This window comes from Nocardia sp. NPDC058640, from assembly GCF_042716995.1.
Lineage (GTDB): Bacteria > Actinomycetota > Actinomycetes > Mycobacteriales > Mycobacteriaceae > Nocardia.
Genome location: NZ_JBHXRG010000005.1, coordinates 226,819 through 284,489, shown reverse-complemented (window position 1 = coordinate 284,489; position 57,671 = coordinate 226,819). Strand labels below are relative to the sequence as shown.

Below are 57,671 nucleotides of genomic sequence, written 5' to 3'. Positions count from 1 at the left end.
AAGGAAACGAGCGCGCTCTACAACGTACTGGGAGTGGTCGAGACCGCACGGCTGGTGCTGCGCCCACCGGTACCGCAGGACGCGGTTGCGCTCGCCGCCACGATCGATCCGCAGATGCTCACCGGGAACGGGTGGACCGAACGCGAGGCTCGGGCAATGGTGAAGTCCGTCAGGTCGGGGTACCCGACGCCCGGGCTGCTGGCGTTCCAGGCGTGCTCGGACGGCGCCCTGGTAGGTGGCGCAACCGTGCACCCGAGTGAAAGTGACCCTTCGGCGCGAACTCTCGGCTGGTGGATCGGACCACGGCACCGGCGCGCCGGCTATGCCACCGAAGCGGTGGCCGCGCTGGTCGAGGCGATCCACGACGCCGGTTTCGCCACCGTCGAGATCGGTACGACCGAGTCGAATCTCGCGGTGCAACGCATTTGCGACAAGATCGGTGCGATCGAAAAGGACCGGCGCGCACAGCCATTGCCGAACGGATCGGTCGTCCCAAGCATCTGGTACGCACACCGGCAGGCGTTGACCACTACTTCCGTCGAAGAAGTGCTCCCCTGACCCGCGCGTGCTTTAACGCTGTCGGCGCCAAGGAGATTTCGTTCATGTGGGACAGCGATCAGCCGTCGTTGGCGGTGGAGCCCTTCGCAATCCCGCGGCCAGCCGCGATGAAAACCACCCCACCGAGCATGAACCACGGATTCCACAGCACCAGACTCCACCATGTCTGATGCGACCCGACCTCGCCACGAACCCCGCCCACATCCACCGCCAGCGCGACCTCGACCAACACACCACGAACCAGCAACACCACCCCGGCCAGCCCGATCAGCCATCCCATCACCCGACGCCGACGACGCGACATAGGTGCCGCTGCCGCCACCCCAACGAACACAGCACCCACCAGCAGCGCACCGCCCACGCCCCACAGGCCGACCGCGACGAACATCGGCGGACGACGAGTCGCTAGATCAGCACCCGCCGACGACGCCAGCCCCGCGGACCCGCCCAAGGCCCAGAACACATGCACTGCCCCGAACACACAACTCCACGCGACCGCAGCGAGTACGGCCCATCCACCAGCGGACTGCCTCACCAGACCCCCCTCCGTCGATTCTCGATCCCATTCCTGCGCAACAGCATCCGCCCCACCGGCTCGACCTGTCCAGGTTGCCACTCAGTCGTGCATGACGGGCATCCTGAACCGATCAATGGCCAGCTCGTTGTGAACGCCGCCCCGAAACCACGCCACCAACTGCTGATCCAGCGCGTGGTTCGCGTTCTGGTCGATGCGGTACCCGCGGACTCGCTAGTACTCGACGGAGTCGGCGTAATCATCGGAGACGACTAACCGATCCCGGATGCCCTGGTCACCAGCACCCACTGAACGGGTCCTCCCCCACCGACACATCGCAGCAGCGTTGGGTGAATGAGTGGTGGAACCGCACACGGCGGATTCTCGTTGCGGGCTCAGCTGGCCCGCATAGGCGTTCAACGACCAGGGGTACGAGCACAACGAACGTCACCAACCGCATCCAGGGTCTCTGGGCGTGGCGGCTCCCGCCGTGGGCGGTCGTGCATCACACGGGCCGGTAAGCGGTACCGGCTCGTCGACCCGCGGGTCGTCCCGGCGTCGGAGATCACCGCGAAGGGCATCGCCGACGTCTAGACCCGGGCTGGGAAGTCGACGCTAGTCGCCACGCTCGGCGAGCGCGTGTAGTCCTCGACGGACGATACCGGGCAGGTTCCGCGCCGGGCTGCAAAGATGAAGCCCTGTCCGGTGATTCACCGAGCAGCCGCACATTTCGCGCCTTCAGTTGGAGCTCGGCCATGCAAGAAGACAGCCCTGTCCGGAACTGGCTCTACGCCCTCGGCACCGGAGTGGTATCGCTGATTTTCCTCGCTGGCAGCGCACCGGGTTATGACGAAGTCCTCGTCTTCGACGACCAGGTCGTGCAGTCCTACGACACCTGTATCACCATCGGCAGTGGGGGTTCCTCGGAGAGCGATTGCGACGAAGTCGCCACGCGCGAAACACGATACGAAGAGGCATCGCCGTTCGGATACCTGATAGCGGCGGCGTTCGCACTGTCCTCCGCCTTCTCAGTGAGAGAAGCGCTCAAGGGCAGGAATCCGGCATCGCCGGGACGCGGAGAGACGCTGGCGCCTCCCCCGCTGCCGTTGAACGCAGGCGTATCGCAGTCACCGCAGCCCGCTCCTCAGCTTCGGAGTGCGCCCATCGCGACACCGAAACCCCCAGCGGAACAAACCGTTTCGTCGTACACGATGCCCCTCAACGGCACCGTGCGGGTCTGGCTGCGAATGCGCTCCTCCACCCCACCCGCCAACGCCCGCGACCTGGGCCTGATGCTGACCGTCGTGAACGGCCAGATCCTGCACAACGGCCAGCGCACGACCACCACCACGCTATGGAGTAACGACCTCACCAACGGCACCACCGTCGAATTCCACGCAACAGGCCCCGCCCCGATCGCCAGTTTCACCCCGGTCCGCCTGGATTCGAGCACCGGCCAGACCACCGCGAACACCAACGGCGTCCGCGTCGAAACAGGCACACCAACCCTGTTGCACTGCAACACGAATGGACATCACTCGACTGCGGAGTTCGTGGTCGAGATAGCCCAATCCTGACCGCGGGACGAGCCGGCATTCGAGGTGATCTCCGGAGACGGCATCCGCTGGTCGATCACTGACGCATAGTTGCCGATGAGACCGACCTGTGCGAACGACGGCCATAGGATGGAAGCGATGACCACCCTCACCACACCGACTGCTGCTCGGCTCGCCGGGATCACCAGAACGCTGAGTGAGTGGCAGACCGCCGACTGGAAGGGATTCCTGCATCCCGGAGACCTGGGTTGGAACTCGATGGCCGGGGCCGAGAAATCCGCCGCGGACCTGCGGTGCTGGACTGCGGATGGGACGGTCGTCGCGATCGGCATGTTCGACGGCGAGGATCTGTTCCGCATGGCGATGGACCCCGCAGCCCTCGACGACGACGAACTGGCGCGCCAGATCGAAGCCGATCTCACGAGCGGACGCGTGCTCCCCGCCGGGACGGTGACCGTCGAAGCCCGCGGCGCGCTCGCACTGCGGAAGCGGCTGCGCGCCCGAGGGTGGAACGAGGGTGAACCCTGGACTCCGTTGCGGCTCGACCTGCGCACCCCCGTCCCCGCGCATCCGCGCGACGCGGCGCTGCGAGTCGAGGAGATCGGCCTCGACCAGGCAGACGACTGGATCTCGGTGCACTGGTCCGCATTCAAGGGAACACCGCCGAGCAGCGACGACAGGCGCAGGCTCGTCCACCGGTGGACAACCATGGCAACAGGCCCGTTCGCACACCTGGCCCACCACCTCATCGGCTACGACAACACCGACCAGCCCGTCGCCGTCACCACCGTCTGGACAGCCGGAGACGGACGCCCCGGCCTCATCGAACCGATGGGAGTGCACGGTGCGCACCACGGCAACGGTTACGGCACGGCCATCACCCTCGCCGGGGCGCGGGTTCTGCAGCAGCACAGCGCTTCTGCCGCAGTCGTCGTCGCCGAGAACTCCACCGCAGGCGCCCTCGCCACCTACCTCGCAGCCGGATTCACCGCGAGCGAACCCGTCACCGACCTCATCGGGTCCGTCACCCAACGGCATCCCTGATCCGGCGCAGCTACTTTTCTCGGAAGCAGTAAGCGACGCCGGTGCGCTTGTCGATGAAGTTCTTGCTCTTGACGCGTATGTACTCGATTTTGCCGGCGTAGTCGTCGTCGGCGATCGGTGGATCACACACGGCTACGTCGCTGATTCCAGAAAGGGTCCGGTCCAGTCGGAACGAGTCGGGATCGGTGCAGGAGGCGTCGTAGATGTTGATGGCCAACCTTGGCACGTAGCAGCGTCCGGCGGTCAGGTTCGGGCCGGCGCAGCCGTGCGCCACGCCGAGGGAACCGTCTTTGAGACCGGTGATGATCAGCAGCGTTTCGTTGTCCATGCATGTGACGGTCTTGCCCTCGTCGCCCGAGACGATCTCGATCACCTTGACCTGGCTCGTCGCTGCAGGGTCGGCACAGTCCATCACGGTGATCAGTCCGTGCTGCACGAATTCGTGGATCTTGGCGCAGTCGCCTACGGCCGGCAGTTGCGGCGTGGTCGTGTCGAGCTTGGGGTCAGCGATGCCGACCGTCGGTTGAGCTTGCCCGGTCACGGTCGTGCCGCACGCGGACACCTCCAGTGCCAAGACCAGCGCAGCCACTACAGTGCCCCCGATCCGCGCGAGCTGAGACGGACGTGATGGCCACCGCGGCTGTGTGATTCGCATGGTGTACATCATGCCGACTGGTGCGCTTCGCCGATGCCGAGGTCATCGAGTGCGACCATCAGCGCTCTCGCTTCCAGGTTGCTGTCCCACGGAGTTTCGGTGCGCAGCAACGACTTCGCCGCGTTGAGCGATGTGTGACCGTTTATGTGACCGTTTTGAGCGTGACCTGCCGGTATTCGGGGTGATTTCCGGTGACGACGAAAGGGCCCGTCTCGGATGTCTCCGAAACGGGCCCTCGCACGAAAAGCGCTGCTACAAGCTACTTTTCAATCACAGCACGTCACTACTTCTGCGCAGCCTTGAACTCGCGACGGCGCCGGTGCAGGATCGGCTCGGTGTAACCATTCGGCTGCGAAGTACCTTCCAGCACAAGCTCTTTCGCAGCCTGGAACGCGATGTTGTCATCGAAGTTCGGGGCCATCGGCGTGTAGGTCTTGTCGTCGGCGTTCTGGCGATCGACAACCGGTGCCATCCGCTCGAGGCTGGCGATCACGTCGGCCTCGGTGACCACACCGTGGCGCAGCCAGTTGGCGACCAGCTGGCTCGAGATGCGCAGGGTGGCACGGTCTTCCATCAGGCCGATGTCGTTGATGTCGGGCACCTTGGAGCAGCCGACGCCGTGGTCGATCCAGCGGACGACGTAGCCCAGGATGCCCTGGGAGTTGTTGTCCAGTTCCTGGCGCTTTTCCTCGTCGGTCCAGTCGGTGGACTGGGCGAGGGGGATTTCCAGGATCTGGTCGACGGTGGCGCGGGGGCCGCCCTTGGCGATCTGGGACTGCTGCTTGAACACGTCCACCAGGTGGTAGTGGGTGGCGTGCAGGGTGGCGGCGGTCGGCGAGGGGACCCAGGCGGTGTTGGCGCCGGACTTGGGGTGGCCGACCTTCTGCACGAGCATGTTGGCCATCAGGTCGGGCATGGCCCACATACCCTTGCCGATCTGCGCCTTGCCGGGCAGGCCCTTGGCCAGGCCGGTGTCCACGTTCCAGTCCTCGTACGAGGTGATCCAGGTCTGGGCCTTCATCTCGGCCTTGCGGACCATCGGCCCGGCCTCCATGGAGGTGTGGATCTCGTCGCCGGTGCGGTCGAGGAAGCCGGTGTTGATGAAGACCACGCGAGCGGCCGCAGCGTTGATGGAGGCGGCGAGGTTGACCGTGGTGCGGCGTTCCTCGTCCATGATGCCGACCTTGAGGGTGTGTCGGGGCAGGCCGAGCACGTCTTCGACGCGACCGAACAGCTCGTTGGTGAACGCGGCTTCGGCGGGGCCGTGCATCTTGGGCTTCACGATGTAGACCGAGCCGGTGCGCGAGTTCAGGCGGGTGTTGTCGCCGTTGAGCGAGTGCACCGCGATCAGCGAGGTGATCAGGCCGTCCATGATGCCTTCGCCGATTTCGTTGCCGTCGGCGTCGAGGATGGCGTCGGAGGTCATCAGGTGGCCCACGTTGCGCACGAACAGCAGCGAACGGCCGTGCAGGACCAGCTCGGAACCGTCGAGCGCGGTGAACACGCGGTCGGGGTTCATGGTGCGGGTGAAGGTCTTGCCGCCCTTGGAGACTTCTTCGGCGAGGTCGCCCTTCATCAGGCCCAGCCAGTTGCGGTAGCACACGACCTTGTCGTCGGCGTCGACCGCGGCGACCGAGTCCTCGAAGTCCATGATCGTGGTGAGCGCGGATTCCAGGACGATGTCCTTCACGCCCGCGGTGTCGGTGGAACCGATCGGCGAGGTGGGGTCGATCTGGATCTCGATGTGCAGCCCGTTGTGCTTCAGCAGGATCGAGGTCGGGTTCTCGGGGTCGCCGAGGTAGCCCACCAGCTGCGACGGGTCGGCCAGGCCGATGTCGGTGCCGTCTTCGAGGCCGATCTCGAGCTCGCCGTCGACGATCTTGTAGTAGGCCGAACCCAGGTGGGACCCGGTGATCAGGGTGACGGCGTCGTCGAGGAAGTTGCGACCCCACTCGATGACCTTGTCGCCGCGCACGCGGTTGTAGCCGGTGCCCTTGTCGGCGCCGTTGGCCTCGGGGATGGCGTCGGTGCCGTAGAGCGCGTCGTACAGCGAACCCCAGCGCGCGTTGGCGGCGTTGATCGCGAAGCGCGCGTTCATCACCGGCACCACCAGCTGCGGGCCCGCGGTGGCGGCGATTTCGGCGTCGACGTTCTCGGTGCTGATCTGGAACGGCGCGGGCTCGGGCTGCAGGTAACCGATCTCGGTCAGGAACTGCTTGTAGGCGCCCTTGTCGTAGTCGGTGCCGGTGTTGTCCTGGTGCCAGGCGTCGAGCTTGCCCTGGAACTCGTCACGCTGCGCCAGCAGCTCCCGGTTGCGCGGGGCGAGGTCGTTGATGACCTGCTCGGCACCGGCCCAGAAGGCGGCGGAATCTACGCCGGAACCGGGGAGCGCCTCGTTCTCGATGAAATCGTGGAGAACGCTCGCCACCTGGAGCCCGCCGACCTGAATCCGCTCTGTCATCTACTGCCTCACTTTGGTGAAAACCGGGTGGGATAAGTCGATGTCATGTTACCCGTGGGTAGAGGTGACACCTCGTGTGGGTGGGAACGCCTCGCGGCGCCGCACCATTCCGACACACCGTGTCAGGGTGTGCCGGGTCACCGGTCGATTGTAGTGGCGTCGCGCGGACACGAACACGAGGTCCGACGTCCCTGATCCGGCGGTCGGCACGAACTAGCCTTCCACGCATGGGTGGCGCCGGGAACGACGACAGTACTGACCGAACACCTACCGAGACCCCGGTACATCCGGTTGCTGACCGGCGCTCGGTCAACAAGCCCGTGTTCCTCACCGCGGCCGGCATCGTGCTCGCCTTCGCGATCTGGGCGCTGATCTCGCCGTCGAGCGCGGAGACCGTGGTCAGTGAGGTGAAAACCTTCATCTCGACCTGGTTCGGCTGGTGGTATTTCGTGCTCGCCACGGCCATTCTCGGACTCGTCGTCTTCCTCGGCGCGAGCAAGTACGGCCGCTACCGCCTGGGCCCGGAGGAATCGCGTCCCGAATACAGCCTGTTCTCGTGGACGTCGATGCTGTTCGCGGCGGGTATCGGCATCGACCTGATGTTCTTCTCCGTCGCGGAGCCCGTCTACAACTACCTGCACCCGCCGTCGGGCCCGCCCGAGACCGATCAGACCGCCCGCGACGCCGTGACCTGGACGATCTTCCACTACGGCATCACCGGCTGGGCAATGTACGCGCTCATGGGCGGCGCGCTGGCCTACTTCGCGTTCCGACACAATCTGCCGCTCACCATCCGGGCTGCGCTGTACCCGATTTTCGGGAAGCGGGTGCACGGACGGTGGGGCGACGCGATCGACGTGGCCGCGGTGCTGGGCACCATCTTCGGCATCGCCACATCCCTTGGCATCGGCATCGTCCAGCTCAACTACGGGTTGCACGAACTGTTCGGGGTCTCACAGGGCAAGGCGGCGCAGATCGGGCTGATCGTGCTGTCGGTGATCATCACGACGATCTCGGCGACCACCGGCGTGGACAAGGGCATCCGCCGGCTGTCCGAACTCAACGTCATCATGGCGATCGCGCTGCTGATCTACATCCTGGTCGCGGGCCGCACGGACTTCCTGCTCAACGGCTTCACCCAGAACGCGGGCGACTACATCTCCACCTTCCTGGACCGCACGCTGAATACCTTTGCCTGGGAACGCAATCCGGAAACCGCGAATCAACCCTCGGCCTGGCTGGACAGCTGGACGCTGTTCTTCTGGGCGTGGTGGGTGGCGTGGGCGCCGTTCGTCGGACTGTTCCTGGCGCGTATTTCGCGCGGAAGAACGTTGCGCCAGTTCATCTTCGGCGTGCTGGTCGTGCCGTTCAGTTTCACCGTGCTGTGGATTTCGATCTTCGGCAACAGTGCGTTGGAAGTCGCGAGAAAAGACAAAGCGTTCGCCGAACAGACCGCTGCCAGAGCCGAATTGGGCTTCTACTCGCTGCTCGAGCAGTACCCCGGCGCGACCTTCCTGCTCGCCATCGCCACCATCACCGGGCTGCTGTTCTACGTCACCAGCGCCGACTCGGGATCTCTGGTGATGGGCAATTTCACCTCGAAACTGCCCGATCCGATGGCCGACTGCGCGCGCGGCACCCGCATCTTCTGGGCGGTCGCGATCGGCGTGCTCACCCTGTCGATGCTGTTCGCGGGGTCCGGCGGTTCCATCACCACCCTGCAGAACGCGACCATCATCATGGGGTTGCCGTTCTCGTTCGTGCTGGCGCTGATCGGCGTGGCACTGCTGCGGTCGCTGCACAACGAGTCGTACAAAACCGACAGTTATCGGGCGGCGCTGCCCCATGCGATCGCGGCGGGGCGCGGGCCCAGCGAACAGACCAGTTGGCGACGCAGACTGTTGGGCACGATCCACTATCCCGGCGCGGCGGCCACCCGCAAGTTCATCCTCAACACCGTGATCCCGGCGATGCGCGAGGTCTCGATCGAGTTCGCGAAAATGGGCGTCACCGCCACGGTCGACGAATCCGACGTCAACGAAGGGCTGCCCGCACCCCGGCTGATCGTCGATCAGGCCAACGAGCCCCGGTTCGAATACGGCGTGTACCCGGTCTCGGCACCCGCACCCAACTACGCGGTGCTCGCGCAACGTTCCGACGACCGCTACTTCCGGTGCGAGGTCTACCTCGCGGAAGGTTCGCAGGGGTATTCGCTCAACGGCTACACCAAGGAACAGACGATCGGCGACATTCTCGACCAGTACGAACGGCACCTGGGCTACCTGCACCTGCGGCGCGCGGCCACCGACAACCACGATCCCGAAGCGGCCACCGACAGCGAACTGTAAAGGACATCCATGAGCGAGACCCTCTACATCGATGGAACCTGGCGGGCGGCCGCTTCCGGCGCCACCCGTGAAATACGTTGCCCGGCAGACGATTCCCTGGTCGGGGTCGTGGCGGAGGGCGGCGCCGAGGACACCGTGGCGGCCATCGCTGCGGCCCGGCGAGCTTTCGACCACGGGCCGTGGCGCGAAACCTCGGCCGCCGAGCGAGGCGACCTGCTGCTGCAGGTGGCCGACGCGATCGATGAGCGGCGGGAGGAGTTCGCCAACGCCGAGACTCTCGACACCGGCAAGCGACCCTACGAATCCGAGATCGACATGTCCGATATCGCGAACTGCTTCCGGTACTTCGGCAAGCTCGCCGCCGACGACGCGGGCCGGGTGGTCGACGCGGGTTCGCCCGATATCGATTCCAAGATCGTGTACGAACCGGTCGGGGTGTGTGGGCTGATCACGCCGTGGAATTACCCGCTGCTGCAGGCGGCGTGGAAGATCGCGCCCGCGTTGGCGGCGGGCAATACGTTCGTGCTCAAACCGGCCGAACTGACCCCGCACACCGCGATCCTGCTGATGACGGTGCTCGACGAGCTGGAAGTGCCTGCCGGGGTGGCGAACCTGGTGCTCGGCGCGGGGGCGACCGCGGGCGCGCCGCTGTCGGAGCATCCCGACGTGGACCTGGTGTCGTTCACCGGCGGGCTGGCCACCGGCAAGATCATCGCGCGCGAAGCGGCCGCCACGGTGAAGAAGGTGGCCCTGGAACTGGGCGGCAAGAACCCGAACGTGGTGTTCGCCGATGCCTGCGACACCGATGAGCGGCTGGCGGCCAGCGTCGACAACGCGTTGAACGCGGCGTTCCTGCATTCGGGTCAGGTGTGTTCGGCGGGCGCGCGGCTGGTGATCGAGGAGTCCGCGCACGACCGATTCGTCGACGAACTGGTCCGCCGCGCCGAGCAGATCCGGCTCGGACTCCCCTACGCCGAGGGCACCGAAGCCGGGCCGCTGATCTCGTCGGCCCATCGCGACAAGGTCAACGCCTACGTCGAGCAGGCGCGCGCCGACGGGGCGGTGATCCGCACCGGCGGCGCGTTCGCCACCGGCGACGAAGGGTCGGGAAACCTCGACAACGGCTGGTTCTACCTGCCCACGGTCATCGACGGCGCCACCCGCGACATGGCGTGCGTGCACGACGAAGCGTTCGGGCCGACCGTGACGGTGGAGACGTTCACCACCGAGGACGAGGCCGTGACCATCGGCAACGACACCGAATACGGTCTGGCGGCCGGGGTGTGGTCCAGCGATGCCGCGCGGGCGCGTCGCGTGGCGGCCCGGTTGCGGCACGGCACGGTGTGGGTCAACGACTTCGGGCCCTACCTGCCGCAGGCGGAGTGGGGCGGGTTCGGCCGGTCGGGTGTCGGGCGTGAGCTCGGGCCGTCCGGATTGCACGAGTATCGCGAGGCCAAGCACGTGTACGAGAACCTCCGGCCGGGTGTCACCGGCTGGTTCGCCGTTCGGGAAGGACAGGCATGACCGCATACGATTACGTGATCGTCGGCGGCGGTTCCGCGGGTGCGGCCGTGGCGTCCCGGTTGTCCGAAGACCCTTCTGTCACAGTCTGTTTGCTCGAAGCGGGACCGTCCGACGTCGACGACCCGGCCATCTTGCAATTGGACCGGTGGATGGAACTGCTGGAATCGGGTTACGACTGGGATTACCCGATCGAGCCGCAGGAGAACGGCAATTCGTTCATGCGGCACGCCCGCGCCAAGGTGCTGGGCGGCTGTTCCTCGCACAACAGTTGCATCGCGTTCTGGGCGCCGCGTGAGGATCTGGACTCGTGGGAGAACGATCACGGCGCGACCGGGTGGGGTGCCGATTCGGTGTATCGGCTGTACCCGCAGATCGAAACCAATGACGCGCCCGGCGAGCACCACGGACGTAGCGGACCGGTCAACATCATGACGGTTCCGGCGAACGATCCGTGCGGTGTCGCCCTGCTCGACGCCTGTGAACAGGTCGGCATTCCGCGCGCGGAGTTCAATGCCGGACGCACAGTTGTCAACGGGGCCAACTTCTTTCAGATCAACAGCCGCACCGACGGCACGCGTTCGTCGTCCTCGGTCAGCTACCTGCACCCCAATCTCGACCGCCCGAACCTGACCATTCAGACGGGTGCGTGGGTGAAGAAGATCGTGATCGAGAACGGTCGTGCCGTCGGCGTCGACATCACCGACAACGCGTTCGGCCGCACCACCCGGATCGACGCCAACCGCGAAGTGATCCTGTCCGCCGGTGCCATCGACTCGCCGAAACTGCTCATGCTGTCGGGCATCGGACCCGCGGATCACTTGCGCGAGAACGGAATCGACGTGCTCGTGGACTCCCCCGGCGTCGGCGCGCACCTGCAGGACCACCCGGAAAGCGTGATCGGTTTCGAAACCACTCGACCGATGGTGGACAGTTCCACACAGTGGTGGGAGGCCGGCATTTTCACCCCGACCGAAGACGGCCTGGATCGACCGGACCTGATGATGCACTACGGCAGCGTCCCGTTCGACATGCACACCCTGCGCCAGGGTTATCCCACCGCCGAGAACACCTTCTGTCTGACTCCGAACGTGACCCACGCCCGCTCGCGCGGCACCGTGCGGTTGCGCTCGCGCGACTTCCGCGACAAGCCGAAAGTCGACCCGCGCTACTTCACCGACCCCGAGGGCCACGACATGAAGGTGATGATCGCCGGCCTGCGCAAGGCCCGCGAGATCGCCGCGACGGAGCCGCTGGCGGACTGGGTGGAACGCGAGCTGTATCCGGGGCCCGACGTGCAGACCGACGCCGAGCTGGCCGACTACATCCGCCGCACCCACAACACCGTCTACCACCCCGCGGGCACGGTCCGCATGGGCGCGGTCGACGACCCGATGAGCCCCCTGGACCCAGAACTGCGGGTCAAGGGCGTGCAAGGGCTGCGTGTAGCCGACGCGTCGGTGTTCCCCGAGCACACCACGGTCAACCCGAACATCACGGTCATGCTCGTGGGCGAACGCTGTGCGGAACTGGTCGCGGCCGACCGAAAATAAATCAGCCGACATTTCGGGCGGCATGTGTCACCATCATTTCACGCAGGTGATTCGCAGCGGGCGAGGAACCGAGAGCAGCATCGAGAGGAGGAGACGGCCGTGAAACAGCAAGCGCCACAGCGACAGTGGGAACAGACCTATCGCCGCGCGAATTCGGTCCATCGCGCGATGCGCCTGGATATCGATGGCTCCGGCCGTCTCCTGTTCGTGGCCTGACCGGCCCACCTCCCGACGTTCGCTTCTTCCGAAACATGGTGATTCCCATGCTGATTCGTCATGCCGTCGACCCGACGGCGCCCGCTTCCGACACCTGGATACGCCAACGCGTGCTCGTGCTCAATGCCAGCTACGAGGCACTCGACGAGATCACCGCCGATCGCGCCGTGACACTGCTGATCAGCGGTGCCGCCGAGACCGTCATCGAGCGCGTGCCGCACTTCCCGATCCGGTCGCAGCACCTGGTCATCGGGTTGCCGGAAACGATCCGGTTGGTGCGCTACGTGTACTTGGCGCATGTCGAGCCGATCGGCGACGACAGCCGGGCCACGTTGGCCGGAGTGTTGCGCCGCGACAAGCACCGGTGCGGGTACTGCGCCGACTGGGCGCACACCGTCGACCACATCCGCCCACGTTCCAGGGGCGGCCCCAATACCTGGAGCAATCTCGTGGCCTGCTGCGCACCGTGCAATGGCAGAAAGTCGGACCGCACGCCCGAAGAAGCGGGGATGCGGTTGCTGTGGGAGCCCAAGGCTCCCGACCCGCTCGCCCGCAAGCAGCGCCGGATCTGGAAGGAGTACGCGCCATGACCACCACCGACCTCGCCCTGACCGAACTGCTGACCCTGTCCGATTCCGGTGAATGGCATCGCGCCGCCTGCCGGGGCGATCCGAACCACGAGGCGTGGTTTCCGTACCCGTCGCAGGACTTCGACTACGCCCGCAAGATCTGCGCCGACTGCCCGTTGCTCGCGGGGTGCACCGAGTACGCGGCGCGGACGGGTCAGTCGGGGGTGTGGGGCGGTCGTGAGTACGACCGTGGTCGCGTGATCCGTGCCTGACCGGCCGAGCCGGGTGTCCACTGGGCACCCGGCTCGGCGTGTTTCGGCACACGGTGCAAGGTTGCGTGTGCTGCCTCGCCGGGCTGATCGCGCAGACGCACGCTGTGACCTGCGGTGATCCGCATTTGTAGGCGCTGTGCTGCGGTTGCGTGGGATGTCCTTAAACTTGCCGCGTGGGTACGCATCGCAATGGGACCAGTTCTCGAGGTATCAGCAAGGGTCCGGTGATCGCGGTAGCGGTACTCGTGCTGGTGATCGTCGCCGTTTTCGCGTGGTTCCAGCTCAGTGATCGCGCCGATTCGACCGACGTCGCGGCCGCCGCGGAGTGCGTCGAGGGGGCCGCGGCGCTGGATGTCACGGTCGATCCGGCCGTGTCCGGTCCGGTCGAGGCCGCGGCGCAGCGGTTCAACGCGAGCAAGCCGCGGGTGCGTGATCATTGCGCGCAGGTGCGGGTGGCGGTTCGTCCGTCCGGTGCGGTCGCCGCTGGTCTGGCCGATCTCGCGAAGTGGGATCCGAGTCTCGGTTCCAAGCCGGGACTGTGGATCGCGGACTCGAGTCGCACGATCGAGCTGGTGCGGGTGCCCGGTCTGATCGAGGGCACGCCCGCCTCGATCGCGACCAGTCCGATCGTGTTGGCCGTGCCCGATGCTGTGCGCGCGGCGCTGGAACAGCATCAGATCACCTGGGCCGACCTGCCGCGTCTGCAGCAGGGCTCGCTCGACGAGATCGGGTTGTCGGGCTGGGGTGGGCTGCGGATGGCCTTGCCCACCGGTGACGCGACCACCGCCGCGGCGGCCTCGATCGGTGCCGCGATCTCGGGGACTGAGCCGTTGACCGAGCAGGCGGCGGGTTCCGGTCAGGTCGTCGCCGCGATCTCCGGCCTGGCCGCGGACGCGCAGACACCGGCGGACCTGACGACCGCGATGTCGGCGATCAGCGCCGATCCCACCGGCGACGTGCACGCGGTCGCGGCCACGCAGCAGCAACTGGGCACCGGTGGTCTCACCGCGTACCGGCCCGTGGGCAGCGCGCCGCTGGCCGACTATCCCGCGGCGCTGCTGTCGGGTGACTGGGTGGACAAGACCCAGAACCTGATCGCGTCGCGGTTCATCGATTTCCTGCGCGCACCCGAGCAGGCGGGCGCGCTGGCCACCCAGGGTTACGGTCCCGCGATCGGTTCCGCGCCGGCGAATCCGCCGCGCGCCGCACTCGAGAAGGTGCAGGCCACGCTCGCCAACCCGGTGCTGGGCGTCAACGCGACGGTGCTGTTGGACGTGTCGTCGTCGATGAGCACCACCGACGGGTCGACCACCCGGCTGAAGAACTCGATCGCCGCGGTCGCCTCGACCCTGCAGGTGATGCCGCCCGATTTCGGTCTGGGTCTGTGGACGTTCGGAAAGAACCTCGTCGGCACCGATCCGTACAAGGTCCAGGTGGCCACCGGGCTGCTCACCGATGCGCAGCGCAACGCCGTCGGGTCGGCGGTCACCGCCGTGCAGCCCAGTCAGGTCACCGCGGACCAGGCGTACCCGACACTGCTGGCCGCTTACCGCGCCGCGGTCGCGGGCTACTCCCCCGGTCGCACGAACTCGATCCTGCTGATCACCGATGGTCCCGACGACGATTCGACCCTGACCGGCACCGCCCTGGTCAACGAGATCACCGCGGCGACCAACTCGGCGAAACCGATCCGGATCGACATCATCGTGGTCGGCGGCCAGGGCACCCAGACCCTGCAGGCCCTGGCCGAGCAGACCGGCGGCACCTACACCAAGATGCCCACCAGCAACGACCTCGGTTTCGGCACCGCGGTGGTCAAGGCCCTGACCACACCCTGATTCACGCCCGCGCTGCAAACACCTCGTGCAGTTCGGTGCCCGCCAGGGACTTGTCCTGGCGGGTTTGGGCGGTGAGACCGTGCAGGGTGAGGACTTCGCAGAACTGTGCGAGCCGGTCGTCGCGGTCGTGGACCTCGGCGACCACGCAGCGGATGCGCGACCAGTCGGATTCGGCAATGCCCAGCAGCACATCGAATTCGGCGCGTTCGACGTCGATCTTCAGCACGCCGATCTCGGCGGCAGGGTCGTACTGGGACAAGATCGCCGACACCGTGGTGACTTCGACGTCGATCTGTTCGCCGTCGTGCAGGCCGGTGGTGATGAGCGTGATCGCCTCGTCGGGTAGGCCGCTGTTGCGCAGGAAGGTTTTGGTGGCGTCGTCGTCGGCTTCGCGGTCGGCGTACAGGCTCGAGTTCGCGGTGGCGCGCGGGTACCAGGTGAACGGCAGCACGCCGGGTGCGGCGCCGACCGCGACTTCCAGGGCGATTCCGCCGGGCACGTAGGCGGCCATGTTGCGGTGCAGGCAGTCGTAGGTGGCGGGGGCGGGTTCGGCCGCGATCACCCGCACGGCGGGGTCGACTTCGGCGAACATCATGGCGCTGAGGCCGATATTGGCGCCGATGTCGATGGCGAGGTCGCCGGGGCGCAGGGTGGCCGCGGCCCGGCGGTAGTACCCGTCGACGATCATCTCGTGCCAGAGCATGCGCGCTTCGGCGGGGCTGGTGCAGGTGACGGTGCGGCCGTCGTCGAGGCGCAGTTGCTGCTGTGTGGTGGTCATGTGGTCATGAATCCTTCGAGGATCGGGCCGATCACGGCCAGCGCGGACGGGTGGGTCAGTTCGAGATGGCGGGAATCCAGGACAGTGTTGTGGATGCGGCCGGTGATGTGCGGTTGCCACGTGGCGGCGATGGCCTCGGTGTCGTCGCGGTCTTTACCTGCGGTGAAGAAGATCAGGTCGCCGTCGAAGGTGCGCGGCTGGTAGTTGTGCGCGAGTTCGCCTGCGGTGGCGAAACTTTCCATCACCCGGTCGATCTGTTCGCCGCTGAACAGGCCGGTGCCGGTGATCTGATCGCGCACGACCTGCCAGGCCTGTTCGGGGGTGCTGGCGGTGACGGTGTCGCCGAGATCGAACAGCTCACGCCACCCGCCCAGCAGGTCGGCCATCAACTCCCCCGGCGCGGATTCGGGGGCGGCCGCGGTCGGGGGCGCACCGGCGGCACTGTCCATCATGGCCAGCATGGCGACCTGTTCGCCGCGGTCCTGCAGCTGTGTCGCGACGGCATGGGCGATTTCGCCGCCCAGCGACCAGCCGAGCAGGTGGTACGGGCCGGTGGCTTGGGTCCGGCGGATCTCCTCGACGTAGCGGTGCGCCAACTCGTCGATCGACGTGGCACTGGCCTCGCCGGCGACGACGTGGGGGTCCTGCAGGCCGTAGACCGGCCGGTCGTCGCGCAGGTGCCCGACCAGTCCGCCGTAGAACCAGGCCAGGCCGCCCGCGGGGTGGATGGCGAACAGGGCGGGGGCGTCGCCGGTGGGGCGAAGGGGTAGCAGCACCTGCATGCCCGAGCCGCCTTCGGCCTCGTCGACTCGGCGGGCCAGTGCGCGTGGGGTCGCGTCGTCGAACATCCAGGGCAGTTCCAGTTGTACGCCACGGCCTTGGAGTTCGGCTACTGCCATAGTGGCCAGCAGGGAGTTGCCGCCCAAATCGAAGAATCCGTCGCCTGCTCCGACTCTGTCCACGTTCAGCGTGTTCGCGAAGACCTCGGCAATGGCGATCTCGGAAGGTGTTCGCGGCGTGTCGAATTCGTCTCTGGCGGCCTCGAAATCGGGTGCGGGCAATGCCTTTCGGTCGAGTTTGCCGTTGACGGTGACCGGGAGCGAATCCAGCACCACGATGGCCGAGGGCACCATGTAGCCGGTGAGCAGCTCGGTGACGGCTGCGCGGACCTGGACCGGGTCGATGGTCTTGCCGTCGACGGGCACGACGTAGCCGATCAGCTGGTCGACGTCCTTCGCGTGCCGGTGCACTGTCGCGGCGGCCTGGGCGACGTCGGGGTGGCGCAGCAGCGCCGATTCCACTTCGCCCAATTCGATACGGAATCCACGCAATTGGATCTGGGTGTCGGCGCGGCCTAGGTAGTCCAGTTCCAGCGCGTCTCCGTTGCGCTGCCACCTACCGATGTCGCCGGTGCGGTACAGCCGACTGCCGGGCGCACCGAACGGATCGGCGATGAACCGACCGGCGGTGAGCGCGCCTGCGCCGTGGTAGCCGCGCGAGAGTTGTCCGCCGCCGACGTAGAGGTCGCCGGTGACGCCGACCGGGACCGGCCGCAGGCGTTGGTCGAGCACGTAGACCGCCATACCCGGTAGGGCGCAGCCGATTCCGCCGTTGGCTGCCTGGTCGATGTCAGCGTAGGTCACGTGCACGGTTGTTTCGGTGATGCCGTACATGTTCACCAGGTGCGGTGTTCCGGCCGGGTGGGTCTGGAACCAGCCGGTGAGCCGGGCGGTGTCGAGGGCTTCGCCGCCGAACACGATGTAGCGCAGGGTCAGTTCGTCGCCGCTGTGTCGGCGTTGCGCATCGATGAATCCGTAGAAGGCAGAGGGTGTTTGGCTCAGGACGGTGACCTTTTCGCGGGCTACGAGGTCGACGAAGGCGTCGGGGGTGCGGGTCGTGTCGTAGTCGACGACTACCAGGCGTCCGCCGGACAGCAGGGCGCCCCACATTTCCCAGACCGCGAAATCGAAGGCGTAGGAGTGGAACAGCGTCCACACGTCGTCGGGTCCGACGTCGAACTTCTGTGCGGTGTTCGTGAGCAGGGTGACGACGTCACGGTGGGTGACGGTCACGCCCTTCGGCCGTCCGGTGGAGCCCGAGGTGTAGATCATGTAGGCGACATTGTCCGGGCGAGCAGTCGTGGTCTGAACGCTCTCGACGGTCACGTTGTCATCCAAATGGATTATCGGGCCGTGGAATTCGGGAACCTCCGCTGCCATCGTGGAGGTGGTCAACATGGCTACGGGTTGGGCGTCGTCGAGCACGAAGCGCAGCCGTTCAGCCGGGTATGCCACGTCCAGCGGCAGGTACCCGGCACCTGACATGACCACCGCCAGCAGTCCGACGACCAGGTCTGCCGAGCGCGGCAAGGCTACCGCCACCAGAGTTTCCGGTCCCGCGCCACACGAGATGAGTTGGGCAGCAACAGCCTTGGCGCGCTGGTCCAGTTCTCCGTAGGTCAGGACCGTGGTTCCGTCGGTTATCGCGACAGCGTTGGGGGCGGCGGTCACCCGTCGCGCGAACAGGTCGGCGAGCGTTTCCTCTGGGACCTGGGCGCCCGGCTGCCCTGCCGCCTCGAGTACCTCGTGGCGTTGGTGCGGTGTGATGAAGTCGATGTCGCCGACGAGGGTCTGCGGGTCGGCGGTGACGGTTTCCAGGATGCGGAGGTACCAGCGGGCGAACCGCTGCATCGACTCTTCGACGAAAAGGTCTGTGGCGTAGGTCAATCGGCCGATCATGCCCAGGGGGTTGCCGTCGGCGTCGAAGCGTTCGACCAACTTCACATTGAGGTCGGACTGCGCCTGGTCGATGTAGTCCTCGACCGGTTGCACCGTGACGCCCGGCAGGTCCAGTGCGGCGCGATCTAGGTTCTGGTAGTCGATGGTGACCTGGTACAGCGGCAGGTGGGCGGTGGAGCGCGGTGGGTTCAGTGCCTCCACGACCTGTTCGAAGGAGATCTCGGCGTGCGCGAGGGCGGCCAGATCCGCGGCCTTGATGTCCTTCAGTAGTGCGTGGAACGGTTGATCGGCGGGGACGGCCGTGCGCAGGACGACGGTGTTGACGAACATGCCGATCAGGTCGTCGAGTTCGCGTTCACCACGCCCGGAAACCGGGGTGCCGACCGCTACGTCGTGGGTGTTGGCCAGCCGGGCGAGCAGGATGCTCAAGGCGGCGTGCGCGACCATGAACGGGGTCGCGCCCGCGGCTCGCGCGACCGCGCCGATGCGTTCCTGCAGTGCGGGTTCGATGGCGAAGTCGGTAACTCGCCCCCGCATCGACGCGACCGGGGGGCGCGGCATGTCGGTCGGCAGTTCCAGCAGTTCCGGGAGGCCGGCCAGAGTTTCGCGCCAGAAGGCCAGTTGGCGTGACAGCATCGATGCGGGATCGTGCTCGTCGCCGAGCAGATCATGTTGCCACAGTGCGTAATCCGGGTATTGGACTGCCAGCGACGGCCAGGCGGGGTCGGTGTCGGTGCGGACCGCGTGGTAGGCGGCGGCGACGTCGCGGGCCAGGGGGATCATCGACAGGCCGTCGGCGCAGATGTGGTGCACGGCGATCACCAGCACGTGATCGTCGGGGCCCAGTTCGAACAGTTCCGCGCGCACAGGCGGCGCCTCGGTGACCTGGAAGCTCGCCGACAGCAAAGTCGCGGCCGCCTTCGGCAGTACCGATTCCTCGATCGACACGGGGGTCAGGTCGGGCATGACCTGCTCGGCATCGACGACCACCTGATGCGGAATACCGTCGATCACAGGGAATTTCGTGCGCAGTGACTCATGACGGTCGATCACCAGCACGCAGGCTTTGCTCAATGCGGCGATATCGAGTTCGCCGGTCAACCGGATCGCCAGGGGCACGTTGTAGGCGCCGACGGAGGCGTCGAGTTGGTTGAGGAACCACATGCGTTGCTGCGCGGGCGACAGTGGCACCGGGCCGCTGCCGGTGCGTCGGGTCAGTGCCGGGCGGTCGACGTGATCGCGGCCGGTCAGCCGGGTCGCGAGGTCGGTCAGGGTCGGGTACTCGAACAGGTCGCGCACGGCCACCCGCACGCCAAGGGCCGTGCTCAGTCGTGCGGTCAGGCGGGTGGCGGTCAGAGAATTGCCGCCGAGGTCGAAGAAGTTGTCGCCCATGCCGACTCGGGGCAATTCCAGGACTTCGGCGCAGGTGTCGGCGATGAGCTGTTCGGTCGGGGTGTTGGGGGCCACGTATTCGACGGCGGCGAAGGTCGGCATCGGCAGTGCGGCACGGTCCAGTTTTCCGGTGGTGGTCAGTGGAAGTTGTTGCAGCACAACGCAGATGTCGGGAACCATGTGGGCGGGCAGTCGACGTCGTGCCGTTGCGCGCACCTGTTCGGGGTCTACGTCGTCGCCGGTGAGGTAGCCGATGAGTCGGTCTGTGCCGTTGTCGTCGGTGCGCAGCAGCGCTACCGCGTGTGTGACGGTGGGGTCTTCGGCCAGTACGGCTTCGATCTCGCCGAGTTCGATGCGTTGGCCGCGGATCTTGACCTGGTGGTCGGCGCGGCCGAGGTATTCCAGGGTGTGGTCGGCGGTCCAGCGGACCCGGTCGCCGGTGCGGTACATGCGCGCGCCGGGATCGTAGGGATTGGCGAGGAAGGTCGTGGCCGTGGCGGTGGGGCGGCCGAGGTAGCCGCGGGCCAGTTGGATGCCGCTGACGTACAGTTCGCCGGTCACGCCGATCGGCACGGGTCGCAGGTGTGCGTCCAGGACCACCGCGGAGGTGCCGCGGATGGGGCCGCCGAGGGTGATGGGTTCGCGGGGAGTCAGGGGGTCGCTGATGGCGACCATGATCGTGGTCTCGGTCGGTCCGTAGCCGTTGAACAGGTGGCGGCCGGGTGCCCAGAGTGCGGTCAGTTCGGCCGGGACCGCTTCGCCACCGGCGACCAAGACCTCGAGGCTGTCGAGCCCTTCGGGTGACATGGTGGCGAGGACGGTCGGGGTCAGGAAGGCATGGGTGACGGCGTTGTCAGCGATGAGCTGCGCGAGTTCGGTGCCCGCGTAGGTGTCGGGCGGCGAGATGACCAGGGTCGCGCCGTGCGGGTGGGCCATCAGGATCTCGAGCATGACCGCGTCGAATCCTGGTGCGGCACACTGCAGCACCCGCGACTCGGGGGTGACTTGATACCGATCCCGTTGTTCGGCAGCGAAATTCGCCAGACCGGCGTGGGTGACCGCGACGCCCTTCGGGGTGCCGGTGGTTCCCGAGGTGTAGATGACGTAGGCCAGGTCGGTCTCGCGGACCGTCCGTAGCACCGGGGTGGTCGGTTGCTGTGCGATCTGTTCAGCCGACGACGGGTCATCGATAACCAGCCGCGTCCATTCACCTTGCGGGGCACCAACATCGGTCAGGGTCAGCACGACACGGGCATCGCAGTCGGCGAGCATGACCGCGAGTCGTTCGTGCGGGTTGCGTGGGTCCAGCAGGGCGCCGGCGGCGCCGACTTCGGCCAGGGCCCAGATGGTGGTGATCAACGGGATCGAGCGCGGCATGACCACGCCGACGGTGTCGCCGGTTTCGACGCCGTGTTCGATCAGCCAGTGGGCCAAACGGTGTGCGCGAGTGTCCAATTCGGTGAAGGTTGCGCTGTCCGATCCGAACATCACTGCCACGCCGTCGGGCCGTTCGACCACGCCGCGTCGCAGCAAGTTCGTCAGTGATTCAGGTGCCGCCTGCGCCGCGCCCCTGGCTGGGACCAGTGCCGCGTGCTCTGCGGCAGATAGCAGGTCGATGTCGGCGATTCGGCCGGTGGGATCGGTGGCGATGCCGCGTAGGACCCGTTCGATGCGGTCTGCCAGACCCGTTGCGGTTGCGGTCACGTTGTCGACGCGGGCCGGCTGATAACGCACGCGGATATGCAGGGTGTCGGTGTGGTGGGCCTGCACGGTGATCGGGTAGTGCGCGGCGTCGGTGCCGACCACATCGGTGACTCGCACGCCGTCGATGTCGGCATCGCCGAGTCCGCTGCTGTCGACCGGGTAGGACTCGTAGGCGACCAGCGTGTCGAACAGTGGCCCGCTACCCAGCGCCGCCATGATCGCCGACAGTTCGATGTGGTGGTGGTCCAGCAGCGCGGTCTTGTTCGCCTGCAACTGTTCCAGGGCCTGCACGACGGTGCGGTCACCGCGCACGTGGACGGGGACCGGCAGTGTGTTGATGAACAGTCCGATCATCTGCTCGACGCCGGGCACCTGCGCGGGCCTGCCGGACACGGTTTCACCGAACACGATGCGTTCGCGACCCAGTTGCTTGGAAAGCACTGTGGCCCAGGCGAACTGCACGATGGTCGACATCGTGACGCCGATGGTGCGGGCGAGCTCGGTCAGGGCGGTGGTTGTCGCGTCGTCGAGGTCGATGGTCAGGTCGACCGGTACCTCGACGGTGGCGTCGGAACCCGTTTCGGCGATCAGGGTGGGTTCTGCGAATCCAGCCATAGCGTCGCGCCAGGTCTGGATGCCTGCGGTGGTGTCTCGCTGCGACAGCCAGGTCAGGTAGTTGCCGTAGGACGGTGCGGGCGTCAGGAGGGCCGCGTCGTCGCCTGCGGCGTACAGGCCGACCAGGTCGCGCAGCAGCAGCGGCAGTGACCAGCCGTCGAGCAGGATGTGGTGGGCGGTCATGATCAACCGGAACTCGGTGGGGGTCACGGTCGCCAGAACAAAACGCACCAGGGGCGGGTCGGCGGGGTCGAAGGCCAGTGCGCGTTCGGCTGCGAGGATTTCCGGCAGGTCCGCTTCGGCTGTTTCGAGGGTGCGCCAGTGCAGGGGGGTGTGTGCCGGAACGACCTGTGCGACAACACCATCGGTGGTGCGGGTGAAGGCCGATCGCAGGTTCGGGTGCCGTTGCAGCAGGTCCGCGGCGGCCTTGCGGAGCCTGGCCTCGTCGAGCGGGCCCGTCAGGGTCATCTCCGATTGCGCGGTGTACACATCCAATTCGCCCGCGGCGAGTTCGGCGTGGAACAGCAGGCCGGCTTGCAGCGGCGCTATCGACCAGACGGCTTCGAGGGGGCCGTAGCGCTCGGTGAAGGTGTCCAGGTCTTGCTGGGTGAGGGCCACGAGCGGGGTGTCCGACGGGGACAGGCCCCAATCTGCTTCCTGTACTGCGGTTTCCGCGAGTTCGGTCAGAACTGCTGTCCACTCGTCGAGGAGCTCGCTGACGTCCTCGCCATCCAGTAGCCGTGTGGCGTAACCGATCTGGGCAGACAGCGTGGGGCCTGCGGGGGTGTCGATGATGCTGGTGTCGACGGTCAGGGTGGCGGCGGCGGGCATGTCCGGGTCGAAGGCGGCTTGACGGTCGAAATCGTCGGCGGCGGGGACCCAGGCGACGCCCGACAGTGCGGCGATGTCCACGCCCGCACGGCCGAGGTTGTTGAAACTGATCTGTGGGGCGGGCAACTTCGACAGTTGGTGCGCGGTTTCCGGGTTCAGGTAGCGCAACATGCCGTAGCCGACGCCCTTGTCGGGCACCGCGCGCAACTGTTCCTTGACCGACTTCACCGCGGCACGGGGATCGGTGCTGTCGATGTCGAGGTCGACCGGGTAGGCGCTGGTGAACCAGCCGACCGTGCGGGACAGGTCGGCGCCGGGGGCGAGTTGTTCTTCGCGGCCGTGACTTTCGAGCAGAATGCGGGCACCGCTGTGCTCGACGCCACGGTTAGCGCGCCAACGTTCCAGTGCCAGAACGAGTCCCGCGAGCAGGGCGTCGTCGGTAGTGGCATGTGCCGCGCTGGGCACAGCGCCCATCAGGGCTGTGGTGAGTTCGACGGGCAGTGTCAGCGTCAACCGCTCGACCGTGTCCTGCACGTCGACGGTCGGGTCGAGGACGTCGCGACCCAGCAGCGGTTCAGGACGTGCACCCATCCCCTGCCACAGCGGCAGTTCGTCGGCACGGTCTTCCGCTGCCGCCGATACGGCTTGCGCCCAGCGACGCATCGAGGTGCCCACCTCGGGCAGCTCAGCCGTGCGACCCTGCTCGATCTGCTGCCACGCGGCGACGAAGTCGGGGATCAGGATCCGCCAGGAGACGCCGTCGACGACCAGGTGGTGGATCACGATCAACGCACGCCCCGACGCCGCCACGCCGGGCTCGGGCAGCAGGCACACGACCTGCACCATCGCGCCATCCGCAGGGCTCAGTCGTGCCGACGCTTCATCGAGCGCACTCTCGAGCAGCGCCGCGAAACCGTCACTGCCGGGACCACTCTCGGCTCCGAACGTGCGCACCGAGACCAGCTGTTCAGCATCGACGGTGCCTGGTGACAACACCTCGAGGTACGACTGGGGCGCTGCGTCCGACAACGCATCCTGTTGCCCGGAACTCAGACGCGCACGCAGCATGTCGTGCCGGTCCAGCACGGCCTGAACGGTGACGACCACATCTGCCGGGCGGGCATCGCCGGGGAGCTCGACCAGCAGTGACTGCGCGAACCGGTCGGCAGCAGGGCGGTCCAGATACCAGGACACGATCGGGGTCCGGGCTATCTCGCCGACGCCACCGCCGGGCAGTTCCTCGAGGGTGACTCGACCCGCATCCTCGGCAACCGCGGCTAGTCCGCGAACTGTCCTGTGCTCGAAGATGTCTCGTGCCGTGACGACGACTCCGGCGGCCTTCAAACGGGATGCCAACTGGATGGACATGATCGAGTCGCCGCCGAGTGCGAAGAACGACTCATCGGTTCCTACCGTGGCCACCCCCAGCACCTCGGCGAAAACTGTCGAGATGGTCTTTTCCAGTTCGGTCACGGCGACAGCCGAACCTTGTGCCTGGGCAACAGGTTCTGGGAGCGCGCGCCGGTTCACCTTGCCTGTCGCCGACACAGGCATCTCGTCGAGGACCATGATTACCGCGGGCACCATGTGTTCGGGCAGTGCACCCGAGATCCGGTCGCGGATCGCGGCGGTGTCGATCGTGGCACCATCGTCGGCGACCAGGTAGGCGGCCAGCATCGGCTGACCCGCCTGACCGCGCTTGCTCACCGTGACTGCCGAGGCGACGTTCGGGCAGGCGACCAGTGCGGCGTCGATCTCGCCGAGTTCCACCCGCTGGCCTCGGATCTTGACCTGGAAGTCGGCGCGGCCCACGTATTCGATGGTGTGTTCGGCGCTCCAGCGGACCAGGTCGCCGGTGCGGTACATCCGGGTGCCGGGGGCGCCGTATGGGCCGGCGACGAACGCGCCTGCGGTGGCGCCCCGCCGGTTCAGGTATCCGCGGGCCAGTGCGTTGCCCGACAGGTACAGCTCGCCGACCACGCCGATCGGAACTGGGCGCAGCCGTGCGTCCAGCACGACCGCGTGCACGCCGCGAATCGGCGCACCGATGGTGATCGGGTCCCCCGGCTGCAGCTGCGCGCTGACGCTGACCGCTACCGTGGTCTCGGTCGGCCCGTACACATTGTGGAACCGCCGTCCCGGCGCCCATGCGGCGACGAGTTCGGCGGACAGCGCCTCACCGCCGACGGTCAGCATTTCCAGGCTGTCCAGGCCTTCGGGTCGCAGTGTCGCCAGCACGCTGGGCGTCACGAAGGCGTGTGAAACCCGTTGGGTCCGAATCAGTTCGGTCAATTCCGCGCCAGCGAATACATCGGCAGGCGAGACCACCAGCGTGGCACCGGCGGCGTAGGACATCAGCGATTCCATCATCACCGCGTCGAAGGCGGGCGCGGCTACCTGCAGGACTCGGGAGTCGCGGTCGATCTGGTAGTGCTGGTGCTTCTCTGCGGCGAAGGCCGCCAGTCCGGCGTGTGTGACAACAACACCCTTGGGCAGACCTGTCGAGCCGGAGGTGTAGACCAGGTAGGCGGCGTCGTCGAGTCGGGCGGGGGTGAAGGCGTGATCTGTTGGTGCGGTGGATAGTTCAGCGATGACGTCGTCTTGGTCCAGGCACATCCAGTCGACGGTGTCCGGCAGCGACGAACGTGCCGAGCTCAGCGTCACTCCGAGCGTGGCCCCGGAATCCTGCACCATGTGCGCGAGCCGATCTGCGGGGTAGCGCAGATCCATCGGCATGAACGCCGCACCGGTCTTCGTGATCGCCCACAGGCCCACATGGAAGTCCACCGATCGCGGGATCGCCAGGGCCACAAAGATTCCCGGTGCGGCACCCGCACGGGCCAGCAGGACAGCCAGCTGATCGGACCGCCGGTCGAGCTCACCGTAGGTCAGGGTTTCGCCGTCACCGATCAGCGCGGTCGCCGCCGGGTCCGCCGCGGCGACGGTGAGCAGTTGGGGCAGTGTCTTCGGCCGCACCGCGGCTTCGCGCCCGGCGGGGAGCAGCTGCTCGGACTCCTCGGTGGTGAGCAGGTCGATAGCCGCGATGGCCACGTCCGGTTCCGCGGTGATCGTGTCGAGAACGCGTAGCAGGCGGTCGGCGAATCGGGTCGCGGTGGCCGCGGTGAACAGGTCGGTGGCGTAGACGATCTCGCCGTCGATTCCCGCGCCGTCCACGCGTTCGTTCAGCAGCACGGTGAGGTCTGTTTTGGCCTGTGCCACACCGGGATCGAGAATGTCGACGTCGATGTCGTCGAGTTCGAAGCGGGCGGGGTCAGCGTTGCGGAAGCCCAGCATTACTTGGTACAGCGGCGAATACGCGGTCGAGCCCGCCCGATCCAGCACCTCGACCAGCCGTTCGAACGGCACGTCCGCGTGCGCGAGCCCTTCCAGGTCGGTGCCGCGCAGGTCGGCCAGGAATTCACGGAACGGCAGGTCCCCGTCGACCCGGGTGCGCAGGGCGACCGTGTTGACGAACATGCCGACCAGATTGTCGAGTTCGGGTCGTCCACGGCCACTGACCGGGGTGCCGATGGTGATGTCGTCGGTGTGCGCGGTGCGCGAGAGCAGGATCGCCAGCGCGGCGTGCAGGACCATGAACACCGTGACGCCTTCGCGGCGCGCGAGCGCGACCACGGCGTCGTGCAGGCTCGGTTCGACGGTGAACCCGACACTGCCACCGTCCATGGACACCACCGCGGGACGCGGGTAGTCGGTGGGCAGGGCCAATAATTCGGGCGCATCGGCGAGAACCCGCTGCCAGTAGGCGATTTGGCGCCCCGCCATCGACGTGGGGTCGTCTTCGGCGCCGAGCAGTTCACGCTGCCACACCGCGTAGTCCGCGTAGTCGACAGGCAGCGGCGGCCACAGCGGGGTCGTGTCGGTGCGACGAGACCGGTACGCGGCGAACACATCCCGAGCCAACGGGGCCATCGACGCACCGTCGGCGGCGATGTGGTGCACCACCAGCACGAGCACGTGTTCGTCGGCGCCCGTGCGATACAACCGGGCGCGAACCGGTGTATTCGAAGCGATGTCGAAACCCGCCTCCACTTCCGCGCGCAGTACCGACGTCAGCTGCGCCGGATCGGCGACCTCGGCGACAGAGATGTCCGCGGCACCCACCGCACTGTCCAACACCAGCTGACGCGGTTGCCCACCCACAGCCGGGTAGATGGTGCGCAGCGTTTCGTGCCGGGCCACCACATCGCCCATCGCCGCCCGCAGCGCCGCCACCTCGAGCGGGCCGGTCAGCTTCGCCGCGAAGCCGATGTTGTACGCACCCGAGGCGGGGTCGAGCTGGTTGAGGATCCAGATCCGCCGTTGCGCCGCTGCGAGGGGGATCTCGGCGCGATGGTGCCGGCGCACCAGCGGCACGCCCGCGTAGCCGTCGCGCAGGGCGATCTTCTCGGCCAGTTCGGCCACGGACGGCGCCTCGAAGATGTCGCGCACACTCACACGCACGCGCAGCGCGGCCTCCGCCCTGGCCGCCAACTGTGCGGCGGACAGGGAGTTCATGCCGATGTCGAACAGGTCGGCCACGACACTGACCCGGTCGGCGCCCACGATCTCGGCGACGATCTTGGCCAGCACCGCCTCCCGATCGGTGCGGGCGACGAACTCGTCCGTGGGCCCGTTCTCGTCGGCATCGGAGCCGAGGAACCCGTCGACGTCGTCGAACGCCGCGTGCGACAGCGCCGACCTGTCGACCTTGCCGTTGGTGTTGAGCGGCAAACTGTCCAGGACCTTGACCGCGGCGGGGACCAGGTAGGACGGCAGCAGTCGGGCGAGCCGCTTGCGCACGGTCGCCCCGTCCAGGGCCGCGCCGGGTGCGGGCACCACGTACGCGGTGATCCGGTCGGCGGTGACGATCGCGACCGCGCCGGCCACGGTTTCGATCGAGTGCAGCGCGGCTTCGATGTCTTCGGGCTCGACTCGTTGGCCGTGGAACTTCACCTGGAAATCGCTGCGGCCCACGTACTCGAGCGCACCGGTAGTCGACCAGCGGACCAGGTCGCCGGTGCGGTACAGCCGCTCCCCCGGCTCCCCGAACGGATCAGCGATGAACACCGCGCAGGTGAGGTCGGGGCGGTCGTGATAGCCACGGGCCAGCTGGATTCCGGCGACGTACAGGTCGCCGATCACGCCGACCGGCACCGGCCGCAGTCGCGCGTTGAGCACGAAGGCCGACATCCCGGTAACCGGGTAGCCGATCGGAACATTGTGCGGGGCAACGGAATCCGTGGTGCACCGGTAGGCGGTGACGACTTCGGCCTCGGCGGGCCCGTACCAGTTGACCACCTCGGCGTGCTCGAAGATCTGCCGAGCGCGCTCGGCGGTGCGCTGGGCCAACGCCTCACCGGCGGGGAAGACGTGGCGGACCGTGGACAGCCGGGTCACGGCCGGGTGTTCCAGCAGCACGTCCAGCATCGCGGGCACGAAATGGACGGTGGTCACGTGTTCGTTCGCGATGGTCTCGGCGAGGTAGGCGGGGTCGCGGTGGCCGCCGGGTTCGGCGACGACGATCGAGGCGCCGGTCTGCAAGGGCCAGAACAACTCCCACACCGCGATGTCGAAGGTGATCTGGGTCTTGTGCAGCACCACGTCTGATTCGTCGTGCGGGAATTCGCTTTGGGCCCACGCCAATTGGTGGGCGGTGGCGGCGTGGGTGAGGGCAACACCCTTCGGGGCGCCGGTCGACCCGGAGGTGAACAGTACGTACGCGGTGTTGTTCGCTCGCAAGGGTGCGCGGCGGTCCTGGTTGCCGACGGGTTCGGCGGACTGTGCGCTCACGTCCAGGTCTTCGAGGCGAATACGTCGGACGGTGCCGGGCAGTGCCGTGTCGTCGGCGGCGGTGGTGACGACCAGCAGCGGCCCGGCGACCTCGAGCACGTGGGACAGTCGTGCGGTCGGGTGGTCGGGGTCCAGCGGCACGAAGGCGGCACCGGATTTCACGACGGCGTAGACGGCGGTGATGAGTTCGATCGACCGGTGAATCGCCACCGCCACAGTGGTTTCGGGGCCCGCGCCCAGGTCGATGAGGTGGCGGGCGAGGCGGTTCACCTCACCGTCGAACTCACGATAGGTCAGGGTTCGACCACCGGGGACGCGGACCGCGACCGCGTCCGGGGTGCGCGCCACCTGCTCGTCGAAGGCGTCGACCAGGGTGCGGTCCGGGTGCACCAGTGGGGCGTCCAGCGGGCGCAGCAGGCGGGTGCGGGTCGCTTCGTCGGCGAGGTCGATCTCCCCCGCGACGATCTGCGCGTCGGTGGTGACGGCATCGAGCACGCGCACGAACTGTTCGGTCAACCGGCGCGCGGTGTCCTCGTCGAAAAGGTCGGTGGCGTAGGTCAGTCGCAGGTTCATGCCCGCGATCTCGTTGTCGCGGCCGCGGTCCTCGGTGACCATCAGCAGCAGGTCGCAGATGGCGGCGTCGGCGCCGACGTCGATCGCGTCCACGGCCAGACCGGACAGTTCGAGCTGGGCAGGGGGCATGTTCTGGTAGGCCAGCATTACCTGGAACAGCGGTGAATGTGCTGTCGAGCGAACCGGATTCAGCACTTCCACCAACTGTTCGAACGGTGCGGCGGCGTGGTCGAAGGCTTCGATGTCAGTGCGTCGGGTCAGCTCGAGCAGGTCATCGAAGCGCTGGCCGGGGTGTACGCGGGTGCGCAATACCAGGGTGTTGACGAGCATGCCGACCAGGCGGTCCAGGGATCGATCGCCGCGTCCCGCGTAGGGGATGCCGATGGCGATGTCGTCGCTGCCCGACAGTTGGGCCAGCAGCACCGCTAAGGCGGTGTGCGCCACCATGAATGGGGTGACGCCGCTGTGTCGTGCCAGTGCCGCAACGGCTTCCGCCACCTCGGCGGGCACCGTCGCGTGGACGGTCGCGCCGCGGTGGGTCTGTTCGACCGGGCGGGGCCGGTCCGTGGGCAGGGCGAGGACATCGGGCAGTCCCGCGAGTTGGGTGCGCCAGTAGCGCAGGTCGTTTCCCGGCGCGGAGTCGGGTGCGGCGAGCTGTTCGCGCTGCCACAGGGCGTAATCGGCGAATTGCACTGGCAGCGGCGACCATTCGGGAGCGGCACCGAACCGGCGGGCGCTGTAGGCCTCGATGATGTCGGCGGCCAGTGGCGCCACCGAGTACCCGTCGCAGTTGATGTGGTGCACCGACAGAGCCAGTGCGTGCGAGGTTTCGGTGCGGCGGAACAGGGCCACCCGCAGCGGTGCACCCGCGGAAACGTCGAATCCGGTGCCGAAGAACTGGGTCAGCCGTGGGATCAGGTCCGCTTCGGATACCGGGTGCACGGTGAGATCGCAGCCCGCCATGACCTCCTCGGCGGACAGCACCATCTGACTGGGGGTGCCGTCGTGGGCCGGATAGGTGGTGCGCAGGATTTCGTGCCGCTCGATGACATCGTGCAGGGCGGCGATCAGCGCCTCGATGTCGAGTTCGCCGTCGAGGCTGATCGACAGGGGCACAACATAACTCGCCGCGTCGGGATCGAGCTGGTTCAGCAACCACATCCGACTCTGCGCAGGCGAGAGCGGGATGCGCTCGGGTCGCCGCCGCGCGACCGGGCCCGCGACGCTGCCGACCGCGCGCAGACGTTCGACCCAGCGGGCGAGTTCGGATACCGTCGGGGCTTCGAAGATCGCGCGCACGGGGATGGTGACGCCCAGTACCTCGCCGATTCGGCTCAGTGCCCGCGTGGCCAGCAGCGAATTGCCGCCGAGGGTGAAGAAGTTGTCGTCGGCGCCGACCCACGGGGTGTGCACCAGGTCGGCGATCACCCCGGCGATGGTTTCTTCGGCGATCCCGCTGGGCGCGCGGTAGTGGGTGGCGGTAAGGGCGTGTGGGGTGGGCAGGGCGCGGTGGTCGATCTTGCCGTTGACGGTGAGTGGGATCGAGTCGATCCGAATCACTTGGGCGGGAACCATATACGCGGGCAGGCGTTCCAGCAGGAATGCTCGGACCGCGTCGGGGTCGATCGTCTCGGCGCTCACGGCGTAGGCCACCAGCACCTGCTCGTCGGCGACGCCGTGCACTCTGACCACCGCGGCACCGATGTGGTCGTGCGCGAGCAGCGCGGCTTCGATATCGCCGAGTTCGACGCGCAGGCCACGGATCTTGATCTGGGAATCACTGCGGCCGACATAGCGCAACCGGCCCGCCGAGTCCCAGCGAGCCAGGTCACCGGTGCGGTACAGACGCGCACCCGGCGCCGAGCCGAAGGGGTCTGCGACGAATGCGGCGGCGGTCAGGTCGGGGCGGGCGTGGTAGCCGCGGGCTAGTTGGATACCACCCAGATACAGCTCGCCCGTGACACCTGCCGGGACGGGTCGCAGCCGTGAATCCAGCACGTGAGCAACGACATTCGCCTCGGGTGTTCCGATCGGGACGGTGGGGCCGTCGAGCTCGCCGATCTCCCAGGCGGTGGCGCTGACCGCGGCTTCGGTGGGGCCGTAGAGGTTGTCGACGCGCGCGTCGCTCACGCCGCGGAACCGGCTCACGGTGGCCGAGTCCAGGGCCTCGCCGATGCACAGCACCTGCCGGACGGTTGCGAGATCGTCGCGGGTCGCGGTGTCGAGGAATGCCGACAGTAGCGAGGGCACGAAGTCGACCACTGTCACGCTGTGGTCAGCGATCAGCCTGGCCACGGCGGCGGGGTCTGTGTGGTCGTCTCGGCCCGCGACGACCAGTGCGGCACCGCAGGTGGGTGCGGTGAACAGTTCCCACACCGACAGGTCGAAGGTGACGGGGGTACGCAGCAGCAATACATCAGCAGTGCCGATGTCGTAATGACCAGTGAGCCAGCGCAATTGGTTGACGACGGCTTCGTGGGTGAGTGCGACACCCTTCGGCACGCCGGTCGAGCCGGACGTGAAGATGACGTAAGCCAGGTCATCCGGTCGCAGCGGCCTGACACGGTCGGCATCGGTAACCGGCGCGGTATCAGCCGTGCCGTTCACAGCAGCGACATCGGTCCCCGAGGCCGCGATATCACCCGCCTGATCGGTGCCGAGCATGGGCTTGCCGCGATGTGCGCGAAGGTCGGCCAGACGCAAAACCGGTGCATCAGTGGGCATTTCGAGGTTGTCGCGAATCAGCACGGCGTCCGGTTGTGCGGTGGCCAGGACGGTGCGAAGACGATCGACCGGATGGTCGGGATCCAGCGGCAGGTAGGCCGCACCTGCCGCGTGGATGGCGTACAGCGTGGTGAGCAGGTCGACCGAGCGTCGCATCGACACTGCCACAACACTTCCCGGACCGATGCCATAACCGATCAGCACCCGCGCCAGGGCATTCACCTCGGCACCGAAGGCGCTGTAGGTGAGCGTGGAACCACTGTCGGCGTCGATGACCGCGGTGAGTTCCGGTGTCGCCGCGACCTGCGCCGCGAACAGGTCCGCGATCGTCGCGCCGTCGCCGGGGACGTCGGGCCCGGTTTCGCGCAGCGCCAGCTCGTCGAGTTCGCGCGGACTCACCAGCGGCAGGTCGCCCACGGGCAGGGTCGGGTCGGCGACGACACCGCGCAGGATCGCGACGAATCGTTCGAACATCGGCACGATGGTGGTCTCGTCGAAAAGATCGGTGGCGTAGCCGAATTCGACCTGCATGTCGCCCGGCGCACCGTCGGCACCTAGGGTGTCGACCAGGGTCAGGTGCAGGTCGTATTTGGCGACGCCGGGTTCGACCAGGTCGGCCGCCACCGTGAGCCCGCCCAGGCGCAGGGTCGGGATGTCGATGTTCTGAAACGTGAAACCGACCTGGGTCAGTGGTTCGTGCGCGGTGCTGCGCGGCGGGTTGAGAACCTCCACCAACTGTTCGAACGGGATCGCCGCGTTGTCGAAGGCGCCCAGATCGCACTCGCGGGCACGGTCGAGCATCTCGGTGAACGGGGCGCCGGTGTCGACCTGGACGCGCAGCACCAGCGTGTTGACGAACATGCCGATCAGCGGGTCCAGCGCCGGTTCGCCACGGCCGGCGACCGGGGTGCCGACCGCGATGTCGCCGGTGCCCGACAGGCGCGCCAGCAGCACCGCGAACGCGGCGTGGGCGACCATGAACAGCGTCGTGTCGTGGCGACGTGCCAGCGCGATCAGGTCGCGGTGCAGGTCGGCGGGGATGCTGGTGGACAGGTTCGCCCCGCGGAACGATTGCACCGGGGGGCGCGGGCGGTCGGTGGGCAGGTCCAGCATCTGGGGCAGGTCGGCCAGCGCCGCGAGCCAATACCGGATCTGGCTGGCGGTCACGCTGCTGGGGTCTTCCTGGGTGCCCAGGATCTTGCGTTGCCACAGCGTGTAGTCCGCGTACTGGACCGGCAGCGGCGCCCATTCGGGTTGCCCGCCGGTGGAACGGGCCTGGTAGGCCACGGCCAGGTCGGCGGCGAGCGGTGCTAGGGAGGAGCCGTCGATCGCGACATGGTGGATGGTCATCACGACCGTCCACTCCTCGGAGGTGGTGCGCAGCAACAGGATTCGCACCGGGACCGTGGCGCTCACATCGAAGCCGATGGCGGTTTCCCGCGCGATGCGGTCACCGACCTCGGCCTCGGCGACCGTCTCGACCGTGAGTTGAGGGATCGCGTCGTGGTCAGCGGGCAGGATCTGTTGCCAGGGCCCGCTGTCGCTGTCGGGGTAGCGGGTGCGCAGGGATTCGTGCCGGTCGATGACATCGGCGAGGGCGGTTCGCAGCGCTTCGACGTCCAGCGGACCGGAGATCCGCACGACCACGGGCACGTTGTAGACCGCGGCTGCGGTGTCGAACTGGTTGAGGAACCACATGCGGGCCTGTGCGGGCGACAGGGGAATTCGGTCCGGCCGCTGCTGGGGAATCAGGCGCTGGTGGGTGACACCCGGAATATCCCCCAGTCCAACGGCATCCAGTGTTCGAGCGAGCGCGTCGACGGTCGGGGTTTCGAACAGGGCGCGCACCGCGATATCGGTGCCGAACACGTCCGACAGTCGTGAGGCGACCTTGGTCGCGGTCAGCGAGTTGCCGCCCAGATCGAAGAAGTTGTCCAGCGCGCTGACGTGGGGCGCACCGAGCACGTCGCGATATACACCCGCGACGAGTTGTTCGGTGGGGGTGCGCGGGGCGATATCGGGGGCGGTCTGCGGAAACACCGGCTCGGGTAGCACCGCGCGGTCGAGTTTGCCGCTGGCGGTGAGCGGGAATCGGTCCAGGACCATGCAGACATCGGGCACCATGTGCGCGGGCAGCCGGTCGCGCGCGGCGGCACGGACCTGCTCGCCGTCGACGCCCGCGCCGACCAGGTAGCCCACGAGACGGTCGCTGCTGTGGATCACCACCACCGCGTTGGTCACCGCCGGGTCTTGCGCCAGCACGGCTTCGATCTCGCCGAGCTCGGTGCGCTGGCCGCGGATCTTCACCTGATGGTCGGCGCGGCCCAGGTACTGCAGGGTGTGGTCCGCGGTCCATCGGACGAGGTCGCCGGTGCGGTACATGCGGGTGCCCGCGCCGCACGGGTCGGCGACAAAACTGGTCGCGGTCGTGGTGGGTCGGTGCAGGTAGCCGCGCGCCAATTGCACACCGCCGATGTACAGTTCGCCGGTCGCACCGACCGGGACGGGCCGCATTCTGGCGTCCAGGACCTGCGCGGTGATGCCGCGGATGGGGCCGCCGATGGTGATCGGGCCGTGCGCGGGGATCGGGTCGCTGATGGCGACCATGATGGTGGTCTCGGTGGGCCCGTAACCGTTGAACAGCCGCCGGTCCGGCGCCCAGGTGGCGCCCAGGTCGGCGGTGAGGGCTTCGCCGCCGGAGACCAGGACCCGCAGGCACTGCAGACCCTCCGGTGACATCGAGCCGAGCACGGTCGGTGTCAGGAAGGCGTGCGAGACCTGGTGTTGCCGAATGAGTTCCGCAAGTTCTGTGCCCGCGTAGACATCGGGCGGGGACACGACAAGTGCGGCGCCACCGGGGTGGGCGAGCAGGATTTCCAGCATCACCGCGTCGAAGCCCGGACCGGCTGCCTGCAGCACGCGTGCGGTGGGGTCGACGTCGTAGCGGTCCTGCTGTTCGGCTGCGAAGTTCGCCAGCCCCTGGTTGGTGACCTCGACACCCTTGGGCACACCGGTGGTTCCCGAGGTGTAGATCACGTACGCCACGTCACCGGGATGCACAGGCCTGCCCCGGTCGGCGTCGGCGATCGGGGCCGGCGAATAGTCGGCGGTGATGCTGCGCGAGACCGGGTCGGCGACCACCAGCAGCGACCACGGTCCCTCGGGCGCGGCGCCCTCGACCTCGGCGCTGGTCAACACCACGCGCGGCGCGCTGTCGGCGAGCATGGCGCCGACGCGGTCCCGCGGATTGCGCGGATCGATGAGGACAAGGGCCGCACCGGTTTTCGCGACGGCCCACACGGCTACCACGAAATCGGCCGAGCGCGGCAGGACCATGGCCACCACTTCGCCGGGTCGGGCGCCCTCGTCGAGCAGACGTCGAGCGAAACGGTTCGACGCCGCGTCCAGCTCGGTGAAGTCGAGGTGCTCGGTGCCGGAGAGGACCGCCGGACCCGCCGGGGAGATCGCGACGCCGCGTGCCAGCAGGTCCGCCAAGGCGATTCCTGGCACCGCGTCAGCTCCCCGAACCGGTTGCAGCGCAGAATGTTCGGTGGTCGACAGCAGCTCGACGTCGCCGACCGGCGTGGACGGGTTCGCCACCATCGCGTCCAGGATGCGGCGCAGACGGGCGGCGAGCTGCTCGATAGTGTCGGGGTCGAACAGGTCGGTGGCGTAGTTGATGCGCAGCGCGACATCGCCGGTGCCCGCCGCATTGGCGCCGACGGTGACCACCAGGTCCACCTTCGCGGGTTCAGCCCCGGGATCGAGGACTTCCACCGTGAGATCGGGCAGGGTCAGGCGGGGCAGGTCGGTGTTGTCGAAGGCCAGATACACCTGGCACACGGGCGCGTAGGCGGGGGAACGTTGCGGGTCCAGCTCCTCGACTACGCGATCGAACGGCAGGTCACCGTGCGCGAAGGCGTCCAGGTCCACGTCCTTGACGCGTTCGAGGAAGGCGGTGAACGACTCGTCACCGCGCACCGGGATGCGCAGGGCCACGGTGTTGACGAACATTCCCACCAGGGGCGCCAGATCCTGTTCACCACGGCCGGCCAGCGGTGCGCCGATGACGATGTCGGCGGTGCCCGACAGTCGGGCCAGCAGGACGGCGAGGGCGGCGTGCACGACCATGAACGGCGTGACGTCCGCGGCGCGGGCCAGGCGTTCGATGTCGGCGTAGGTCTGTGCGGGGAGTTGGGTCGCCATGACCGCTCCCCGCATCGAACTGCGCGCGGGGCGCGGGCGATCGGTGGGCAGTTCCAGCACGGCGGGGATGTCGGCCAATTGTGCTGTCCAGTAGGTCAATTGGTCGGCGGCGAGTGAGTGCACGTCGGTTTCGTCGCCGAGCAGCTGACGGTGCCAGTCGGCGTAGTCGGCGTACTGCACCCGCAGCGGTGGCTGATCGGGTGCGGTTTGCTGTGAGCGTGCCGCGTAGGCGGTGGCGAAGTCGACGGCCAGTGGCGCCAAAGAGGTGCCGTCACAGCAGATGTGGTGCAGCACCAACACCAGCACGTGATTGTCGGGGGCCGTGGTAAGCAAGGCGGCGCGCAGGGGCGGGCGAGCACAGACGTCGAAGCCTTCGGCGGACAGTTCGCGAATTCGGTCCGCGAGCTCGTCCTGCTCGACTTGTTCCGGGGTGCGGTCGAACTCGGTCAGCGCGGTCTCCGCGGACATGATCTCCTGCGTGCCCTCGCCGTCGCGGGCGGGGTAGCGGGTGCGCAGCGCCTCGTGGCGTTCGAGCACATCGCCCAGGGCCGCACGCAACGCGACGGGGTCCAGTCGTCCGGTCAGGCTCAGCACCAGCGGGATGTTGTAGGCGGCGGACGCGGGGTCGACACGGTTGATCAACCACATACGATGCTGCGCGGGCGCCAGCGGCAACAGCCCGTCGCGGGCGATCGGCGCCAGTACTGGCCGCACCCGGCGACGTGCCCGTCCGACGCACTCGGCGAACCCGGCCACGGACGGGTTGGCGAACAGATCACGCACCGACAGTTCGCATTCGGTCGCATCGGCGACGCGAACGACGGCACTGGCAGCGGTGAGCGAATTGCCACCCACCTCGAAGAAGCTGTCGAACGCACCGACCCGCTCCACACCCAGCACTTCGGCGAAGACTTGCGCGACAGTGGTTTCGGCGTCATTTCGCGGGGCCACATAGGTGGCCGTCGCACCTGCCGCGGGTTCCGGCAGTGCGCGCAGATCGAGCTTGCCGTTGACCGTCAGTGGCAGCTCGTCCACGACCATCACGACCGAGGGGATCATGTATTCCGGCAGCAACGAACCGGCCTGGGCGACAACAGCATCCACGGCACAGTCGGCACCTGCGGCAACGACATAGCCCACCAGTCGCGCCGCATCGGTGTCGGCCCGATGCACCACCACCGCGGCGGCGGACACCGACGGATGTGTCAGCAGCGCGGCGCGGACCTCGTCCAGTTCGATGCGGAATCCGCGCAGCTGCACCTGCTGGTCCGCACGGCCGCGGTACTCGAGGTCACCGTGGTGATCGCGGCGGGCCACGTCACCGCTGCGGTACATCCGCTCCCCCGGCGCACCCCACGGGTCGGCCACGAACCGTCCCGCACTCAATGCGGGCCGGCCCAAGTAGCCGCGAGCCAATTGCGTTCCCGCCACGTAGATTTCGCCCCACGCACCGACCGGCGCCGGACGAAGCCGCCGATCCAGCACATAGGTGCGCAAACCCGGCAGTGGCGTGCCGATCACACTGGGCGCACCGGACACGGCCAGGTCGGCCGACATGTCCGCGCGGGTGACGAACACGGTGGTCTCGGTGATGCCGTAACTGTTGACGATGACCGGCCCGGCCGGATTGTCCTCGTACCAGGGCGCCAGTGCAGCCGGATCCAGCCCCTCGCCCGACAGCACGACCACCCGCAGCGCCAGCTCGGGCGCACCGGTTTCGAGGTGTCGGCGCGCGGCAGCAGCGAATTGATAAAAGGCGGAGGGTGTTTGGCTGAAGATGGTGACAGCCTCGCGAGCCGTCAGACGCACAAGTTCGGCAGGAGCGCGCGCAGTGAGCCCATCCACGACCACCACGCGACCACCGGTGACCAGCGGCCCGAAAACCTCCCAGATCGAGTAGTCGAACGCCACCGAGTGCAGCCAGGTCCACACATCGGTGTCTCGAATATCCAGGGCCGCACAGGCATTCGCCAGATAGGTCGTGACGGCGCGATGGCTGATCACCACACCCTTCGGCCTGCCCGTCGAGCCGGAGGTGAAGATGACATACGCGGCGTCGTCCGAGCGCAGCGGCGCGGTGCGGTCGCTATCGGTGATCGGGTCCGTCGAGCCGTCGAGGTAGTCGCCGGCGTGCAGCACCATCGACCGGCCGGAAATCAACGCTTCGGTGTCCGCATCGACCAGCACCACTGCCGGATCAGCCTGGTCGACAACGTATTCCAGCCGCTCGGTCGGGTGGGTGATATCCAACGGCAGATACGCGGCACCGGATTTCAGCACAGCCAACATCGCCACGATCACCTGCGTGCCACGCGGCAACGCGAGGGCGACCAGCGCACCTGGCCCCGCACCCCGCGCGATCAACCGGCGCGCGAGCCGAGTGGAGCGCTCGTCCAGCTCCCGATAGGTGATCGTCGCGCCGTCGGCGGTAACAGCGGCGGCCAGCGGCGTCGAAACAGCCTGCCGCCGCAGCGAATCCACCAGCGTTTCGTCGGGCATGACACCGTCGATGCCGGCGGAGGCCTCGATGATCAGCTGTTCCTGCGTGGCCGTGACCAGCGGCAGGTCCACCACCCGCTCATCGGACTCCGCGGCGATGAAGCGGTGCAGGAAGTCGATGAAACCGTCTGCGTGCGCGTCGATCTCGCGCTGACTGTAGAGATTCTCGTTGCCGTGCAACTCGATCAGCAGCGGGGCGTCCGGGCCCGTGCGGTACAGGTTGATCTGCAGGTCCTCGAGCGCACCCGAGGTGAGCGCGCGATAGCGGCCGACGGCGTCGCCCAGATGGATCGCGGAGTCGAAGAACAAGATATTGAGCACGGGTCCGAAAGTGTTGGTGGAGTTGTCGATCGCCGCCGATTCGCGGCGCAGATCCTCGAACCGGTAGCGCTGATGACGCAACGCGGACACCAGTTCGCTGATCGACGCCTGCACCAGCTGACCAACTGTGGTGCTGTCGTCGACGGCGAACCGGATCGGCACCATGTTGGCCAGCATCGCCGCGGCATTGCGCAGCTTCATCGTCACCCGAGCACTCATCGGGACCGACAGCACCACCTCGTCGGCACCGGTCATCCGTGTGAAGAAGGCCGCGAAGGCCGCGACAACGACCTGGGCGGCGGACGCATCGAGTTCGGCGCTGCGTCGATCCAGCAGCGCGCACAGATCCGCCGGAAGTTGCCGTGCCGCAACCTCATCCACGGTCCCCGCCCGCGCCGCACGACCCGAGAGTCCGGCCGGTGCGGGCAGGTCGGCGACCTTGTCGAGCCAGTACTGCCGATCGGCGGTGAACCGCGAGCTCTCCCGATACTTCTGCTCCTCCGCGGCGATATCGCGCAACGCGGCGGCCACCAACCGGACGGGCTCTCGACCTTCGGTCAGTGCGTTGTAGTGCTCGGCGACCCGGTTCACCACATTGAACGCGCCGTAACCGTCGATCACGAGGTGATGGGCGCGCGCGTACCACAGGTGCACGTCGTCGCTGATCTTGATCAGTCGCGACTGGGCCAGTTGCTCCCCGGTGATGTCGACCCGCCGGGTGTAGTCCCCGCGCATCCAGTCCAGCGCCGCGGCCATCGGATCGCTGTGCGCGCTGACATCGAGAACCAGTTCGTTGAACGTGGTGCTGTGGTCGACCAGCTGGTACGGGCGCCCGTCGACCTCGACCACGCGCACCATGAGCGATTCGGTTTCCTCGAGCGCCTCGTGCACCGCCCGGTTGAACACCGCGACGTCGATCGGACCCTCGATCTCGACGTACTGCGCGATATTGGTCGCCGGACCACTGTGCGCACTATCCGCGAACCACATGCCGTATTGCGCGGACGAAAGCGGGATCAGATCCCGATTTCCGGCACAGCTTTCGACAGACTCCATGATTACCCGACCCCTCGCATGACTGACGACCTCACACGAACTCCGAGTACGGAGTCACGTGTACTTCCCGACTAGCGTGTCGCGCGTGCACTACTGCCGTACAGGCATACGTTTTCCCCTTGTAGTTTCGCCGAGCCGACGTCCCGCGCGGCGTGGTACCCAACGGTCTCTGCTGCTAAACACCCCACCGACATTAGCCTGACAGCAAACTGCTGGCATACGAATTACAGGGAACGCACTAGTAACAATTCCTGGCGCGCCCACCACAAATTCAGACATTCCGCGCGAAACTACTATTTCGCGGATAGTCCTGCTCAGCAGCTCAGAGCGCTGACCGGTCACCGACGAAGACCCTGTACACACCCGGATCCCAACCAGATACGCGGGAAGAAATCTCAGACGATCCCCCGCAAAACAGGCCATTTTCTGGCAACCCCTGCCGAAACTGATCGATTGACCGAATCGGAGAATTCTCCATCACGTCACCAGGTGGCATCGCACGAAATCACCGGAGCGGGGCGACACATGGCTGAAGAGCCACACATCCAGATCTCGCGCGTGTCGCCCGGTCATATTGCCGAATCAACTCCCGCCAATACTAGGGGCTTGACTTATTCGCGGGTTCCAACTTCTCGAGACAACAAACTGGACATTCGCGGGGCGCGAAACAACTGAACAAATAGTTTGTTACACGCGAACAATACGGGCCCAAAGAATTCACCTTCAGCAACCCTGTCGCGACCCAACCGTCACCTGGCCCGCCCGAACGACAACGGGCCCCGCCGAACAGTTCGGCGAGGCCCGCTCTCGGGTGTCGATCAGTCTTCGTACGAGTCCATCGGCGGGCACGAGCAGACCAGGTTCCGGTCACCGAACGCACCGTCGATGCGGCGCACCGACGGCCACACCTTCGGGCGAGCGTGACCGATGCCGCGCGGGTACACGGCGGTCTCACGGCTGTACGGGTGGTCCCATTCGCGCACCAGGCTGGCCGCGGTGTGCGGGGCACCTCGCAGCGGGTTGTCGGTCACCGGCCAGACACCGGCGGCGACCTGGTCGATCTCGCCGCGGATGGCGATCATGGCCGCGATGAACTCGTCGATCTCCTCGAGGTTCTCGCTCTCGGTGGGCTCCACCATCAGGGTGCCCGCCACCGGGAAGCTCATGGTCGGGGCGTGGAAACCGTAGTCGGCCAAGCGCTTTGCCACATCGTCGACGGTGACACCGGTCTGCTTGGTGATCTCGCGCAGGTCCAGGATGCACTCGTGCGCGACCATGCCGTTCTCGCCGGTGTACAGCACCGGGAAGTAGGCGTCGAGGCGGCGGGCGATGTAGTTGGCCGACGCGATCGCGGTCAGGGTCGCCGCGCGCAGGCCCTCCGCGCCCATCATCCGGATGTAGGCCCAGGTGATCGGCAGGATCGACGCGGAACCGTAGTTGGCCGCGGACACCGCGTGCGAACCGGCCTCGAGGGGGTCACCGGGCAGGTACTGCGCCAGGTGCGCACCGACCGCGACCGGGCCGACGCCCGGACCGCCGCCGCCGTGCGGGATGCAGAAGGTCTTGTGCAGGTTCAGGTGGCTCACATCGCCGCCGAACCGACCCGGACGGGCAAGGCCGACAAGGGCATTGAGGTTCGCACCGTCGACGTACACCTGACCGCCCGCGTCGTGCACGAGCGCGCACAGCTCGGCGACCTCGTGTTCGTAGACGCCGTGGGTGGACGGGTAGGTGATCATGATGCAGGCCAGCCGGTCGGCGTGGTCGGCGATCTTGGCGCGCAGGTCGTCGAGGTCGACGTCACCGTTGGCCCGGCACTTCACCACCTCCACGCGCATGCCGACCATGGCCGCCGAGGCCGCGTTGGTGCCGTGCGCGCTGGACGGGATCAGGCAGGTGTCGCGGTGGTCGTCGCCGCGATCGAGGTGGTAGCGGCGGATCGCGAGCAGGCCCGCGTATTCACCCTGGCTGCCGGCGTTGGGCTGCAGGCTCACCGCGTCGTAGCCGGTGATCTCGGCCAGCCACTGCTCGAGGTCGGTGATGAGCTTGCGGATGCCCGGGGTGTCTTCCAGGGGCGCGAAGGGGTGCAGGCGGGCGAAACCGGGCCAGGTGATGGGTTCCATCTCGGCGGTCGCGTTGAGCTTCATCGTGCACGAGCCCAGCGGAATCATGCTGCGGTCCAAGGCAATATCTTTGTCCGAGAGCGCGCGCAGGTAGCGCAGCATCGCGGTCTCGGTGTGGTGGCGGGTGAAGGCCGGGTGGGTCAGGTAGTCCGAGGTGCGGGTCTCGATCGCGACCGGTTCGGTGCTGCCGCCCTGCTCGGGAGTCTGTGTGGTGCCGAAGGATTCGAGTACCGCGGCCACGTGCGCGTCGGTGGTGGCTTCGTCGCAGGCGATCGCGACGTGGTCGGCGTCGACCAGGCGCAGGTTGATGCCCTTCGACTTCGCCTTGGCGACAACGGCTTCCGCACCACCGGGGACCTGTGCGAGCACGGTGTCGAAGAAGGCGCCGTGCACGGCCGCCCCGCCCAGACCGGTCGCGACGGCGACAGCATGGGCGTGCACTCGACGCGCGATGGCGCGCAGGCCGTTGGCCCCGTGGTAGCTGGCGTACATGGCGGCCACGATGGCCAGCAGCACCTGGGCGGTGCAGATGTTGGAGGTGGCCTTCTCGCGGCGGATGTGCTGCTCGCGGGTCTGCAGGGCGAGGCGGTAGGCCAGGTCACCGTCGGCGTCCACCGACACACCGACCAGGCGACCGGGGAGCTGTCGGGCGAAGGCGGTGCGTACGGCGAGGTAGCCGGCGTGCGGGCCACCGAAGCCCATCGGCACACCGAAGCGCTGGGTGGTGCCGAAGCACACGTCCGCGCCCTGCTCACCGGGAGCGGTGATCAGCGTCATCGCGAGGAGGTCCGCACCGGCGGCGACCAGCGCGCCACGCTCGTGGGCGGCGGCGAACACCGGGGTCCAGTCGACGATGCGACCCGACGCACCCGGCGTCTGCACGATCACGCCGAAGAAGTCGCCCTCGGGCAGTTGCCCGGTGGACAGGTCGGCTTCGACGATCTCGATACCGAGGGGTTCGGCCCTGGTGCCGATGATGGTCTTGGTCTGCGGGAACAGGTCGGCGTCCAGCAGCAGCCGGTTCGACTTGGACTTGCCGGCGCGGCGCAGCAACGTCATCGCCTCGGCGGCGGCGGTGGCCTCGTCGAGCATGGAGGCATTGGCCACGTCCATGCCGGTCAGGTCCGACACCATGGTCTGGAAGTTGAGCAGCGCCTCGAGGCGGCCCTGGCTGATCTCGGGCTGGTACGGGGTGTAGGCGGTGTACCAGGCGGGGTTCTCGAGCAGGTTGCGCACCAGCACCGGCGGGGTGAGGGTGTCGTAGTAGCCCAGGCCGATCATCGAGGTGGCCACGGTGTTGGCCGACGCGAGCGCGGCCAGTTCGTCGAGTACCTCGTGCTCGGAAGCGGGGGCGGGCAGCGCACCGAGGCCGGACTCGTCCAGGATCGTGGCGGGCAGCGCCGTGGTCGCCAACGCGTCGATGGACTCGACGCCGATGGTCGCGAGGATCCGGGCGAGTTCGTCGGAATCGGGTCCGATGTGGCGGTCGGCAAACGAACGGGTCACGGCAGCAGCTCCAGGTCGGGCGGGTCGACCGTAGGGTCGACGGATACCAGCCCTCCCCCTCTGTCTGTGCGCCTGAGAGATTCGGTAGCCGACCACAAAGACCGGTGTCCCTTTCCCCGTGGGCGGGCAGCCGGATGCCACCGCTTTCCAGAGGCGTCGAATCACCGTGCGGTCCCTGTTGCCTGAGAGATTGACGGGGAGGTGCTGCTCCTTCGGCGCCCGGATTCTCACGAATCAAGGACTCTCCCGCACGGCGGCGACGCCCGCCCAGTCTAGTGGCATTTGCGCCACGCCGAGAATTCGGGCCGGATTCCGGCGCGCAGAAGAGGCCGGCATCGGGCGGCGCGGCTCATCAGTGCGCCTGACCGTCTCCCGATGGCGCGAACGGGCTCACTGAATCATCATGGAGGACAACCGCATTCCGCGAGGGAGTGCCCGCAGTACAGCTGTCCCGCAGAAACGGAGAAATCGGTGTTCGCCGCCTACCTCACGGTCACCATCCTCGGCGCGGTCTTCAACGGCGCCGCCGCCGTCACCTACCTGATCGGCCACGAATACCCCAAGACCCAGGCGGATATGAAGGGTGTGCCCCGCAAGTGGGTGCCGGTGCTCGGCCTCCTGCTGGCAGCGGGCACCGTCGGCCTGCTGGCCGGACTGGCCGTGCCGCTGCTGGGAACCCTCGCTGCCGTGGGCCTGGTGCTGTACTTCATCGGCGCGATCATCGCCCACCTGCGAGTGGGCTCCCGCAATGTCGTCGGCGGGATCGTGTTCCTCGCTACCGCGGTGGCCGCCTTGACGCTCGGCCTGCTCTATCACGGCGCCTGGTAGCCCCGCGGCACGAGGCGAACTAACCGGTCTTGCGGTTCTCCCGCACCTTGCGGCGGAAGGACAGCTCGTCTTCGGGTCGGTCGGTGATCGCGGTGGCGCGTTCGGCCGGGAAGGCGGCGATCGCGCCGGTCAGCTCACGCATGGCACCGCCGACGGCGATGCCGAATACGCCCTGGCCGCCCTGCAGTAAATCGACGACTTCCTCGGGTGAGGTGCACTCGTACACCGAGGTGCCGTCGGAGAACAGGGTGATCCCGGCCAGATCGCCCACACCACGGCTGCGCAGGTGATCCACGGCGATGCGGATGTTCTGTAAAGAGATGCCCGCGTCCAGCAGCCGCTTCACGATCTTCAGGACCAAGATGTCCTTGAACGAGTACAGCCGCTGACTGCCCGAACCCGCGGCGCCCCGTATCGACGGCACGACCAGCCCGGTGCGGGCCCAGTAATCCAGTTGCCGGTAGGTGATGCCCGCGACCTGACAGGCGCTGGGCACCCGGTAGCCGACCAGATCGTCCGGAACCGAATCGTCCGGGAACAAGCCAGGCTGTACGACATCCTGCGTCTGTTCTTCCACTGACCGCTCCTTCTGCCGACGTTCTCGGGTCGCCAGTCACGATGGATGTTGCCCGACTTTCGAGGTTACTCCTGCCATTGTCCGACCTGCGGTGTTGCTTCACCAAGCACCTAGGCCAGCGATTCCCTAGACCTCTACTTCAGGTTTACCAATTCGTGATCAGCTGTCGGTGGCCTTGAAATCGTCGGGCGAGACCGACTCGAGGAACTCCTTGAACTTCTCGACCTCGTCCTCGCGTTCGTCGGGCATCACCAGTCCCGCTTCGGCCAACACCGGTTCCTCGGCGTAGATCGGGCACCCCACGCGCAGCGCGATCGCCACCGAATCCGAGGGCCGCGCGGAGACCCGCAGGTCGCCGTCGAAGACCAGATCGGCGTAGAAGGTGCCCTCCTGCAGATCCACGATCCGCACTTCCTTGAGGGTGTGGCCCAGGTCGGTGATGAGGATCTTGATCAGATCGTGAGTCAACGGCCGGATCGGGGTGACCCCCTCCTGCTCGAGCACGATCGCGGTCGCCTCGGCCTGCCCGATCCAGATCGGCAGATACCGCTCCCCTGACGCTTCTCGCAGCAGCAGCACGGGCTGGTTCTGTGGCTGCTCGACACGGATGCCGATGACGCGCATCTCACTCATGAAGTGTCCTGCCTCCCATACTCGCCGCCGGCCGGCACGACAGCTGCACAGCTGGCCGTATCAACGAGTCTAGGCGAATTCTGGGGTGTGTATCGGAGTCGTTCGAGCCGAAATCGGTGTGTGGCCGGGGCGATACCTGATCACCGTGCCGGGTGTGTCAGCCGCCCAGCGCCGCGCGCACGGCGGCCTTCACCAGTGCGGCGTGCAGGTTCAGTGAGATCGCGGCGAGCTCGCGCACGGTTTCCTCGGCGCGGGCGCGCGCGTCGGCGTCGCGGCTCTTCGCGATCGGCGCGGCGATCTGCGCGATGAGCGCGGCCTCACGGTCGGCGGCGAGTTTGAACGCGCGCAGATGCCGTGCCTCCAAACCGAATTCGGCCATCGCCTTGGCCGCGTTGGCCAGGGTGACCGCATCGGATTCGAAGAACCCGCCCGCACCGGGCACGATCAGTCCCGCGTGCAGGAGATCGTCGAGGAAGCGGTCGTCGATATCGGCCTTGGCCAGCAGATCCGCTCGGGTGAGCCGAACGCCGATGTCCACGCGCAGTTCTTCCGGGGTGATCTCGCCGGGAACGACGCCGAGGCGTCGCGGCGGGGTATGGCTTTCGCCGTGGACACCCACGGAACCGGACACAGCGTGCCCGGCTTCCGCGGTGCCGTGGTGGGAGTGCGCGCGGGCGCGCGCTTCACGCACGCCCAACGTCGCCGCACCACTGTCGATCGCTTCCAACTGCTCCTTGATCACCTTCAACGGCAGGTACTGATCACGTTGCGCGGTCAGCACGAAACGCAGCCGTTCATAGTCGGAGCCCGAGAACCGCCGGTATCCCGACGGTGTGCGCTCCGGCCGGATCAGGCCCTCGGATTCGAGGAACCGGATCTTGGAGATGGTGATGTCGGGAAAATCTGGTCGCAGCAGGTCGAGTACGGAGCCGATCGACATTCCTCCGCGCGCCCACTGCGCCGCCCCTGTCACAGCACTGTGCCCTTCGCGAACCTCGCGGACACCAGTACCGTAGGGGTCACCGCGACCCCGCGCCCGACGCCGATTCGTTGGCCTGCGCGCGCGGACCGGTCAGGAAGACCAGTCGGAACTTGCCGATCTGGACCTCGTCGCCGTTCTGCAGTTCCGACGAATCCACCGGTTCCCGGTTGACGTAGGTGCCGTTGAGGCTGCCCACATCCACCACCTGGAACGAGTCATCGTCCTGACGGAACTCGGCATGCCGACGGCTGACGGTGACATCGTCGAGAAAGATGTCACTGTCGGGATGGCGGCCTGCCGAGGTGGTCGGCTGATCCAGCAGGAAACGCGAGCCCGCGTTCGGGCCACGCTTGACCACTAGGAGGGCCGCGCCGGCAGGCAGGCCCTCGACGCCCTGAACCGGCTGTTCGCCGGCCGGCTCTGCGGAGCGCGACGCGTCGACCTCGTTGAGGAAGTCCGCGCGGAAGACCGATGTCGTCTCGGCCGCGGTTTCCCCGTAACCCGGGTCCCTGTTCTCGCTCACCGTTTCTCTCCTCCTCGAACCTGATTATCCATGCAAACAGGTGCTGTATTCGGCGACACGACCGGCGCGATCACATCGCCAGGAAAGATCCCGGCGTCGATTCCCCGACGTATCCGCTTGGCTTTGACCGTACCCTGCCGGGGCGTGCCCGTGCAGGGAGAACTGTGAAGGCTGCGTCAGCCCCCGATAACTCCTTGGTAACCCGCCGCATCCAGCAGTTCACTCAGCAGCGCGTCCAGGGTGGCCTCGTCGTCGAACGAGAGCTCGAACAGCCAGCCCGCATCGTACGGATCGGTGTTCAGTGTTTCCGGTGCCTGCACCAGATCCTCGTTCACCGCAACGACTTTGCCGCTCAGGGGTGCGTAGATGTCGGACACGCTCTTGGTCGACTCGACCTCGGCGATGCTGTCGCCGACGGTCACGTCGTTGTCGACGTCGGGCAGTTGGACGAACACGACGTCACCCAGCTGTGACTGGGCGTAATCGGTGATGCCGACACGGACCGCCGTGGGGCTGGTCCGCCGCACCCATTCGTGCTCTTCGGTGTAGCGCAGTTCCTCAGGGGTCCGGGTCACTGGACGTCCTTTCCTCGTCGACGTTGCGCGTAACAGTATCGACTAGCTCCCGCGGTGCGGCACAGGCGGTGTCGATCGCGCCACCGCGACAGCCAGCCCCGCGTAGAGCACCCCGGTCCACACATACAGCGCTGTACCCCAGATCAGCAGTGCCCAACCGAACGCCCAGCCGAAACCGGCGCCCGCCCAGTCCATCTCCCCGGTCAGCAGCCACGGCAGCGCCGACATCAACGCGAAGGTGGCGGCTTTGCCCAGGTAGATCACTTCCGGCGCGGGCAGTTCGCGGCGCTTGTACACCGAAAGGCACGCGGTCAACACCAGGTCGCGAGCGATCAAGATCACTGCCAGCCACCACGGAATCAGCCCGCGGGCCACGAACGCCACCAGGGTGGTGACCAGATACACCCGGTCGACGAACGGGTCCAGCAACGCACCCAGCCGGGTGGACTGGTCGAGCAATCGGGCGAGTTTGCCGTCGAGGAAGTCGGTGAAACCGATGGCGATCATCATGATGAACGCCCAGCCGTCGGCATGCCGGACCACCATCAGCCACAGGAAGACCGGGATGGCGAACAGTCGCAGGATGCTCAAGACATTGGGCACGGTCAGGATGCGGTCGCTGAACACACCACCGGTGTCGGTGTCGTGCGTGCTCGGCCGTCCCGATTCGGTTGCCACGCCCATGCTTACCGCAGCCACCCCCGCTCGCGCCATCCGGCCACGCCGAAACGCCGTGGATCCGCTGCGGTGTACCGCGTGGCGCCGCCGCCCGCGCGCGGACCCGGTAACCTGGGCAGTCGTGTCCGACAGTGGTATTGATCTGCGCTCCTACGTTTCCGCCGAGGACGCCCGCGCACGCGGCCGCGCCGCCAGGGCGAGGGTTCCCGTCACCGAGCGTGACCGCGCGGCGGAGAGTCCCGATCGACCGTCGGTGCGCGAATTCATCGACACCAGCAACCGTGGCCGCATCGAACGTCTGATCCCGTTGCGGATCGGTCGAATGATCGCGTCGCCGTTCACCTTCTTCCGCGGTGCCGCCGGGCTGATGGCCGCCGACCTGGCCGCGGGGCCCGACAGCGGTCTGACCGCCCAGATCTGTGGTGACGCGCACGCGGCCAACTTCGGCCTCTACGGCACCCAACGTGGCGAGATCGTCATGGACATCAACGATTTCGACGAGACCGTGATGGGTCCGTGGGAGTGGGATCTGGAACGTCTGGCGGCGAGTCTGGTGCTGGCCGGGCGCGAGAGCGGCGCCGACGAGGACGACTGTGTGCGGGCCGCGCGCGATGCCGCCCGCTCCTACCGCAACACCGTGGCCGAACTGGCCCAGATGCCGTTCATGCAGTCGTGGACGGCCCTGCCCGACGAGTCGATCCTGACCAGTGCCAAGGCCGAGGATCTCCTAGATAACTTCAAGAAGGCCGCGAAGAAGGCTCGCAAGAACACCAGCGCCAAGGTGGTGGCGAAGTGGACGCAAGCCATCGACGACCACGAGACCGATATCCGCAAGCACCGTTTCGTCAGCGACCCGCCGGTGCTGACCGCGGTCGACGAGCAGGTCTGCAACGCGGTCATCGACGGACTGCAGCAGTACGCGGGCACCATTCGCGAATCCCGCCGCAACCTGTTGGACCGGTTCGCCGTGTCCGATGTCGCCTTTCGCATCGTGGGCACCGGCAGTGTCGGGCTGCACAGTTATGTGGCGCTGTTGCACGGCAACGAGGGTGAAGCGGTCGTGCTGCAGGTGAAAGAGGCGCGCCCGTCTTCGCTCACGCCGTTCCTGCCGCCGACCGCACCCCGGCACGAGGGCGAGCGGATCGTGGTCGGCGCGCGGACCGTGCAGTCCGAAACCGACATCCTGCTGGGCTGGACCACCATCGAACTCGACGAATCGACGCCGTTCATCGTGCGCCAGTTCCGCAACCTCAAGGGCAGTATCGACCCCGCGACCCTGTCGGCCGACGACCTCGACGACTACGGCCGCCTGGCGGGCGCACTGCTGGCCCGCGCGCACGCCCGCTCGCTGGACCCGCGCGCGCTGGCCGGTTACCTGGAAACCGACGATGACGACGACGACCGGTTCGAGGAGGCGGTGGCCCGGTTCGCGGTGCGGTACGCCGACCGCACCGAGGCCGACCACGCCGAGCTGGTCGCCGCGGTGGAGGCGGGCACGTTCGCCGCCGAACAGGATTGATCCAGCTACGATGTACGCCAACGGTTCTCGGCTCGATTTCGCCACGCCGGCGCGAACGACCAACGAAGGGCGGTCTCCATGCTCGTGCGCGTGCAGAATCCGGCTGGCAGCGATGCCGAGTCGGCGCTGATCGACTGGATGCGCACCTGGAAGGACCTGTCCAGCCCGCGCGGCGTGGCCACGATCAACTGCAGCCTGTTCCATGCCGACAAGCTGCACCAGTTCGACGCGGTGGTCTGGACTCCGACCAGTTGCGTGGTGATCGAGGCCGAGACGTTCACCGCACCCCAGGACGGCGTGTTGGAGATCCCGCTCAACGGTCCGTGGATGGTCTCCGGTGAGCTGGCGCAGTTCGCGGGCGCGGAGAAGTCGACGCCGCTGGAACGTTCACGCGACCACACCTTCGCCCTGCAGGACTATCTCGCCGCGCGCGGGCTGGGCCAGCGCGCGGTGCACGGCCTCGGCCTGATCGTGCCGATGCCCGGCGCGCAGATCGACGTGCATCAGGGGTGGAGCGACCCGAGTTTCGATGTGATCGTCACCGACGACCCGCACCGCCTCGAGGAGTATTTCGAGTTCCTGGCCGCCAAGGAACACAACCTGTGGACGGCCAACGACATCGCCATCGCGTTCCGCGGCCTCGGCATCCTGCCGTACCTGCCCGCACCGCAGGACCTGCTCAACGAGGGATTTCTGGGCCCGATCGATGTGACGCTGTGGCACGGCGGCCCCACGCAGGCGGCAGCGGAGCAGTACGCCGACGAGCAGGCCGAGCTCGAGCAGCAAGCGCAGTCGCGGGGGCTGGTCGCGCCCTGGTACAGCCCGTGGAAGCTGTATCCGCGCGTCGGCGGCGATCTCGATTTCGGGGCCGCGTTCCTGCGAATCACCCTCGCCTTGGGCATGATCGTGGCCATCGTGTGGGTGCTGTGGTTCGTGGTCACGGCGGTGCTCACCTACGGTCCGGCCTGAGTCGGCGGCTATCGTCGCGGGCGTGAATGTCCGCAGCGCCACCGTCGCCCGGGTGACCGCGATCGGTGCCGGTGCCGCCGTCACCGCGGCGATTCCGCTGACGTTTTCCGCGGGTGGCGGTGCGAGCGAGCTGGATTCAGCGGTCCCCGAGGTCTCCCCCGGTCTGGCCCCACTGTTGGTGATCCCGAGTAACGCGCCGGTGGTCGCTGCGCTGTTGCTGGCCGCGTGCGCCTGGTTCGTGCTGCGTCGTCAGTGGTGGCAGGCGGTGACGATGCTGGTGGTGCCCGAGGTCGCGTTGGTTGTCAACACGTGGTTGTTGAAACCGTTGTGGGACCGGCAGTTTCATGACTTCCTCGCCTACCCCAGCGGGCACACGGTCCATATGGTCGCTGTGGCAACGACTTTCGCGTGTCTGGTGACCGACCGGCTGACGCGCGTCGTGGTCGCGGTGCTGACCGTGCTGGCGCTGATCGTGATCACCCCCGGCATGGCCGCATTGGGGTACCACCGCCCCACCGATGTCCTCGGCGGGGCGGCAGCGGCCGCGGCCATGTCGATCGCCCTGTGCTGGATCTCCGACGCCCTACGGGGTGACCGAGAGCCGCGCGCCTGACCTAGCGGCGATCGAAAACGCTGGCGTCGTGCAGCATTTCGGCGCGCAGCATCGACTCCGGCACACCCATCGCCTCCACCAGCGTCAGCGCATCGGGGCGCAACCGGTCGACCAGTTCGTTCACCCCGCGCCGCACCGACTTGGCCCGTTCCACCGACATGAACCGGTGCATGATGTACCAGGCCAGGTTCTCCTCCAGCGACGCGTACACGTAGAGGTCGCAGACGGTTTCGGCCAGTGCCTTGGCGTCGGGGTCCTCGATGGCGGCGATCCCGTCGACGAATTCCTCGAGCACGAGCCGGTCGATATGCGCGGCACCGGCGGCCAGGATGTGGTCCTGGGCGTTGTTGAACGCCTCGAACGGGCCGGTGTCCTCGGCGCGGGCGCGCAGCCGGTGGGCGGCGGTGCGCAGCAGGTAGTCCTCGCGGTCGGCGAACAGCGCCAGTTGCACATCGCGTTTGGACAGGTCACCTTCGTCGACGGATTCGTCGTTGCGGTCGCGCAGGGTCTGGATCAGCTGACGCACGCCAGAGCGCTTGCGCACCACGTCACCGGCCATGGTGGCGGCGAACCGCACCCAGCCCAATGCGTCCAGATCACGGATTTCGTCGGAGTACGCGGTGAGCAGTTCCTTGGCCACCAGCTGGGTCAAAACAACATTGTCACCTTCGAAGGTGGTGAACACATCGGTATCGGCCTTCAATGTCACCAGTCGGTTCTCGGTGAGATAGCCTGCGCCGCCGCATGCTTCGCGACATTCCTGGATCGCGCGCGTGGCGTGCCGGGTCTGCGCGACCTTCAAACCGGCCGCCCGCTTCTCCAACGCGCGCTGCGAGCTCGGCTCTGTGTCCTGCCCGCGCTGGATCAAATCCATCCGACGCACGAGATCGTTCTGCGCGAACGCCAGCGCGAACGACTTCGCCACCAGGGGCAGCAGCCGACGCTGGTGGCTGCGGTAATCCAGCAGCAGCGTTTCCTCGCCGGTGTCGGGATCGGCGAACTGGCGGCGGGCCAGCGCGTACCGCACGGCGATGCTCAGGGCGACCCTGGCACCCGCGGCAGCCGCACCACCGACACTGACGCGTCCGCGCACCAGCGTGCCCAGCGTGGTGAAGAACCGGCGGCTGGGGTTCTCGATCTCGGAGCTGTACGTGCCGTCGGGAGCGACGTCGGCGTAGCGATTGAGCAGGTTCTCGCGCGGGATCCGCACGTGATCGAACACGATGCGTCCGTTGTCCACGCCGGGCAGGCCACCCTTGAGTCCGTCGTCGTAGGTGGTCACGCCGGGCAGGTCAGCGCCGAGTTCGTCGCGGATCGGCACCAGCAGACAGTGCACGCCCTTACTCTCCCCGCCCACGATCAGCTGGGCGAACACCGCCGCCATCCGAGCATGCACCGCGGCGCCGCCGATGTAGTCCTTGCGCGCCGAGGGGGTCGGGGTGTTGATCACGAATTCCTGGGTGGCCGGATCGTAGGTGGCCGTGGTTTCCAGGTCGGCGACATCGCTGCCGTGCCCGGATTCGGTCATCGCGAAGCAGCCGAGCAGATCCAGGGAGATCAACTGTTTGATGAAGTCGCGGTGCCGTTCGGTGCCCAGGTTTTCCACCGCGCCACCGAAAAGTCCCCACTGCACACCGGATTTCACCCACAGTGACAGGTCCGCGTAGGCCAACATCTCCAGTCCGGTGACCGCGCCGCCGGGGTCGCCGGTGCCGCCGTTCTCGGGCCGGAAACCCTTCTCCGGGTATCCCATGGTCGCGATGACGCGCATCTGGTCGAGCACGCGCGCCCTGGCCGCGTGGATGTCGAGTTCGGGATCGTCGGTGAGTTCCTCGCCGGAAAGCTGTGTGCGCGCCTGCTCCCTGATCGCGCGCCACGGTCCGTCCAACGCTGCGCGGAGATGTTCTGCCGTCGTCGATGTGCCGGTAGCCATGCTTCGACCCTAGCCCGCGTGCGCGGTGTCTCCCAGGCCCGAAACTCGGTACGGCCGAACTCTTGCCAACGGATTGAACGGCGTCCGGGCGATCGGCGCGGCTGCGGGGGTTTCGCCCGGGCTGGTGAACCATCACTTCGGTTCCAAGGACGGACTGCGCGCCGCCTGCGACGAGCGTGTGCTCGAGATCATCCGCGAAGAGAAGCTGCGCAACCTCCAGTCCCCGTCACCGGCGGGGATCCTGCACGCGATGGCCGAGATCGAGATCTACGCCTCCCTGGTGGCCTACATGCTGCGCAGTTTCCAGGCCGGCGGCGCACTGGCCATCTCCTTGCTGGAACACATGATCAGCGACGCGCAGCAGTACATGCAGGCGGGCGTCGACGCGGGCACGATCAAGCTCAGCCGTGATCACGCCGCGCGCGCTCGCTACATCGTGCTGTGTCACGTCGGTGCGATGAACCTCTACCTGCAGATGCGCACCCCCGGCGACGGAAAGCTGGACTACCGCAAGGCCATTCGCGCACTGTCCGACGAGATCACCTTCCCCGCGCTAGAGCTCTACACCCGGGGCTTGCTCACCGACTCCACCATGCTCGACACCCTTTTCGAGGAGTAGACGATGCTCACCTCCAGCACCGACCGGGTCATCGAGGTCGCGGACCTGCGAAAGACGTTCGGCCGCTTCACCGCACTGGACGGATTGGACCTGCGCGTGAACGCGGGCGAGATCCACGGCTTCCTCGGCCCCAACGGCGCCGGAAAGTCCACCACCCTCCGCGTTCTGCTGGGCGTGCTGCGCGCCTCCGGCGGCCGGGCGACGGTGTTCGGGCACGATCCATGGACCGATGCGGTCGACCTGCATCGCCGAATCGCTTATGTCCTAGGCGATGTCACGCTGTGGCCGTCGCTGTCGGGTGGCGAGACCATCGATCTGCTCGCCCGCATGCGCGGCGGGATCGACCAGGCGCGACGCGGCGAATTGATCGAACGGTTCGAGCTGGACCCGACCAAGAAGGCCCGCACCTATTCCAAGGGCAACCGGCAGAAAGTCGCACTGGTGTCGGCCTTTTCGGCGAACGCGGACCTGTTGATCCTCGACGAACCGACCTCGGGCTTGGATCCGTTGATGGCGAAGGTGTTCCAGGACTGCGTGCGGGCCGCCGCCGCGCGCGGTGCGACCGTGCTGCTGTCCAGCCACATCCTGTCCGAGGTCGAGCACCTGTGTGACCGGGTCACGATCATCCGGTCGGGTCGCACCGTCGAATCAGGATCGTTGAACGACCTGCGGCACCTGAGCCGCACCGCCATCACCGCGGACCTGATCGGCGATCCCGGCGATGTGAGCGCGCTGCCTGGTGTCGACGATGTCGAACGCGACGGCTCCACGCTGCGCTGCCGGGTCGACGCCGAACACCTGGGCGCGCTGATCCGGGTCCTCAGCGACGCGGGCGTGCGCAGCCTGACCAGCGCCCCGCCTACACTCGAGGATCTGTTCCTGTGCCACTACCACGTCGACAACACCGAGACCGCGGAAAAGGTGCACGCATGACCACCTTTGCCGCCACCCCGCACCGAACATCAGGCACCGCAACCGAATTCGTGGGCACCGGCCAGATGCTGCGCCTGTCCCTGCGTCGTGACCGCGTGATCGCGCCGCTGTGGTCGGTGCTGATCGGGTTGATGCCCGCCCTGCTCGTGGCATCGCACCGGGCGCGGCGTTCGCCGTGCGGGCGGTCGGCGACGCGGGAAACGGTGTGCTGTCGTGGTTTTCGCCGCTGGGCTGGTGCCTGCAGATCCGCCCATTCGCCGAGGAACGCTGGTGGGTACTGCTGCCGTTGGCGACACTGGGCACCGGCGCGAACCTGCTGGCCTATCAGCTGCTGCGCACCCGCGATCTCGGTGCGGGCCTGCTGGCCGACCGCCCGGGTCCGGCCGTGGCGGGCGGTGACCTGTCGGGTCCGGTGGGCCTGGCATGGCGGTTGCAGCGTGGCTCGCTGATCGCCTGGGCCACCGGATTCGCCCTGTACGAGCTGCTGATCGGCGGGGCGGTGACCAGCATCGGCGGCATGCTCGACGACAGCGACACCCCGCGCGATGTGGTCACCGCGCTGGGCGGGTCGGCGGATCTGGAGAAGTCGTTCATCGCCTACGCGGTCACCATGCTGGCCGCGGCCGCGGGCGCCTATTCGGTGTCGGCGGTGCTGCGACTGCACGAGGAGGAACGCTCGGGCCGCGCCGAAACGGTCCTGTCCGCAGCGGTCGGGCGCGTGCGGTACGCGCGACTCGGTGGGCAGCTTCCCGCAGTGGATTCTGGATCTGGTCCCCTTCGTGCACCCGCCGAAACTGCCCGGCGCGGGGTTCGACATCGTGCCGATCGCCTACCTGCTCGCGGTTGCCTCCGCGGGACTCCTGTTGGGGCTCATGGCATTCCGCCGTCGGGACCTGCACTGACGGGGTGAGCTCCGCCTACCGACCGGACCGGGGTGGCGTCGACTCGCCACCCCGGTGTCAGTACGCCCCGTCGCCGCGAGTGACCGCGCCGACCGTGCGCGCGATCAACGCCAGATCCAGCACCATCGACCAGTTCTCGACATACGACAGATCCAGCCGCACCGAATCCTCCGGCGACAGATCCGACCGCCCGCTGACCTGCCACAACCCGGTCACGCCCGGCTTCACCAGCAACCGCCGTCGCATCTCCCCGTCGTAGCTGTCGACCTCGCGCTGCACCTGTGGGCGCGGCCCGACCACGCTCATGTCCCCGCGCAGCACATTGAAGAACTGGGGCAGTTCGTCGAGGCTGTACTTGCGTAGGAACCGGCCCACCGAGGTCACCCGCGGATCGTCTTTCACCTTGAAGAACACCGGGTTTCCGCCGTTGCTCTCGATCAGCGCCTCCACCGCGCTCTCGGCGTTCACGAGCATGCTGCGGAACTTGATCATCCGGAACGGGATGCCGTCGCGGCCGATCCGCTCCGACAGGTAGAACACCGGCCCCGCGCTGGTCGCCTTCACCGCGATCGCGATCACGATCAGCATCGGCGCGATGAGCACCAATACCAGTGTGGCGAAACACAAGTCGAACAACGCTTTGTGACTGGACTTGGCGCGCCCGTAGCGCGGGGGGTCGATGTGCAACATGGGCATTCCCGCCACGAGTCGATTGGTCAATCGGGCCCCCGCGATGTCCACCACACCGGGCGCCACGATCAGATCCACGCCCAGCGGATCCAAAGCCCAAGCCATGCGCCGCAATTCGGCGGGCCCGAGATGCTCGGTGGCCGCCACGGCCACCGAATCGGCCCCGCTGCGCCGCACCGCCTCCAGCACCGAGCGATCGTCGCCGACCACCTCCGGTCCATCGGTGGTATCGAATTGCGCGCCAACAGATCCCGCGGGCACACACACCCCGACGATGCGATAGCCGGAGCCGGGGTCGCCGGTGAACGCGGTAGCCATCGCATGCGCGGCCTCGGGCGACCCGACCACCAACACCGAGGTGTGGCATCGTCCGCGAGCTCGCCACTGCCGCAACCGAATTCGCCATGCCAGGCGTCCCGCGATCAGCGCCGCCAAGCCGGCGGGCAGTGCGATGGCGAGATAACCTCGCGCGACCTCCACCCGGAACAGCAGCGCCAAAATCGCCAGCACCCCGAACAGTCGCAGGGTCGCCGACACCAGCCTGCGGAACTCCTCGCCGCCGGTGCCGACCGTCTGCGGTGCCCGGCTGCCGTACCCGTGCAGCAGCGCCAGCCACCCCACGGCCAGGGCCAGCGACACCACGGAATAGCCCACCTCGTAGGGCAGCGGCCAGGCCAGCGGCGGTGCGGCGGGGCCGCCGAAGCGGATGGCCTGCGCGGCCCCGACCGCGCCGAAC

General features: G+C 67.3%; 30 protein-coding genes and 1 riboswitch (2 of these 31 only partly in view). Of the genes, 16 read left to right on the top strand and 14 right to left on the bottom strand.

Translation table 11 applies throughout. From position 1 onward, the window contains the following. Positions 1 to 558, top strand: the 3' portion of a protein-coding gene (locus ACFWU5_RS10505; RefSeq protein ID WP_379266900.1) for a GNAT family N-acetyltransferase. The gene continues 252 nt to the left of window position 1, outside the view; only the last 558 of its 810 coding nucleotides appear in the window; its start codon lies beyond the left edge, outside the window; its stop codon occupies positions 556 to 558. A 58-nt stretch (positions 559 to 616) separates the two neighbouring features. Here ACFWU5_RS10505 and ACFWU5_RS10500 read toward each other — a convergent pair whose 3' ends face one another. Next, positions 617 to 1,093: a DUF3995 domain-containing protein gene (locus tag ACFWU5_RS10500; protein WP_379266899.1), complete on the bottom strand. Its 477-nt coding sequence runs from the start codon at positions 1,091 to 1,093 to the stop codon at positions 617 to 619. 734 nt (positions 1,094 to 1,827) lie between these two features. Here ACFWU5_RS10500 and ACFWU5_RS10495 point away from each other — a divergent pair. Together ACFWU5_RS10495 and ACFWU5_RS10490 are read left to right on the top strand one after the other, a co-directional pair. Then, positions 1,828 to 2,649 (top strand): hypothetical protein, encoded by an 822-nt coding sequence (locus ACFWU5_RS10495; RefSeq protein ID WP_379266898.1) that lies wholly within the window; start codon positions 1,828 to 1,830, stop codon positions 2,647 to 2,649. A gap of 117 nt (positions 2,650 to 2,766) precedes the next feature. Then, the gene (locus ACFWU5_RS10490) at positions 2,767 to 3,672 is read left to right on the top strand and encodes a GNAT family N-acetyltransferase (protein WP_379266897.1); all 906 of its coding nucleotides are present in this window, start codon (positions 2,767 to 2,769) and stop codon (positions 3,670 to 3,672) included. A 10-nt stretch (positions 3,673 to 3,682) separates the two neighbouring features. On the opposite strand, the gene ACFWU5_RS10485 is transcribed toward ACFWU5_RS10490, so the two are convergent. Both ACFWU5_RS10485 and ACFWU5_RS10480 read right to left on the bottom strand, forming a co-directional pair. After that, entirely contained in the window at positions 3,683 to 4,261 is a 579-nt protein-coding gene (locus tag ACFWU5_RS10485) for a hypothetical protein (protein WP_379266896.1), read from the bottom strand. Positions 4,262 to 4,610: 349 nt separating this feature from the next. Next, the gene (locus ACFWU5_RS10480; RefSeq protein WP_379266895.1) at positions 4,611 to 6,788 is read right to left on the bottom strand and encodes a malate synthase G; all 2,178 of its coding nucleotides are present in this window, start codon (positions 6,786 to 6,788) and stop codon (positions 4,611 to 4,613) included. A gap of 227 nt (positions 6,789 to 7,015) precedes the next feature. Between ACFWU5_RS10480 and betT the strand changes: the two genes are divergently transcribed. From betT to ACFWU5_RS10450, 6 genes are all read left to right on the top strand, one after another. After that, the gene (gene betT, locus ACFWU5_RS10475) at positions 7,016 to 9,136 is read left to right on the top strand and encodes a choline BCCT transporter BetT (protein WP_379241785.1); all 2,121 of its coding nucleotides are present in this window, start codon (positions 7,016 to 7,018) and stop codon (positions 9,134 to 9,136) included. A 9-nt stretch (positions 9,137 to 9,145) separates the two neighbouring features. Further along, positions 9,146 to 10,660, top strand: a complete 1,515-nt coding sequence (locus ACFWU5_RS10470) for an aldehyde dehydrogenase family protein (RefSeq protein WP_379266894.1) — start codon at positions 9,146 to 9,148, stop codon at positions 10,658 to 10,660. Continuing rightward, entirely contained in the window at positions 10,657 to 12,210 is a 1,554-nt protein-coding gene (locus ACFWU5_RS10465; protein WP_379266893.1) for a GMC family oxidoreductase, read from the top strand. Before ACFWU5_RS10470 ends, ACFWU5_RS10465 begins: the two co-directional genes overlap by 4 nt. 263 nt (positions 12,211 to 12,473) lie before the next feature. Continuing rightward, a complete protein-coding gene (locus ACFWU5_RS10460) occupies positions 12,474 to 13,016 on the top strand; it encodes an HNH endonuclease (RefSeq protein ID WP_379266892.1) in 543 nt (180 codons plus the stop codon). Continuing rightward, positions 13,013 to 13,267 carry a WhiB family transcriptional regulator gene (locus ACFWU5_RS10455; protein ID WP_379241781.1) on the top strand — a complete coding sequence of 85 codons (255 nt, stop codon included), beginning with the start codon at positions 13,013 to 13,015 and terminating at the stop codon, positions 13,265 to 13,267. The genes ACFWU5_RS10460 and ACFWU5_RS10455 overlap by 4 nt, the downstream gene beginning before the upstream one ends. 173 nt (positions 13,268 to 13,440) lie before the next feature. After that, on the top strand, positions 13,441 to 15,105 hold the full coding sequence (locus tag ACFWU5_RS10450) for a VWA domain-containing protein (protein WP_379266891.1): 1,665 nt from the start codon (positions 13,441 to 13,443) through the stop codon (positions 15,103 to 15,105). Between the two features lies 1 nt (position 15,106). Here ACFWU5_RS10450 and ACFWU5_RS10445 read toward each other — a convergent pair whose 3' ends face one another. From ACFWU5_RS10445 to gcvP, 3 genes are all read right to left on the bottom strand, one after another. Next, positions 15,107 to 15,883 carry an FkbM family methyltransferase gene (locus ACFWU5_RS10445; protein ID WP_379266890.1) on the bottom strand — a complete coding sequence of 259 codons (777 nt, stop codon included), beginning with the start codon at positions 15,881 to 15,883 and terminating at the stop codon, positions 15,107 to 15,109. Continuing rightward, on the bottom strand, positions 15,880 to 40,332 hold the full coding sequence (locus ACFWU5_RS10440) for a non-ribosomal peptide synthase/polyketide synthase (RefSeq protein WP_379266889.1): 24,453 nt from the start codon (positions 40,330 to 40,332) through the stop codon (positions 15,880 to 15,882). Before ACFWU5_RS10440 ends, ACFWU5_RS10445 begins: the two co-directional genes overlap by 4 nt. 818 nt (positions 40,333 to 41,150) lie before the next feature. After that, a complete protein-coding gene (gcvP, locus tag ACFWU5_RS10435; protein WP_379266888.1) occupies positions 41,151 to 43,961 on the bottom strand; it encodes an aminomethyl-transferring glycine dehydrogenase in 2,811 nt (936 codons plus the stop codon). Positions 43,962 to 44,120: 159 nt separating this feature from the next. Next, a riboswitch (glycine riboswitch) is annotated at positions 44,121 to 44,220 on the bottom strand. Positions 44,221 to 44,432: 212 nt separating this feature from the next. Between gcvP and ACFWU5_RS10430 the strand changes: the two genes are divergently transcribed. Next, positions 44,433 to 44,789: a DoxX family protein gene (locus tag ACFWU5_RS10430; protein ID WP_379241776.1), complete on the top strand. Its 357-nt coding sequence runs from the start codon at positions 44,433 to 44,435 to the stop codon at positions 44,787 to 44,789. A 19-nt stretch (positions 44,790 to 44,808) separates the two neighbouring features. Here the strand turns inward: ACFWU5_RS10430 and ACFWU5_RS10425 are convergent, their stop codons facing one another. From ACFWU5_RS10425 to ACFWU5_RS10400, 6 genes are all read right to left on the bottom strand, one after another. Next, a complete protein-coding gene (locus tag ACFWU5_RS10425; protein WP_379241775.1) occupies positions 44,809 to 45,366 on the bottom strand; it encodes a MerR family transcriptional regulator in 558 nt (185 codons plus the stop codon). 159 nt (positions 45,367 to 45,525) lie between these two features. Next, positions 45,526 to 45,999 carry a bifunctional nuclease family protein gene (locus ACFWU5_RS10420; protein WP_056817654.1) on the bottom strand — a complete coding sequence of 158 codons (474 nt, stop codon included), beginning with the start codon at positions 45,997 to 45,999 and terminating at the stop codon, positions 45,526 to 45,528. A gap of 157 nt (positions 46,000 to 46,156) precedes the next feature. Then, positions 46,157 to 46,939 carry a MerR family transcriptional regulator gene (locus ACFWU5_RS10415; RefSeq protein WP_379241774.1) on the bottom strand — a complete coding sequence of 261 codons (783 nt, stop codon included), beginning with the start codon at positions 46,937 to 46,939 and terminating at the stop codon, positions 46,157 to 46,159. Between the two features lie 79 nt (positions 46,940 to 47,018). Next, positions 47,019 to 47,504, bottom strand: coding sequence for an FHA domain-containing protein (locus ACFWU5_RS10410; RefSeq protein ID WP_379229676.1), 486 nt, complete (start codon positions 47,502 to 47,504; stop codon positions 47,019 to 47,021). A gap of 176 nt (positions 47,505 to 47,680) precedes the next feature. Next, positions 47,681 to 48,079 carry a glycine cleavage system protein GcvH gene (gene gcvH, locus ACFWU5_RS10405; RefSeq protein ID WP_379241773.1) on the bottom strand — a complete coding sequence of 133 codons (399 nt, stop codon included), beginning with the start codon at positions 48,077 to 48,079 and terminating at the stop codon, positions 47,681 to 47,683. Between the two features lie 42 nt (positions 48,080 to 48,121). After that, positions 48,122 to 48,763: a CDP-alcohol phosphatidyltransferase family protein gene (locus ACFWU5_RS10400; RefSeq protein WP_379241986.1), complete on the bottom strand. Its 642-nt coding sequence runs from the start codon at positions 48,761 to 48,763 to the stop codon at positions 48,122 to 48,124. 115 nt (positions 48,764 to 48,878) lie between these two features. On the opposite strand from ACFWU5_RS10400, the gene ACFWU5_RS10395 reads away from it, so the two are divergent. From ACFWU5_RS10395 to ACFWU5_RS10385, 3 genes are all read left to right on the top strand, one after another. After that, positions 48,879 to 50,276: a DUF2252 domain-containing protein gene (locus ACFWU5_RS10395; protein WP_379266887.1), complete on the top strand. Its 1,398-nt coding sequence runs from the start codon at positions 48,879 to 48,881 to the stop codon at positions 50,274 to 50,276. Between the two features lie 90 nt (positions 50,277 to 50,366). Then, on the top strand, positions 50,367 to 51,245 hold the full coding sequence (locus ACFWU5_RS10390) for an NERD domain-containing protein (RefSeq protein WP_379241771.1): 879 nt from the start codon (positions 50,367 to 50,369) through the stop codon (positions 51,243 to 51,245). A gap of 22 nt (positions 51,246 to 51,267) precedes the next feature. Next, on the top strand, positions 51,268 to 51,858 hold the full coding sequence (locus ACFWU5_RS10385) for a phosphatase PAP2 family protein (RefSeq protein WP_379266886.1): 591 nt from the start codon (positions 51,268 to 51,270) through the stop codon (positions 51,856 to 51,858). Between the two features lies 1 nt (position 51,859). Here ACFWU5_RS10385 and ACFWU5_RS10380 read toward each other — a convergent pair whose 3' ends face one another. Next, on the bottom strand, positions 51,860 to 53,791 hold the full coding sequence (locus tag ACFWU5_RS10380) for an acyl-CoA dehydrogenase (protein ID WP_379241769.1): 1,932 nt from the start codon (positions 53,789 to 53,791) through the stop codon (positions 51,860 to 51,862). Between the two features lie 73 nt (positions 53,792 to 53,864). Here ACFWU5_RS10380 and ACFWU5_RS10375 point away from each other — a divergent pair, with 73 nt between their 5' ends. The 3 genes from ACFWU5_RS10375 (at position 53,865) to ACFWU5_RS10365 (ending at position 56,253) form a co-directional block, all read left to right on the top strand. Further along, positions 53,865 to 54,410 carry a TetR family transcriptional regulator gene (locus ACFWU5_RS10375; protein WP_379266885.1) on the top strand — a complete coding sequence of 182 codons (546 nt, stop codon included), beginning with the start codon at positions 53,865 to 53,867 and terminating at the stop codon, positions 54,408 to 54,410. Positions 54,411 to 54,413: 3 nt separating this feature from the next. Next, positions 54,414 to 55,343 carry an ATP-binding cassette domain-containing protein gene (locus tag ACFWU5_RS10370; RefSeq protein ID WP_379266884.1) on the top strand — a complete coding sequence of 310 codons (930 nt, stop codon included), beginning with the start codon at positions 54,414 to 54,416 and terminating at the stop codon, positions 55,341 to 55,343. 109 nt (positions 55,344 to 55,452) lie between these two features. After that, on the top strand, positions 55,453 to 56,253 hold the full coding sequence (locus ACFWU5_RS10365; protein WP_379266883.1) for a hypothetical protein: 801 nt from the start codon (positions 55,453 to 55,455) through the stop codon (positions 56,251 to 56,253). 49 nt (positions 56,254 to 56,302) lie between these two features. Here ACFWU5_RS10365 and ACFWU5_RS10360 read toward each other — a convergent pair whose 3' ends face one another. Further along, positions 56,303 to 57,671, bottom strand: partial view of a sugar transferase gene (locus ACFWU5_RS10360; protein WP_379266882.1) — the 3' portion only. It continues 131 nt past the right edge of the window; the window shows 1,369 of its 1,500 coding nt (coding positions 132–1,500); its start codon lies off the right edge, out of view; it ends in the stop codon at positions 56,303 to 56,305.

Excerpts from the sequence above, each read along its gene's own strand:
- ACFWU5_RS10440 (WP_379266889.1), bottom strand. The coding sequence starts at position 40,332 with ATGGAGTCTGTCGAAAGCTGTGCCGGAAATCGGGATCTGATCCCGCTT.
- ACFWU5_RS10370 (WP_379266884.1), top strand. The coding sequence starts at position 54,414 with ATGCTCACCTCCAGCACCGACCGGGTCATCGAGGTCGCGGACCTGCGA.
- ACFWU5_RS10490 (WP_379266897.1), top strand. The coding sequence starts at position 2,767 with ATGACCACCCTCACCACACCGACTGCTGCTCGGCTCGCCGGGATCACC.
- ACFWU5_RS10460 (WP_379266892.1), top strand. The coding sequence starts at position 12,474 with ATGCTGATTCGTCATGCCGTCGACCCGACGGCGCCCGCTTCCGACACC.
- ACFWU5_RS10480 (WP_379266895.1), bottom strand. The coding sequence starts at position 6,788 with ATGACAGAGCGGATTCAGGTCGGCGGGCTCCAGGTGGCGAGCGTTCTC.
- ACFWU5_RS10455 (WP_379241781.1), top strand. The coding sequence starts at position 13,013 with ATGACCACCACCGACCTCGCCCTGACCGAACTGCTGACCCTGTCCGAT.
- ACFWU5_RS10415 (WP_379241774.1), bottom strand. The coding sequence starts at position 46,939 with ATGTCGATCGGCTCCGTACTCGACCTGCTGCGACCAGATTTTCCCGAC.
- ACFWU5_RS10470 (WP_379266894.1), top strand. The coding sequence starts at position 9,146 with ATGAGCGAGACCCTCTACATCGATGGAACCTGGCGGGCGGCCGCTTCC.
- ACFWU5_RS10445 (WP_379266890.1), bottom strand. The coding sequence starts at position 15,883 with ATGACCACCACACAGCAGCAACTGCGCCTCGACGACGGCCGCACCGTC.
- ACFWU5_RS10400 (WP_379241986.1), bottom strand. The coding sequence starts at position 48,763 with ATGGGCGTGGCAACCGAATCGGGACGGCCGAGCACGCACGACACCGAC.
- ACFWU5_RS10380 (WP_379241769.1), bottom strand. The coding sequence starts at position 53,791 with ATGGCTACCGGCACATCGACGACGGCAGAACATCTCCGCGCAGCGTTG.
- ACFWU5_RS10420 (WP_056817654.1), bottom strand. The coding sequence starts at position 45,999 with ATGAGTGAGATGCGCGTCATCGGCATCCGTGTCGAGCAGCCACAGAAC.
- ACFWU5_RS10465 (WP_379266893.1), top strand. The coding sequence starts at position 10,657 with ATGACCGCATACGATTACGTGATCGTCGGCGGCGGTTCCGCGGGTGCG.
- betT (WP_379241785.1), top strand. The coding sequence starts at position 7,016 with ATGGGTGGCGCCGGGAACGACGACAGTACTGACCGAACACCTACCGAG.
- ACFWU5_RS10495 (WP_379266898.1), top strand. The coding sequence starts at position 1,828 with ATGCAAGAAGACAGCCCTGTCCGGAACTGGCTCTACGCCCTCGGCACC.